The sequence below is a fragment of the Nocardia sp. NPDC051052 genome, assembly GCF_044456045.1.
GTDB lineage: Bacteria > Actinomycetota > Actinomycetes > Mycobacteriales > Mycobacteriaceae > Nocardia.
The window spans coordinates 123,162-179,870 of record NZ_JBITFL010000001.1 but is presented as its reverse complement, the minus strand read 5'-3'; the positions used below and the strand labels follow the sequence as shown (position 1 = coordinate 179,870).

General features: G+C 66.5%; 55 protein-coding genes, 1 tRNA gene and 2 pseudogenes (1 of these 58 cut by a window edge). 24 read left to right on the top strand and 34 right to left on the bottom strand.

Annotation, left to right across the window (positions count from 1 at the left end; all coding sequences use genetic code 11):
- From ACIBCN_RS00865 to ACIBCN_RS00855, 3 genes are all read right to left on the bottom strand, one after another.
- Positions 1-428 carry the 5' portion of a class I SAM-dependent methyltransferase gene (locus ACIBCN_RS00865; protein ID WP_396989373.1) on the bottom strand. Its footprint begins 283 nt before the window's first position, so only the first 428 of its 711 coding nucleotides appear in the window; the start codon lies at positions 426-428; the stop codon falls past the left edge of the window.
- A 531-nt stretch (positions 429-959) separates the two neighbouring features.
- A tRNA-Asn gene (locus ACIBCN_RS00860) sits at positions 960-1,032 on the bottom strand.
- A gap of 42 nt (positions 1,033-1,074) precedes the next feature.
- On the bottom strand, positions 1,075-1,998 hold the full coding sequence (locus ACIBCN_RS00855; protein ID WP_396989372.1) for an endonuclease/exonuclease/phosphatase family protein: 924 nt from the start codon (positions 1,996-1,998) through the stop codon (positions 1,075-1,077).
- 178 nt (positions 1,999-2,176) lie between these two features.
- Between ACIBCN_RS00855 and ACIBCN_RS00850 the strand changes: the two genes are divergently transcribed.
- From ACIBCN_RS00850 to ACIBCN_RS00840, 3 genes are all read left to right on the top strand, one after another.
- Entirely contained in the window at positions 2,177-2,317 is a 141-nt protein-coding gene (locus tag ACIBCN_RS00850) for a hypothetical protein (RefSeq protein WP_191094305.1), read from the top strand.
- A 226-nt stretch (positions 2,318-2,543) separates the two neighbouring features.
- Positions 2,544-2,789 (top strand): hypothetical protein, encoded by a 246-nt coding sequence (locus ACIBCN_RS00845; protein WP_396989371.1) that lies wholly within the window; start codon positions 2,544-2,546, stop codon positions 2,787-2,789.
- 64 nt (positions 2,790-2,853) lie between these two features.
- Positions 2,854-3,396, top strand: coding sequence for an Imm21 family immunity protein (locus tag ACIBCN_RS00840; RefSeq protein ID WP_396989370.1), 543 nt, complete (start codon positions 2,854-2,856; stop codon positions 3,394-3,396).
- On the opposite strand, the gene dnaG is transcribed toward ACIBCN_RS00840, so the two are convergent.
- From dnaG to ACIBCN_RS00820, 4 genes are all read right to left on the bottom strand, one after another.
- Positions 3,393-5,318, bottom strand: a complete 1,926-nt coding sequence (dnaG, locus tag ACIBCN_RS00835) for a DNA primase (RefSeq protein WP_396989369.1) — start codon at positions 5,316-5,318, stop codon at positions 3,393-3,395. The genes ACIBCN_RS00840 and dnaG overlap by 4 nt on opposite strands.
- A gap of 237 nt (positions 5,319-5,555) precedes the next feature.
- The gene (locus ACIBCN_RS00830; RefSeq protein WP_396989368.1) at positions 5,556-6,815 is read right to left on the bottom strand and encodes a deoxyguanosinetriphosphate triphosphohydrolase; all 1,260 of its coding nucleotides are present in this window, start codon (positions 6,813-6,815) and stop codon (positions 5,556-5,558) included.
- Positions 6,815-7,495 carry a YdcF family protein gene (locus tag ACIBCN_RS00825; RefSeq protein WP_396989367.1) on the bottom strand — a complete coding sequence of 227 codons (681 nt, stop codon included), beginning with the start codon at positions 7,493-7,495 and terminating at the stop codon, positions 6,815-6,817. The genes ACIBCN_RS00830 and ACIBCN_RS00825 overlap by 1 nt, the downstream gene beginning before the upstream one ends.
- A 92-nt stretch (positions 7,496-7,587) precedes the next feature.
- Positions 7,588-8,265 (bottom strand): MBL fold metallo-hydrolase, encoded by a 678-nt coding sequence (locus tag ACIBCN_RS00820; protein WP_396989366.1) that lies wholly within the window; start codon positions 8,263-8,265, stop codon positions 7,588-7,590.
- A 156-nt stretch (positions 8,266-8,421) separates the two neighbouring features.
- On the opposite strand from ACIBCN_RS00820, the gene ACIBCN_RS00815 reads away from it, so the two are divergent.
- Together ACIBCN_RS00815 and ACIBCN_RS00810 are read left to right on the top strand one after the other, a co-directional pair.
- Positions 8,422-10,401 carry a TPM domain-containing protein gene (locus tag ACIBCN_RS00815; RefSeq protein WP_396989365.1) on the top strand — a complete coding sequence of 660 codons (1,980 nt, stop codon included), beginning with the start codon at positions 8,422-8,424 and terminating at the stop codon, positions 10,399-10,401.
- Between the two features lie 44 nt (positions 10,402-10,445).
- Positions 10,446-11,264, top strand: a complete 819-nt coding sequence (locus ACIBCN_RS00810) for a MerR family transcriptional regulator (protein WP_396989364.1) — start codon at positions 10,446-10,448, stop codon at positions 11,262-11,264.
- 86 nt (positions 11,265-11,350) lie between these two features.
- Here the strand turns inward: ACIBCN_RS00810 and ACIBCN_RS00805 are convergent, their stop codons facing one another.
- A complete protein-coding gene (locus ACIBCN_RS00805) occupies positions 11,351-12,793 on the bottom strand; it encodes a molybdopterin-dependent oxidoreductase (RefSeq protein ID WP_396989363.1) in 1,443 nt (480 codons plus the stop codon).
- A gap of 126 nt (positions 12,794-12,919) precedes the next feature.
- Between ACIBCN_RS00805 and ACIBCN_RS00800 the strand changes: the two genes are divergently transcribed.
- Complete coding sequence (locus ACIBCN_RS00800; protein WP_396989362.1) at positions 12,920-13,315, top strand: PPOX class F420-dependent oxidoreductase; 396 nt, start codon at positions 12,920-12,922, stop codon at positions 13,313-13,315.
- A 36-nt stretch (positions 13,316-13,351) separates the two neighbouring features.
- Here ACIBCN_RS00800 and ACIBCN_RS00795 read toward each other — a convergent pair whose 3' ends face one another.
- Positions 13,352-14,611, bottom strand: a complete 1,260-nt coding sequence (locus ACIBCN_RS00795; protein WP_396989361.1) for an acyltransferase — start codon at positions 14,609-14,611, stop codon at positions 13,352-13,354.
- A 62-nt stretch (positions 14,612-14,673) separates the two neighbouring features.
- Here ACIBCN_RS00795 and ACIBCN_RS00790 point away from each other — a divergent pair, with 62 nt between their 5' ends.
- Entirely contained in the window at positions 14,674-15,282 is a 609-nt protein-coding gene (locus ACIBCN_RS00790) for a TenA family protein (RefSeq protein WP_396989360.1), read from the top strand.
- A gap of 157 nt (positions 15,283-15,439) precedes the next feature.
- Here ACIBCN_RS00790 and ACIBCN_RS00785 read toward each other — a convergent pair whose 3' ends face one another.
- Entirely contained in the window at positions 15,440-16,360 is a 921-nt protein-coding gene (locus ACIBCN_RS00785; RefSeq protein ID WP_396989359.1) for an NADP-dependent oxidoreductase, read from the bottom strand.
- 134 nt (positions 16,361-16,494) lie between these two features.
- On the opposite strand from ACIBCN_RS00785, the pseudogene ACIBCN_RS00780 reads away from it, so the two are divergent.
- Both ACIBCN_RS00780 and ACIBCN_RS00775 read left to right on the top strand, forming a co-directional pair.
- Positions 16,495-17,284 (top strand): annotated as a pseudogene (locus ACIBCN_RS00780) (DUF899 domain-containing protein).
- 55 nt (positions 17,285-17,339) lie between these two features.
- Complete coding sequence (locus ACIBCN_RS00775) at positions 17,340-17,792, top strand: DUF1707 domain-containing protein (protein ID WP_396989358.1); 453 nt, start codon at positions 17,340-17,342, stop codon at positions 17,790-17,792.
- Between the two features lie 50 nt (positions 17,793-17,842).
- On the opposite strand, the gene ACIBCN_RS00770 is transcribed toward ACIBCN_RS00775, so the two are convergent.
- On the bottom strand, positions 17,843-19,234 hold the full coding sequence (locus tag ACIBCN_RS00770) for a glycine--tRNA ligase (protein ID WP_396989357.1): 1,392 nt from the start codon (positions 19,232-19,234) through the stop codon (positions 17,843-17,845).
- A gap of 223 nt (positions 19,235-19,457) precedes the next feature.
- On the opposite strand from ACIBCN_RS00770, the gene ACIBCN_RS00765 reads away from it, so the two are divergent.
- From ACIBCN_RS00765 to ACIBCN_RS00755, 3 genes are all read left to right on the top strand, one after another.
- Positions 19,458-19,808 carry an ArsR/SmtB family transcription factor gene (locus ACIBCN_RS00765; RefSeq protein WP_378680133.1) on the top strand — a complete coding sequence of 117 codons (351 nt, stop codon included), beginning with the start codon at positions 19,458-19,460 and terminating at the stop codon, positions 19,806-19,808.
- A gap of 3 nt (positions 19,809-19,811) precedes the next feature.
- Positions 19,812-20,258 carry a Fur family transcriptional regulator gene (locus ACIBCN_RS00760; RefSeq protein WP_396989356.1) on the top strand — a complete coding sequence of 149 codons (447 nt, stop codon included), beginning with the start codon at positions 19,812-19,814 and terminating at the stop codon, positions 20,256-20,258.
- A 138-nt stretch (positions 20,259-20,396) separates the two neighbouring features.
- Positions 20,397-21,377 carry a hypothetical protein gene (locus ACIBCN_RS00755; protein WP_396989355.1) on the top strand — a complete coding sequence of 327 codons (981 nt, stop codon included), beginning with the start codon at positions 20,397-20,399 and terminating at the stop codon, positions 21,375-21,377.
- 169 nt (positions 21,378-21,546) lie between these two features.
- On the opposite strand, the gene ACIBCN_RS00750 is transcribed toward ACIBCN_RS00755, so the two are convergent.
- Complete coding sequence (locus ACIBCN_RS00750) at positions 21,547-22,521, bottom strand: hypothetical protein (RefSeq protein WP_396989354.1); 975 nt, start codon at positions 22,519-22,521, stop codon at positions 21,547-21,549.
- Positions 22,522-22,623: 102 nt separating this feature from the next.
- Between ACIBCN_RS00750 and ACIBCN_RS00745 the strand changes: the two genes are divergently transcribed.
- Positions 22,624-23,229, top strand: a complete 606-nt coding sequence (locus ACIBCN_RS00745; protein WP_396989353.1) for a TetR/AcrR family transcriptional regulator — start codon at positions 22,624-22,626, stop codon at positions 23,227-23,229.
- 4 nt (positions 23,230-23,233) lie between these two features.
- Here ACIBCN_RS00745 and ACIBCN_RS00740 read toward each other — a convergent pair whose 3' ends face one another.
- Entirely contained in the window at positions 23,234-23,509 is a 276-nt protein-coding gene (locus ACIBCN_RS00740) for a YggT family protein (protein ID WP_396989352.1), read from the bottom strand.
- A gap of 120 nt (positions 23,510-23,629) precedes the next feature.
- Complete coding sequence (locus ACIBCN_RS00735) at positions 23,630-24,205, bottom strand: methyltransferase family protein (protein WP_396989351.1); 576 nt, start codon at positions 24,203-24,205, stop codon at positions 23,630-23,632.
- A gap of 237 nt (positions 24,206-24,442) precedes the next feature.
- On the opposite strand from ACIBCN_RS00735, the gene ACIBCN_RS00730 reads away from it, so the two are divergent.
- Both ACIBCN_RS00730 and ACIBCN_RS00725 read left to right on the top strand, forming a co-directional pair.
- Complete coding sequence (locus tag ACIBCN_RS00730; RefSeq protein ID WP_396989350.1) at positions 24,443-24,871, top strand: hypothetical protein; 429 nt, start codon at positions 24,443-24,445, stop codon at positions 24,869-24,871.
- A 362-nt stretch (positions 24,872-25,233) separates the two neighbouring features.
- Positions 25,234-25,398 carry a hypothetical protein gene (locus ACIBCN_RS00725; protein WP_396989349.1) on the top strand — a complete coding sequence of 55 codons (165 nt, stop codon included), beginning with the start codon at positions 25,234-25,236 and terminating at the stop codon, positions 25,396-25,398.
- 377 nt (positions 25,399-25,775) lie between these two features.
- On the opposite strand, the gene ACIBCN_RS00720 is transcribed toward ACIBCN_RS00725, so the two are convergent.
- The 6 genes from ACIBCN_RS00720 to ACIBCN_RS00695 all read right to left on the bottom strand — a co-directional run bounded on the left by ACIBCN_RS00720 (position 25,776) and on the right by ACIBCN_RS00695 (position 30,979).
- Positions 25,776-26,381, bottom strand: a complete 606-nt coding sequence (locus ACIBCN_RS00720; RefSeq protein ID WP_396989348.1) for a response regulator — start codon at positions 26,379-26,381, stop codon at positions 25,776-25,778.
- A 45-nt stretch (positions 26,382-26,426) separates the two neighbouring features.
- On the bottom strand, positions 26,427-27,590 hold the full coding sequence (locus tag ACIBCN_RS00715; protein WP_396989347.1) for a sensor histidine kinase: 1,164 nt from the start codon (positions 27,588-27,590) through the stop codon (positions 26,427-26,429).
- Between the two features lie 246 nt (positions 27,591-27,836).
- On the bottom strand, positions 27,837-28,622 hold the full coding sequence (locus ACIBCN_RS00710; RefSeq protein WP_396989346.1) for an ABC transporter permease: 786 nt from the start codon (positions 28,620-28,622) through the stop codon (positions 27,837-27,839).
- Position 28,623: 1 nt separating this feature from the next.
- Positions 28,624-29,592 carry an ABC transporter ATP-binding protein gene (locus ACIBCN_RS00705; RefSeq protein WP_396989345.1) on the bottom strand — a complete coding sequence of 323 codons (969 nt, stop codon included), beginning with the start codon at positions 29,590-29,592 and terminating at the stop codon, positions 28,624-28,626.
- Positions 29,593-30,064: 472 nt separating this feature from the next.
- The gene (locus tag ACIBCN_RS00700) at positions 30,065-30,406 is read right to left on the bottom strand and encodes a hypothetical protein (protein ID WP_396989344.1); all 342 of its coding nucleotides are present in this window, start codon (positions 30,404-30,406) and stop codon (positions 30,065-30,067) included.
- A 231-nt stretch (positions 30,407-30,637) separates the two neighbouring features.
- The gene (locus tag ACIBCN_RS00695; RefSeq protein WP_396989343.1) at positions 30,638-30,979 is read right to left on the bottom strand and encodes a hypothetical protein; all 342 of its coding nucleotides are present in this window, start codon (positions 30,977-30,979) and stop codon (positions 30,638-30,640) included.
- A 183-nt stretch (positions 30,980-31,162) separates the two neighbouring features.
- Here ACIBCN_RS00695 and ACIBCN_RS00690 point away from each other — a divergent pair, with 183 nt between their 5' ends.
- From ACIBCN_RS00690 to ACIBCN_RS00675, 4 genes and pseudogenes are all read left to right on the top strand, one after another.
- Positions 31,163-33,994, top strand: coding sequence for a BTAD domain-containing putative transcriptional regulator (locus tag ACIBCN_RS00690; protein WP_396989342.1), 2,832 nt, complete (start codon positions 31,163-31,165; stop codon positions 33,992-33,994).
- Positions 33,995-34,231: 237 nt separating this feature from the next.
- A pseudogene (locus ACIBCN_RS00685) lies at positions 34,232-35,517 on the top strand (IS1380 family transposase).
- A complete protein-coding gene (locus ACIBCN_RS00680; protein WP_396989341.1) occupies positions 35,517-35,837 on the top strand; it encodes a DUF262 domain-containing protein in 321 nt (106 codons plus the stop codon). The pseudogene ACIBCN_RS00685 and the gene ACIBCN_RS00680 overlap by 1 nt, the downstream one beginning before the upstream one ends.
- On the top strand, positions 35,834-36,865 hold the full coding sequence (locus tag ACIBCN_RS00675) for a hypothetical protein (RefSeq protein ID WP_396989340.1): 1,032 nt from the start codon (positions 35,834-35,836) through the stop codon (positions 36,863-36,865). Before ACIBCN_RS00680 ends, ACIBCN_RS00675 begins: the two co-directional genes overlap by 4 nt.
- Before the next feature lie 103 nt (positions 36,866-36,968).
- Here the strand turns inward: ACIBCN_RS00675 and ACIBCN_RS00670 are convergent, their stop codons facing one another.
- The 3 genes from ACIBCN_RS00670 to recO are packed head-to-tail and all read right to left on the bottom strand — an operon-like array spanning position 36,969 to position 39,019.
- Positions 36,969-37,400: a YbjN domain-containing protein gene (locus ACIBCN_RS00670; RefSeq protein ID WP_396967476.1), complete on the bottom strand. Its 432-nt coding sequence runs from the start codon at positions 37,398-37,400 to the stop codon at positions 36,969-36,971.
- The gene (locus ACIBCN_RS00665) at positions 37,397-38,206 is read right to left on the bottom strand and encodes an isoprenyl transferase (protein ID WP_396989339.1); all 810 of its coding nucleotides are present in this window, start codon (positions 38,204-38,206) and stop codon (positions 37,397-37,399) included. Before ACIBCN_RS00665 ends, ACIBCN_RS00670 begins: the two co-directional genes overlap by 4 nt.
- 60 nt (positions 38,207-38,266) lie before the next feature.
- A complete protein-coding gene (gene recO / locus ACIBCN_RS00660; protein ID WP_364728322.1) occupies positions 38,267-39,019 on the bottom strand; it encodes a DNA repair protein RecO in 753 nt (250 codons plus the stop codon).
- A 141-nt stretch (positions 39,020-39,160) separates the two neighbouring features.
- Here recO and ACIBCN_RS00655 point away from each other — a divergent pair, with 141 nt between their 5' ends.
- Positions 39,161-39,541: a DUF1870 family protein gene (locus tag ACIBCN_RS00655; protein WP_396989338.1), complete on the top strand. Its 381-nt coding sequence runs from the start codon at positions 39,161-39,163 to the stop codon at positions 39,539-39,541.
- Between the two features lie 36 nt (positions 39,542-39,577).
- Here ACIBCN_RS00655 and ACIBCN_RS00650 read toward each other — a convergent pair whose 3' ends face one another.
- Positions 39,578-40,177, bottom strand: a complete 600-nt coding sequence (locus ACIBCN_RS00650) for a TetR/AcrR family transcriptional regulator (RefSeq protein ID WP_396989337.1) — start codon at positions 40,175-40,177, stop codon at positions 39,578-39,580.
- Positions 40,164-41,030 (bottom strand): alpha/beta fold hydrolase, encoded by an 867-nt coding sequence (locus ACIBCN_RS00645; protein WP_396989336.1) that lies wholly within the window; start codon positions 41,028-41,030, stop codon positions 40,164-40,166. The genes ACIBCN_RS00650 and ACIBCN_RS00645 overlap by 14 nt, the downstream gene beginning before the upstream one ends.
- Before the next feature lie 190 nt (positions 41,031-41,220).
- Here ACIBCN_RS00645 and ACIBCN_RS00640 point away from each other — a divergent pair, with 190 nt between their 5' ends.
- Together ACIBCN_RS00640 and ACIBCN_RS00635 are read left to right on the top strand one after the other, a co-directional pair.
- Positions 41,221-42,660 (top strand): amidase, encoded by a 1,440-nt coding sequence (locus tag ACIBCN_RS00640; protein ID WP_396989335.1) that lies wholly within the window; start codon positions 41,221-41,223, stop codon positions 42,658-42,660.
- A 298-nt stretch (positions 42,661-42,958) separates the two neighbouring features.
- Positions 42,959-46,204, top strand: coding sequence for an NACHT domain-containing protein (locus ACIBCN_RS00635; RefSeq protein WP_396989334.1), 3,246 nt, complete (start codon positions 42,959-42,961; stop codon positions 46,202-46,204).
- On the opposite strand, the gene era is transcribed toward ACIBCN_RS00635, so the two are convergent.
- The 6 genes from era to ACIBCN_RS00605 form a co-directional block, all read right to left on the bottom strand.
- A complete protein-coding gene (gene era, locus ACIBCN_RS00630) occupies positions 46,201-47,106 on the bottom strand; it encodes a GTPase Era (RefSeq protein WP_379282572.1) in 906 nt (301 codons plus the stop codon). The two genes, ACIBCN_RS00635 and era, sit on opposite strands and share 4 nt — an antisense overlap.
- Positions 47,099-47,479: a cytidine deaminase gene (locus ACIBCN_RS00625; protein WP_396989333.1), complete on the bottom strand. Its 381-nt coding sequence runs from the start codon at positions 47,477-47,479 to the stop codon at positions 47,099-47,101. Before ACIBCN_RS00625 ends, era begins: the two co-directional genes overlap by 8 nt.
- A complete protein-coding gene (locus ACIBCN_RS00620) occupies positions 47,476-48,834 on the bottom strand; it encodes a hemolysin family protein (protein ID WP_396989332.1) in 1,359 nt (452 codons plus the stop codon). Before ACIBCN_RS00620 ends, ACIBCN_RS00625 begins: the two co-directional genes overlap by 4 nt.
- A complete protein-coding gene (gene ybeY / locus ACIBCN_RS00615) occupies positions 48,831-49,385 on the bottom strand; it encodes an rRNA maturation RNase YbeY (protein ID WP_040732959.1) in 555 nt (184 codons plus the stop codon). Before ybeY ends, ACIBCN_RS00620 begins: the two co-directional genes overlap by 4 nt.
- 74 nt (positions 49,386-49,459) lie before the next feature.
- Positions 49,460-50,551 (bottom strand): PhoH family protein, encoded by a 1,092-nt coding sequence (locus tag ACIBCN_RS00610; RefSeq protein ID WP_396990149.1) that lies wholly within the window; start codon positions 50,549-50,551, stop codon positions 49,460-49,462.
- Between the two features lie 127 nt (positions 50,552-50,678).
- Positions 50,679-51,614 (bottom strand): LysR family transcriptional regulator, encoded by a 936-nt coding sequence (locus tag ACIBCN_RS00605; RefSeq protein ID WP_396990148.1) that lies wholly within the window; start codon positions 51,612-51,614, stop codon positions 50,679-50,681.
- A gap of 142 nt (positions 51,615-51,756) precedes the next feature.
- Here ACIBCN_RS00605 and ACIBCN_RS00600 point away from each other — a divergent pair, with 142 nt between their 5' ends.
- Positions 51,757-53,058, top strand: a complete 1,302-nt coding sequence (locus ACIBCN_RS00600; RefSeq protein WP_396989331.1) for an MFS transporter — start codon at positions 51,757-51,759, stop codon at positions 53,056-53,058.
- 71 nt (positions 53,059-53,129) lie between these two features.
- On the opposite strand, the gene ACIBCN_RS00595 is transcribed toward ACIBCN_RS00600, so the two are convergent.
- The 3 genes from ACIBCN_RS00595 to hrcA all read right to left on the bottom strand — a co-directional run bounded on the left by ACIBCN_RS00595 (position 53,130) and on the right by hrcA (position 56,195).
- Positions 53,130-53,870, bottom strand: a complete 741-nt coding sequence (locus ACIBCN_RS00595; RefSeq protein ID WP_396989330.1) for a 16S rRNA (uracil(1498)-N(3))-methyltransferase — start codon at positions 53,868-53,870, stop codon at positions 53,130-53,132.
- Positions 53,871-55,022: a molecular chaperone DnaJ gene (gene dnaJ, locus ACIBCN_RS00590; RefSeq protein WP_150402998.1), complete on the bottom strand. Its 1,152-nt coding sequence runs from the start codon at positions 55,020-55,022 to the stop codon at positions 53,871-53,873.
- A gap of 141 nt (positions 55,023-55,163) precedes the next feature.
- Positions 55,164-56,195, bottom strand: coding sequence for a heat-inducible transcriptional repressor HrcA (gene hrcA / locus ACIBCN_RS00585; protein WP_396989329.1), 1,032 nt, complete (start codon positions 56,193-56,195; stop codon positions 55,164-55,166).
- A 248-nt stretch (positions 56,196-56,443) separates the two neighbouring features.
- On the opposite strand from hrcA, the gene ACIBCN_RS00580 reads away from it, so the two are divergent.
- Positions 56,444-56,674, top strand: a complete 231-nt coding sequence (locus tag ACIBCN_RS00580) for a hypothetical protein (RefSeq protein ID WP_396989328.1) — start codon at positions 56,444-56,446, stop codon at positions 56,672-56,674.
- The last annotated feature ends 35 nt before the right edge of the window (positions 56,675-56,709 follow it).

Here is a 56,709-nt window from a genome sequence, read left to right as displayed (position 1 = left end):
TGCCGGAACGCGACGCCTTTGCTGTCCCAGGTGCCCGGCACGCAGTGCATGAGCAAGCTCGCCGCGACCGAGGCGTACTGGCGATCGACCGGCAACGGCTGCAGCACACTGCCGACGTGGCTGACGGGTTCGATGTCGCGCTGACGGAGCCGACGGGTGGTCATTTCCATCGAACGTTCGGTCAGGTCGACCAGGGTGACCTTCGGGGCCGCAACGGGATACGTGGCATGGCTCAGCAGCCAACCGCTGCCGGGGCCGACGTCCAAGTGGTCGCCGGCAATGTTGCCGTCGTACAGCCGCCGTAGATGCTTTGTGGGACAACGCCACACGAACCGGTTATTGAAGCCCAGCACCCAAAGATCGTATGCGCGTAGCAGAATCGTCGAGTACGGGCGCGCGCCGTCCAACTCCGCCTGACTGACATCCATAACCGGACTCCCGTTCGAATCGAGGGCACTCGAGCAGCCACCCCCCGACAACATCTCTGCTTCAGGCCCAGGAGTCTCTCACTGACCGCAGCACGGCGATCATAACGAAGGTTTGCCCTGTGTGGCAACGGATCTGCAAACAGCCCGACGCCGAGCGGTCACCGACCAGCAGGTCCGCCAATACGCCCATTCCGGACACCTGGTGATCACGTCGACGCGACCCACTCGCGGCCACGATCGAACACCCGATCCGGCTTCATCAGAGGTTCTATCGTTAGAACCATACTTCTAAGAACTACAGTTCTATACGCCCCGGCACCCCGATCTCGCGGTCCCGGCCATGTCTTCTTCTCGGTGTTCTCGCAGTCGTCGCGACAGTCAGTGTCACGGCCAACGCAACGCACGCGACGCTAGATACCCCGACCCAGCCGACGATTGCCGCAACTCCGGCACTCGCCCGCAGAAAGCGTGTCGTTCTACCCCCGAAAGCAAAAAACCAGGGTCGAACGTTGCCGTTCGCCCTGGTCACTGCTCCCCCATCTGGACTCGAACCAGAAACCTGCCGATTAACAGTCGGCTGCTCTGCCAATTGAGCTATAGGGGACTATCCTCGGCTCGTCTGTGCTAGGCGGGCCGAGGAGAAACTCTAGCGTATGGGCGGGCGCTGCCCAAATCGCGTCGCTACCTGCTGACATGCGAGGGTGGCGGTGGGGGCTCGGTGGTCGCTGCCGGGGGTTCGGCGGACGGTTGCGTCAAGGGGGGTGAAGCCTCGGGTGAGGATGTGGTCGGGGCGGGTCAGGGGGAAGTCGGCGGGCCAGGTGAAGCCGAGGCCGGTGCGGACGTCCTGGAGGGTGTGGGTGAGGGCGGCTAGTTCGGGGTCGGTGGAGGCGGTGTTGAGGTCGCCGAGGATTAGTAGGCGGTCGGATCGGTCGCGGTTTATCAGGTCGGTGAGGGTGCGCAGGGTGCTGTTGCGGGATTCGGTTTCGCCGAATCGAACGGAGCCCAGGTGGACGGCGTAGGCGGTGACGTCGCCGGTGGGAGTGTCGATTCGGGCGCGTAGGGCGCGGGCCCAGCCTTGGCCTAGGTCGAGGCGTTCGACGTCGTCGAGGGGATAGCGGCTCCAGAGGCCGACGGTGCCGACTGTGGCGACGTGGGGGTGGTCTGGATTCAAGGCGGCCGCGACGGATGGGCGGTTGCGGTCGGTGAGTTCCTGGACCGAAATTATTGCGGCGTCGGTCAATTCGGCGGCGGTGCCGTGTGCGCCGAGATTCTGGGTGGCGACACGCAACGCGTCGGTGGAAGACCCGCCGTGGGGGCGTTCGATGAGCTGCGGCACGAATAGCACCGACCATGCCAGGATCGGCGCCACGACGGCGGCGAGGCCGATCCGGGAGCCGGTGCCGAGTGCTACGGCGGCGAGCAGCAGCGCGGGAACGAGCAGCCACGGCAGAAAACTGCCGACGAGCTGGCGAATCCCGCCGAATTCTGGCAGCAGTCGAGGGGCCAGCAGCAGCCCGCCCAGGAGTACGGCGGCCGCCGCGAATGTGATGTCTCGAGTTCCGTGCTGCATGCCGCCCACTGTCGACGCGGCAGATGAGAGGTTCATGAAACCGGGCGTGTTCGACCGTTCTCACATGGAAGTAACGGTACGGCCACCATCGGGGGCGAGTATGAACACATAGTGCTGAGCAGGTGGCGAAGTGGGCACTCCTCAGCAACCCGCTGAGCAAAGGAACGAGGAGGCCGACATGAGCGAATTCGCATGCGGCGATTGCTGGCGCAACGAGAATCTGACATTCGCACAACGATTGGATCCGGCGCTCATCCGCCGGAGCACGCGACAGCTGTGCGAGGAGCATCGGGCCAAGCGAGAAGAACTCGCCGCCTGAGCAACGTCCGGTCTCGACCCCTGGTCGGGTCACTCGAAGTAGCCCGGCCAGGCCGACACCGTCCTTTCCGGCGGACCTATCCCTTCGCCGAGGTTCCACCACCAAACGTGGTCCTGGTCTTGCCTTTCCACTGCCCGGGAAGTGGTGAGCCTATCCGGATCGACACGGCCACCGCGCGTCGGGCAGGATAGAGCCGCGAACAGGCAACTGGGAGGAGCACATCGAGATGCTGCGGTTGATCATCGGCGTGGCGGCCGGGTATGTACTCGGCAGCAAGGCCGGGCGGGCTCGCTACGAGCAGATCAGCGCCGCGACCCGTGCGCTGTCGGAAAGCCCGGTGACCCGCAAGTTGGTGCTGGTCGGCAGGCAGCGGTTGTCGGACAAGCTCAGCACCAAGCCGCGGCTGGAACCGATGGAGCCGCTGGACGAACGCACCACCATCCTCGTGCCGCAGGATCAGCTGCGCCGCTGAGGACGTGCCCAACATAAGCGAAACCTCCACTGCACTCGACTCGCCTGAACGTTCCGTCCGCTGGGTGGCCTCATTGGGTGGAGCGCTCGTTGTCGTCCCGCTTTCCACGCTGGACTTGTGGACCGGCAGCACTCCGGAAGGGCGGATAGGCGGCACCGGTGAGACCGTCGACGATTACGACCGCGCCTGCGTAATACACGATTACGCCGCGCTGATCACGGTCGGTGAGAACGGCACACAAGCCCTCGTCCTCGGCGACGAGCCATCCACCACGTGCTACCTCCCCGAGCATCGCTGCTTCCTCCGCCTGTACTACGCCGACGATGACGACGAGCTCATTGCCGACGCCAAGGCGACGCTCGCGCACGAAGCCATCGAGTGGCAGGAATGTGGCATCTGGGAGATCGACGGACCGGCTGTATTGATGGACTCCGTCTATCCCGGCCTCGACCTGAACACGCCGAACCCGGACGGCATACTGCCGGACCAAGCGCCTATTCCACTCGGTCCCGGTCGCTGGAGAGTTCGCGCCGCGCGTATCGAACACGACCGCAACGGGATGGACCTGATTCAGCTACTCCCCACCACACCGAACGCGAGTTACTAAGCCCCGGTTGCGAAGTCGTTGTGGTTACCCATGGCCTGCGTCAGCAGGCTCTTGCGGTACTGCTCCAACGCCACCAGATCCCCGAACAGCGCCATGTAAGCGTCCGGCTGCTCAGTGGACGACACTCGCTGCAGCTTCGACTTCAGCTCGGCGATCTGCCGCCCCACCCAGGCCTCCTGGGTCCGCGCCAGCACACCGGCGACGAACCGGGGAATACCGGCCGCGTTTTTCACCGGCAACGGCTCGTTCGCCAACTCGGACAGCAACGCACGCATGGTCAGGTCGTCGGTGCGATCCGCCACCGCGTTGACCCACTCGGCTCCGCCGAGCCCGGTCCCGGTGCCGCCGACCTCGGAGATCAGCAGCCGAACCGCCGCATAGGCAGGATGGGTGAAGGCGTCGGCCTCCAGCGAATCGAACACCGACCCGGCCATCGCCGGATATTGCAGCGCGGCCGCGAGCACCTGCCGCTGCGGCATCAGCGTCGGATCGTTCGGACTCGGCCGCGCCGCGGGATGTTCGGCGACCACCTCGGTCTGCCGGGCGGCCGGCACCTGCCGTCCACCCGCGCTACCGCCGCCCATTCGGTTGCGCTTGGCCTCGTCGCCGACCCGGCGGACGACGGTCTGAATGTCGTCCCAGCCGACCCACCCGGCCAGCTTCGTCGCGTACGCCTTGCGCAACGCGTTGTCCTTGATCTGCGCGACCACCGGAATCGCCCGGCGCAGCGACTCGACCTGGCCCTCGGCGGTGTCCAGGTTGTGGTCGGCGAGCAGGCCGCGGATCACGAACTCGTACAGCGGGGTTCGCCGGGCCACCAGGTCGCGAACGGCGCCGTCGCCGGAGTGCTGGCGTAGCTCGCAGGGGTCCTGCCCGTCGGGCGCCACCGCGATGTAGGTCTGTCCGGCCAGCTTCTGGTCGCCCGCAAAGGCTTTCAGCGCCGCCGCCTGGCCCGCCGCGTCACCGTCGAAGGTGTAGATGATCTCGCCGCGCCAGAAGTTGTCGTCCAGCAGCAGCCTGCGCAGCAGCGCGAGGTGCTCGTCGCCGAAGGCGGTGCCGCAGGAGGCGACGGCGGTCTTCACACCGGCCAGGTGCATGGCCATCACGTCGGTGTAGCCCTCGACGACGACGGCCTGATGCCCCTTGGCGATGTCCCGCTTGGCCAGGTCCAGGCCGAACAGCACCTGAGACTTCTTGTACAGGATCGTTTCCGGGGTATTGATGTACTTGCCCGGCATGGTGTCGTCGTCGAAGAGCTTGCGCGCGCCGAACCCGATGACGTCGCCACCGAGGTTGCGGATCGGCCAGAGCAGCCTGCGATGGAACCGATCGATCGGCCCACGCTGGCCCTGCCTGGACAGGCCTGCGCCCTCCAGCTCCTTGAACTCGAAGCCCTTGCGCAGTAGGTGTTTGGTCAGCGTGTCCCAGCCCGCGGGCGCGTAGCCACAGCCGAATTGCTCCGCGGCGGCGGCATCGAAATTGCGGTCGGTGAGGAACTTGCGCGCCGTCTCGGCGCCGGGCTCGCGCAGCTGAGCCATGTAGAACTCGTGCGCGGCGGCATTGGCGGCGACCAACCTCGAACGGGTGCCACGATCGCGCTGCACCGAGGTGCCGCCGCCCTCGTAGTTGATCTGATAGCCGAGCCGGTCGGCCATCTGCTCGACCGCCTCGACGAAGCCGACGTGGTCGATCTTCTGCAGGAACGCGAAGACGTCGCCGCCCTCGCCGCAGCCGAAGCAGTGGAAGAGGCCGTGATTCGGCCGCACGTGGAACGACGGTGACTTCTCGTCGTGGAACGGGCACAGCCCCTTCATGGAGTCGGCGCCCGCGCGCTTCAGCGCGACGTACTCCCCCACAATGTCTTCGATGCGGACGCGGTCACGTATCGCCGCGATATCGCGATCAGGGAGTCGTCCGGGCACGGCAGTGAGCGTACCCGTCGGGACCGACGTCTTTCACCTATGGCTGCTCGCTCGACATCTTCTCCGACGCCCGTCCCCGAAGAAGCTCGAGTCGGCGCGCGAGCCGGACCGCTGCGGCGCCTTCAGTTCCTGATACATCGTCGAGTCGAACCAGCCAGGTGCGGCGGCACATGACGGCTGCCGCCACGATGATCCGGATCACATCGAGCGGCGCGACGAAAATCAGCGACGCCGAACTCAGGCCCCGAACTCGGCCGCGACCCGCTCCAGTCGGCTCTCGGTATACGAGGCGATTTGGTCCACGATCACCCGCACCCGCGCGGTGTCATCGGCGGCGGCCTCCCACCACGGCAGCAACAGCGGATCGAGACTCCGTGGCGCGGCGGCGAGCAGCCCCTCGGCGACGGCGTGGACGCGGTCGCGCTGGGCGGCTTGGCGAAGTTTGTGATCGGGATCGGACATGACGTAACGAAGGGCAACGGTTTTGAGCACGGCCACCTCGGCGGCGACCACGTGCGGAACCTCGAGGTCCGCGCCGTAGCGGGAGAGGCGGTCGCTGCCCGCGGTCTCGCGAGTGGCGAGGATGGCCGCGGTGGCGAAGCGGCCGACAAGTTCGCTGGTAAGTCGTTTGAGCGCAACGGAACTGGCGAGGGTGCCGTCGTACACGGTGACCGCGGCGACCACGGGTAGCTCGGAAAGTCGTTGGGCGGCAGCGACCAATTCGTCCGCCGACAGGGAATAGTGTTTGTGCCTGCCGAGGCTGGCCAGCGCGTCCTGTTCGGCGGGGTCGGCCAGCGCGCGCAGGTCGATGCGGCCCGCGATCACGCCGTCCTCGACGTCGTGCACGGAGTACGCGACATCGTCGGACCAGTCCATGATCTGGCATTCCAGGCTGCGGCGACGCTCGGGAGCGCCCTTGCGAATCCAGTCGAGGCGCTCGGTATCGATGTCATAGGCGCCGAACTTGGTGCCGGGACCCGTTCTGCCCCAAGGGTATTTGAGCGCGGCGTCGAGGGAGGCGCGGGTCAGGTTGAGGCCTGCGCTGACACCGTCGGCGTCGAGCACCTTCGGTTCGAGGCGGGTGAGGATGCGCAGATTCTGCGCGTTGCCCTCGAAACCGCCGTGCGCGTCGGCGAAGACGTCGAGGGCTCGTTCGCCGTTGTGGCCGTACGGCGGGTGGCCGATGTCGTGGGCCAGCCCGGCCAGATCGACCAGGTCCGGGTCGCAGCCGAGGCCGTCGGCGATGCTGCGACCGATCTGGGCGACCTCGATCGAATGGGTGAGCCTGGTGCGCGGGGTGTCGCCGTCGCGCGGGCCCATCACCTGGGTCTTGTCGGCGAGGCGGCGCAGTGCGGCGGAGTGCAGCACCCTGGCGCGGTCGCGGGCGAATTCGGTGCGGTGACCGGACTCGAATTCGCTGCGCGGCGGCCCGAGCCCGGCGGTCTTGGCGCGCTCGACGACGAGCCGCTCATAATCGTGTTCGGTATAGCCGTCCACTACTGTCCCGCCGTGTATCGGAAGTCCGCCGCGAAATGGGTGAGCTGATACCAGAGCAAAGCGCCTGTCTCCCTGGCGATTCCGTGCGCCTGCGACTCGCGGGTATACACCGCGGGCCCGGTCCTGGTCGGCGCGGTCCACGCGTCGAGGCCCTCGTCGCGGGCCATGGTGCGGGTGCGCAGCGAATGCCACGGATCGCTCACCAGCACCGCGGAGCCCATGTCGCGGGCCTGCATGGCCGTCGCGACCGCCTCGATGCTGCGCAAGGTGTCCGACCCGGTCTCGACGGCCAGGATCTTGTCGCTCGGCACCCCACGCGACTGCAGATAGTTCTTGCCGGACGCCGCCTCGGTGTACAGGTCACCTTCCTGCTTCCCGCCGACCGTGATCACCCGCGGCGCCACCCCCAGCCGGAACAGCCGGTACGCCTGGTCGAGTCGCGCCTCGAACACCGAGGACGGGGTGCCGGAATATTGCGCGGCGCCGAGCACCACGATGGCATCGGCCGTCGTGTAATCGTCGATGCGCGCCACCTGCCACACCCGCAACGCCGTCCCGCCGACCAGCACCAACCCCATCAACACCGAGCCGACGATGAGTCGGCGAATCCACCGGAGCAGCCCCGCGCCGTAGCCTCGCGGCGGAACGGGACCGGGCGCCGCATCGGCTCGAGCGCGCATCGTTGGCGAATCCACTCCCCAAGTCTGCCAGTACAGGTGCTTCGCTCGGGTTGTTCGGGGATCTACCTGAGTCGGGTAGGTCCGGATCCCGGCTACCAGCCGCGTTCCCGCCACTCGGCCAGCTGCGGGCGTTCGGTGCCGAGGGTGGTGTCGTCGCCGTGGCCGGGATAGACGACGGTGTCGTCGGGGTAGCGGGCGAAGAGTTTGGTGGTGACGTCGTGGTAGAGGGAGTCGAAGTCCGCGGGGCTGGTGGTGCGGCCGAGGCCGCCGGGGAACAGCGAGTCGCCGGTGAACAGGTGGACGCGTTGGTCGCCGTCGGTGAGGGCCAGGGTGACCGAGCCCGGGGTGTGGCCGCGCAGGTGGATGACTTCGAAGGTCAGGTCGCCGATGGCGATGTGGTCGCCGTCGGCGAGCAGGCGGTCGGGGCGCACCGGGAGCGGGTCGGCGTCGAGTTCGTGTGCGGCGGTGGGCGCTCCGGTGGCGGCGGTCGTCTGCTTCAGCGCCTGCCAGTGGTCGGGATGCTGATGCGTCGTGACGATGACGCAGACCTGGCCCGGTGCCACGAAGTCGATGAGTTCCTCGACCCGTTCGGCCTCGTTCGCGGCGTCGATGAGCAGCGCCGCTCCGGTGGTCGTGCATTGCACGAGGTAACAGTTGTTGTTCATGCCGCCGACGGACATCTTGAGGATGCGGGCACCCGGAACGTCATGCTGCTGCGGATCGGAACCCGGCGAGACATGACCGGTATACGGGCGATCTATGTTGATCACACCGTCGATGCTATCGACCGGCGCGATCCCCTGCCATTCCGCGCGTTCTCCCACGCTCGGCCGATCTCAGCCGAAGCGCGTGGTGTCCGGCTCCGAACTTCTGGTCGCGGCGTTGACCAGCAGCCGCACGGACGGGTCGCGCGATAGATTCGTGCTATGTCGCTGCCGAATCGTGTTGCCCGCTGGACGTCCTGGGTGGTGCTCAGCGTGTTGTTCACCGGAGCAGCCCTGGTCGGTGCGCCGACGGCGGTGGCGGAGCCGCCGCTGCGGATGGACACCTACGTCGTCGATTCGGCGCAGGCGCTGAACGGCGGGCAGCTCGATCGGGTGCAGTCGGCGGTGGATCAGCTGTATGCCGACCAGCAGGTGCGGCTGTGGGTGGTGTACGTGCGCGATTTCGGTGGGCTCGGGCCGGAGGCGTGGGCGCAGCGCACAGCGTCGGAATCCGGGTTCGGCAATCGCGACCTGATGCTCGCGGTCGCCACAAAGGATCGGTCGTACTGGTTCTACGGGGAATTACCCAGCGGTGTCAGCGATGCCGAGCTGGACAAACTGCTGACGCGCGAGGTGGAGCCCGCCATGCGAGACGGTCGGTGGGCGGATGCCGGTATCGCGACGGCGGACGGGCTGAAGTCGGCGATGCGGGGCGGCGGCGTCAACGTCGGCTTTCTGCTCGTCATCGGCGTGCTGGTCGTGCTGGTGGTTGGCGGGTTGCTGTTGTTCGCGCGCAAGCGGCGGCGCGACCGGGCGAAGGACGAGCTCGCGGTGGCGCGCGCGGTGGACCCGGACAACACCACCGCGCTGGCCGCGCTGCCGTTGGCGGCGCTGCACGCACGCTCACGGGAGGCGCTGGTCGACATCGATAACGCGATCCGCACCAGCGCCGAGGAGTTGGAGCTGGCGACCGGCGAGTTCGGCACCACCGCCGCCCTGCCCTTCGACACCGCGCTCGATCATGCGAAAGCCGCGGCCGCCAAAGCCTTCTCGATCAGGCAGCAGCTCGACGACGACATCCCGGAAACGCCGGACGAGCAGCGCACGCTCTTGGTCGACCTGATCGGCACGGTCGGGCGAGCCGACCGCGAACTCGACGCCCAGGTCGCCGAATTCGACGCCATGCGCAATCTGCTGATCAACGCCGCCGATCGATTGGACGGGCTGACAAGGGATCTCGTCGAACTGAAGAGCCGCCTGCCCGCCTCCGAGGCGGAGCTCTCCCGGCTCACCGCCGCACACCCGGCCAGCGTGCTCGCCCCGATCCACGACAACGCGACCATGGCGCGCGAACGAATCATCTTCGCGGAGCAGAACATCGACGCGGGTCGCGCGGCGCTCACCCAGCCGGTGGGCAAGCAGGGCGGGGCGGTCGCCGCGATCCGCTCGGCGGAGGCGGCGGTCGGCCAGGCCCGCACGTTGCTCGACGGCATCGACAACGCGTCCACCAGCATCCAGCAGGCGCGCGACGGCCTGGCCGCGGTACTGGACGAACTGCGCCGCGATATCGCTTCCGCCACAGAGCTTTCCGGCTATGGCGGCGCCGAGCTGGCGGCCGCGACAGCAACCGCGCAGACCGCGCTGGACAAGGCGGCGGCCACCGCGACAGCCGACCCTCTCGACGCCTTCCACGACGCGGTCGCCGCCGACGGTGAATTGGACCGCGCCATCGCCGCGGCCACCGATCGCAAACTCGCCATCGAGGATCTGCGCCGCCGCCTCGACCAGGCGCTGACCGCGGCCCGCTCCCGGGTGAGCGCCGCATCGGACTACATCACCACCCGGCGCGGCGGCATCGACGCCGAGGCACGCACCCGGCTGTCCGAGGCGCAACGCAATCTCGATGCGGCACAACAACTCGGCGCCACCGATCCCGCGCGGGCACTGACCAGCGCCCAAGCCGCGGCCGACCTCGGCGGCCGCGCACTGCAGGCCGCGCAGGCCAGCGTGCGGGCCTGGGAAACGGCACAGCCGGTGTCGGGGAGGTCGCAGGCGGGCGCGGTGCTCGGTGGCATCTTGATCGACGGACTGCTGCGCGGCGCCGCGAGCGGCGGACGCCGATCCGGGTCGGGCGGCTGGGGCGCGGGCTCCTACGGCGGTTCCACTGGTTCGCGGCGGATCAGCCGCGGCGGCCGGTTCTGACGCTTGACCCTGACACCGTGTGAGGTCATAGACCAGGAGTCGTTATGTTCACCATCGGAGACTTCGCCAGACACGGACGGGTGTCGGTGCGCATGCTGCGCCACTACGACGCGATCGGGCTGTTACGCCCGGATCGGGTCGACGAGCACAGCGGCTACCGCTTCTACTCCGGCGGGCAGCTGGCCCGGCTCAATCGCCTTGTCGCACTGAAGGATCTCGGCTTCACCCTGGAGCAGGTCGGCCAGATCCTGGACGACCAGGTCAGCGGCGCGGAACTGCGTGGCATGCTGACCCTGCGCCGCGCCGAGCTCGAACAGCGCATCGCGGGCGACCGCGCCAGGTTGGTCCAGGTCGAAACGCGGCTCCGCATCATCGAGAAAGAGGGCGCCATGCCTGTGCATGATGTGATCATCAAGTCCATACCGGCGGTTCGAGTCGCCGAATTGTCCGCCGTCGCCGGTAGTTTCGAGCCGGAATCGATCGGCCCGGTCATCGGTCCGCTGTTCGAAGACATCTGCAAACGCCTGGAGCACGCCGGCATACCGATCGTCGGCTGCGGCATCGCGTATTACGAAGAGCGCGAAGACGGTACGGTGCTAGCCCACGCCGCCGTGCCGGTCGATCTCGACCCCGGCGAAGCCCGCGATTTCACCGTCGTCGACCTCCCCGCCATCCCCCAGGCCGCCACGGTCGTCCACCGCGGCAGCATGGACGAGGTCCTGGAACCCTGGCAGGCCCTAGGCCGCTGGGTCGACGACAACGGCTACCGCCTCAGCGGCCTCAGCCGCGAGGTAACCCTGGTCCACACCGAAGACCCATCCGGCTGGGTCACCGAACTCCAGGAACCGATCCGCCCCAAGTAACCCGTCGAAATCCGCACTCTCACTCGGGATCCGCACTCGGAATAGGGCCCTATCTTGGTACAGATCCCGAGAGAGGGTGCGGTTGCTCAGGCGTGCACGGTGATTGCGTGGTAGCCGGAGGGGCCGGTGGGGAATGAGGGGCGGTGCCGGCCTTCTTGGACTTCGCCGGAGCGGCTGATCGCGCGGGCCTGTATTCGGTGGTCGCCGGGCGGGAGTTCTACCGCGGTGCGCCAGCGGCGCCAGGCGGCGGGGGCGAGTTCAGTGGCGAGATCGGCTGGGTGCCAGTCACCTTCGTCGATTCGCACCTCTACGCCGGCGACGCCGTGGGGCGGGGCCCAGGCGACTCCGGCGATCGTGGTGGTGCCCGCGGCGGCTCGGCCGGGTGCGGTTACGTCGATGCGGGCCTGTGGTGTTATCCAGAGTGGGCCTGCTGGCCAACCGCGGCGCGGCCAGTAGTCGACATGGGTGTCGTCGGTAAGTTCCAGTTCGCCAAGCCATTTCGTGCCGGTATATTGGCCGTACAGGCCCGGCACGAAGACGCGGGCCGGGAAACCGTGCGCTGGGGTGAGTGGTTCACCGTTCATGCCGATGACCACGTAGCCGGGCCATTCGCCGGACCGCAGCGGTTCGATCGGTAGCGAGATCGTGTAACCGTCGACGGCTCTGGTGACCAGGCGGGTGGCGTCGGATTCCGGGATCGCGTGCTTCAGCAGATCGGACAGCGGCACCCCGAACCAGCGGCCGTTGCCCGCGCGGCCCGCACCGGGATGGTTGTGGATGCACACCATGACGGCGTCGAATTCCACTGCGTCCTCGGCCAATTCATGCAGCGTCAAGCGCAAGGGGTGCGCGACCTTGCCGGTGACGGACAGTCGCCAGTGGGCCGGATCGATCCGGGGAGGGCGCAGATTGACGTCGGCGACATACATTCGATGGGCGGCGGTGACCAGCGGGGACAGCCTTGGCTCGTCTTCCAGCCCGTCCTGCGGCACCACGCCCAGCGCGCCCATCGAGCCGATCCGTCGAATATCGTTGTTCTGCTTGCGGTCCAGATCGTGCTGCAGGGTGTGTGCGGCCGCGAACATCCCGGCGCCCGTCGCCAGCCAGCCCAGCGCGCCGAGCAGTCCATGCGGCCGCCTGCGCAAGCCCGCGGCGAGCACGCCGGAGGCCGCGACCGCACCGGCGACGGTCGAGGTCGAACGGGCCGACAGGCGCGTCGCCAACACCGCCGCACCGGCACCGGATGCCACGGCGACGGGTGTGCGCAGCCGTTCGGGCAGACCACCGAGCCCGACGGCGCCGGCGACCACACCCGCGGCGACCCCGAGCCGGGTGGCCACCTTGTCGTGCCGACCGGACATCGCGACGGCGGCCTCGACGACCGGCACCGGCACGGCATCGATGAGCGCGCGCCCGACTGTGTCGATCAGCGAACCACCCCTGGTCGCGGCGATCGCCTCGCCGACCCCGAGCGCCGCCACCCCGACGGCGGCCGCTCCGACCCTGCTCCGGTCTTCGTTTGTCAGCACCGCTGGCACACCCGCTTCCAACCCGATTGTCCGCTGTCACCCTGCATTCTGCCCGAACGGCGCACCGGCCAGCGCGTTTCACCCGGGGTAGGCAGGCCGTCGACCGCACACGATAACGTTCGAAACATGAACCACCCGCTAATCCCCGACAACTACGCCGACCTGCTCACCCGGCCGCTCTACGGACACCTGGCGACCCTCACCGCCAACGGCGACCCACAGGTCACGCCGATCTGGTACCTCTGGGACGGCGAGGTGCTGCGCTTCACCACGACCACCGATCGCCAGAAGTACCGCAACACCCAGAAACACCCTCAGGTAGCGATCAGCATCAACGACCCCGACCAGCCCTACCGCTACCTCGAAGTCCGCGGCGTCATGGAGGCCGCCGAGCCTGACCCCACCGGCGACTTCTTCGACGTACTCGCCCGCCGCTACGGCCTGGGTTACGAACCGCCCGTCGCCGACCATCCACGACGCGTCGTCCTGGTCATGCGCCCCACCCGCGTCAGCTACCAGTAGCACTGGCGGACATCGGCTTCACCTCAGCGCCCCCGGCTACTTGTCGAACTCCATGGCCGACAACGCGGTCAAATCTTTGCGCACCGCGGCGAGCAGCCGGTCCGCGGCGGCGACGCCGAGTAGGCCGACGGTCAGCTGGCCGTGAAAGGTGTAGACCAGGAAGGTGATCGCGGCGGAGGCGCCGGTCGAGGGTCTGGGATGTGCGGAGAGGTAGACGATTTCGTAGTCGGTGAGGGTGAGCCCGGTGGGGGTTCGGAATCGCGGCACGGCACCGGTATTGGTGATTGCGACGTGGCCGGCCAGCGAGTGGATTCGGGTCGGTCCGTAGAAGTCAGGGAAGTGCAATACCGACTGTTGGACGACTCCACTGGCCAAGTCGGCATGTAGTCGCGCCGAAATCTGTTGGGCCAGTTCGAGAACACTGCCCGAGGGATCGACCTCGGCGGCGAATGACGCGAGTCCGGCCATGTTGGTGCCCTCGGCGGGCGCCACTCGCGGATCCAGCCGCGACCGCATATCCACCGGGTACAGGCCGCCCAACGGCACCGGAGCGCCGGATGTTTCGGACGCGTAGGCACGCAGCAGTGCGGCCGTGATCAAACCGTTGACGCTGGCCCCCCGACGGTGGCCCAGTGCCACAATTCGCGCCGTCGCAGCTTCGTCCAGCCGAATTCGATTCGGCCGGGCAAGGGAACTGGGTGCCGAATCACCAACGGGGACAGGCGCTGCCGTCTCCGGCAGCGGCTTGGTCACATCCTCGAAGCCGGACACCGCACCCGCGACAATGCCACGCCGTGCCGCATGCCACTCCAACGACTGCGGATACTCCTGCGGCACAACGGTTATCGGCACCGACTCGACGACGTCGGTATAGAACCCCCAGAACCGCGACAACAGTTCGACGCAATGCCCAGCATCCGCGATGCTGTGATGCGCGAACAGGGTGACCCGCCACCGACCCGCGCCGGACGCCACCGCATCCAGATAGGCCAGCTGCGTCCCCGGGTCCACCGCAGTCCCCGGCAAACCCACAGTCTCCACAGCACCGCCGGTCACCGAGGCGCCAACCGGCGAACCCCTCGGGCGCAGTAGATATCCCGCCCCGGCGTCGTCTTCCTCGATCCGGCAGAGCACCACCGGAAACGCCAACTGCAATGCGGCGAAAGCCTCTTTCAACGCCGCGACATCGAGCTCCCCCGCCACCGACACCGACCGGCCGGTGTAGGTGCCGTGCCGGACAAACCGCTGTTCCGACGGCGCCAACACGCGCACCACTTCATCCTCATCCCGCAACACCTCGCAAGCGTGCGGCAACACCGGCCGGGGCGCAAACGAACGGATGCGCAAGACTGGATGACATGAGTCTCGCCGCGCATCTGGAAGAACTCGGCCGTCCCCTGGTCGAGCATCAGCTCGACCATCCCACCGTGGCCGGCATCGCCGCGGGCGACCTGCCCGAGCCGATCTTCCGTTCCTGGCTGGAGCAGGACTACCTCTTCCTGCTCGACTACGTCCGCGTGTTCAGCCGCCTGGCCTGGCAGGCCCCGGCCGCGCACCTCGGCGACCTGGTGGATCTGGCGCACGCCACCTATCACGACGAGCTCGCACTGCACCGTTCGCTGGCCGCGGAGTTCGGTGCCGACCTCGGCGGTGTCACCAAAGGTGTTGCCTGCAAGGCATATACGGGCTTCCTACTGGACTCGGCCGCCGATTACGCCGAGGGCCTTGTCGCCATGTACCCGTGTATGTGGGGCTACTCCACGCTGGGCGCGCGCCTCGCCGAAAACCCGCCCGCCGAGCCGCGCTACCGCCGCTGGGTCGACACCTACGCCGACCCCGCCTTCGCCGCCCTCACCCGCCGCTGCGCCCAGATGATCGACGAAGCAGGCCCCGATCCAGACCGCGCCGAACACCTGTTCCGCGAGGGCATGCGCCACGAACTCGCCTTCTGGGACGTCCCACGCTGAGCAGCGCCGGACACTCCCGCCGCTTGCCCATCGAGCCGTTACCGCGCCCTGGCGATCGAGGAAAGCGCTGCGCCAACGCGCTGTTCCTCGAAGGCATGCGCCACGAACTCGACGTCCCACGTTGAGCCGCGCCGTCCCCGATTACCGCACGCGGAAGTCAGGGTCGCAACACAATCTTGCCGCGGGTGTGCCGCTGCTCCAGTTCGCGGTACGCGTCCTGTACCTTGTCGAGCGGGTAGACACCGGCGATCGGCACCTCGATGGTGCCCGCCGCGGCGAGATCGGCCAGCTCGGTGAGCACATCGATGGTGCCCGCGGCAGCGTTGCCGTCTGCCTTCACGCCGTACTTCTGCACGGCGGCGAAGTTGATGATGGTGTCGATCCGCTCAACCGGCACACCCAGTTCCACGGCGATGTCCACATAATCGGCACCGAACGTATCGATGAACGCGTCCACACCATTCGGCGCGGCGGCGCGCAGCCGATCGATCAGCCCGTCGCCATAGGCGACCGGCGTCGCGCCGACCTTCCGCAGCCAGTCGTGGTTCGCCTCGCTGGCGATGCCGATCACCTCGGCCCCGCGCGCCCGCAGTAGTTGCACCGCGATCGAGCCGACGCCCCCTGCGGCACCGGACACGACGACCACATCGCCTTCGTTGGCCTCCACCGCGCGTATCGTCGCGAAAGCCGTTGTGCCCGCGACATACAACGAACCCGCGACATCCCAGTCCAGCCCGGCGGGCTTGGGCGTCACCTGTGCGACAGGCACCACAACGTGACTCGCGTGACTGGCACGATCGTCGGTGAACCCGAGCACTTCGGCACCGACCTCGATACCGCCGACCTCCGCACCGAGCTCGACGATCCGCCCCGCGAAATCGGTCCCCTCCCCCGACGGAAACGTCGCGGGCCACTGATCGTGCAACGCCCCGCCGCGGATGTACGCTTCGCCCGGATTGATGCCCGCCGCGACCACGGCGACCACCACCTGCCCAGGCCCGGCCGTCGGGGTCGGCACCTCGACCACCTTCAACTCATCGATCTCGCCATACCGATCGAACTTCACCGCTCTTGCCATGTCGAGCTCCTCGTTTCGGTGACTTAAGGCATCCCGAGCGTCAACGGCCCGCCCGGCCCGGTTAATTCCCGCGGCAGCGGGTTCGAAAACTAGCGACGTCAATCCGGCTGAACGCATTCGCGTGCCGCCCACCGATGCTTTCTCCGCTACCGACACGTCTACCCACACAGACCACTGTTCCCGAATCGAGGGAGAACCCCATGAACCGTCCGGCCGTCGCAACCCGCGACGAATGGCTGACGGCCCGCAAAAGCCTGCTGGCCGAGGAAAAGGCGCTCACCCGTCGACTGGACGAGCTCGCCGCCGAACGCCGCGCCCTGCCGATGGTCGCGGTCGACAAGGATTACGTATTCGAAGGCGCGACAGGCAAACTCACGCTGAGCGAGCTGTTCGAGGACCGCCGCCAGCTCATCGTCTATCACATGATGTGGCGCTGGGATCTGGACGCGGGCTGCCCGAGTTGCGCGTTCCTCCTGGACAACGTCGGACACCTCGCCCACCTGCACCACCAGCACCTCGTTCGCGGTGGTATCGCGCGGGCCATGGGACACGGTGAGTCGGTACCGCGAGCGCATGGCCTGGACGTTCCCGATGTACTCCTCGTACGGCAGCGATTTCAACTACGACTACCACGTCACCCAGGACGAGTCGGTCACGCCGATCGAATACAACTTCCGCACCAAAGACGAGATCGAAGCCAGCGGACAGGACTGGCAACTCACCGGGGAACAGCCAGGCACCAGCGTCTTCTGGCGCGACGATGACGGCGCCGTCTTCCACACCTACTCGTCCTATGCTCGCGGCGGCGACATCCACATCGGCATCCACAACTACCTGGACCTCACCCCGCTCGGCAGGCAAAAACACGTCGGCGAGGCCGTACACCACGACAGCTCCGACTCGGCCGCGCCGCACTGCCACTGAATGTCGGGGCGCAATTGAAGCGCGGATCGTCCGCGACGGCCCTACGCTGGCAATCGTGGGTGCGGAGAATGTGCGGGCGTCTGATGCGGACCGCGAGAAGATCGTCGAACAATTGCGGCACGCGATGAACGAGGGCAGACTGACGCTGCACGAGTACGACGATCGGCTGCAGCAGGTATACAGCGCCAGGACCTACGGCGAGCTGACGCCGGTGCTGGCCGACCTGCCCGCGCAACGCGGTTCGCGCGCGATGGTGCCGACCAGCCGGATCCCGCAGTGGGTCGTGATCATGTGGATCCCGTGGGTCTTCGTGAACATGCTGACCCTGTTGATCTGGGTGGCCACCGGCGCGGGCTACTTCTGGCCGTTCTGGGTGGCGGTGCCGTGGGGCATGGCGCTGCTCATCCCGACGGCGATCGGAATCACCGTGCGCGGCAACGGCTCCGGGTCGCAGCGTCCGGAGCTACCGCCGACACCACCGACGCCGCCGCTCCCGCCGAAGCACTGAACGACGAACGGCCCGCACCGATCACCCGGTGCGGGCCGTTCGTGAAAGCCTCAGGAACCCAGCAGATGCTGGGCCAGGTAGCCCTCCACCTTGTCCAGCGCGATCCGTTCCTGCGCCATCGAGTCCCGCTCGCGGATGGTCACCGCTTGATCGTCGAGGGTGTCGAAGTCGACGGTGATGCAGAACGGGGTGCCGATCTCGTCCTGCCGCCGGTAGCGGCGGCCGATGGCACCCGCGTCGTCGAACTCCACGTTCCAGTTCCGGCGCAGCTGTGCGGCAAGGTCTTTCGCCTTCGGCGTCAGATCCGCGTTGCGCGACAACGGAAGTACCGCCGCCTTGACCGGGGCGAGCCTGCGATCCAGGCGCAGCACCGTGCGAGTGTCCACGCCGCCCTTGGCATTCGGCGCCTCGTCCTCGGCGTACGCGTCGACCAGGAACGCCATCAGCGAGCGGGTCAGACCGGCCGCGGGCTCGATGACATACGGCACGTAGCGCTCGTTGGTGGTCTGGTCGAAGAAGCTGAGCTCGGTGCCCGAGTGCTCGGAGTGCGTCTTGAGGTCGAAGTCGGTGCGGTTGGCCACCCCTTCGAGCTCACCCCACTCGTTGCCCTGGAAGCCGAAGCGGTACTCGATGTCGGTGGTGCCTGCCGAGTAGTGCGACAGCTTTTCCTTCGGGTGCTCGTAGAGCCGCAGGTTGTCCGGGTTGATGCCGAGGTCGGTGTACCAGGAGAAGCGGGTCTCGATCCAGTACTTGTGCCACTCCGCGTCCTCGCCGGGCTTGACGAAGAACTCCATCTCCATCTGCTCGAACTCGCGGGTGCGGAAGATGAAGTTGCCGGGGGTGATCTCGTTGCGGAAGCTCTTGCCGATCTGCGCGATACCGAACGGCGGCTTCTTGCGCGCGGTGGTCATCACGTTCGCGAAGTTGACGAAGATGCCCTGCGCGGTCTCGGGCCGCAGATAGTGCATGCCCTCCTCGGACTCGATCGGGCCGAGGTAGGTCTTGAGCATCATGTTGAAGTCGCGCGGCTCGGTCCATTTGCCGACGGTGCCGCAGCTGGTGCAGGCGATCAGCTCCATCGAGACGGTGTCCGGGTCGTCGATCTTGTGCTTGAGCGCGTACGCCTCCTGCAGGTGATCCTGCCGGAAGCGGTGGTGGCAGTTCAGGCACTCCACCAGCGGATCGTTGAACACACCGACATGGCCCGAGGCCACCCACACCTGGCGCGGCAGGATCACCGACGAGTCGAGGCCGACGATGTCCTCGCGGCTGGTGACCATGGACCGCCACCACTGCCGCTTGATGTTCTCCTTGAGCTCGACGCCCAGCGGACCGTAGTCCCAGGCCGATTTGGTGCCTCCGTAGATCTCACCGCTCGGGTACACCAGACCCCGGCGCTTGGCGAGGTTGGCAACGGTGTCCACCTTCGACTTGGGTGCCACTCGAGAATTCTCCATCCACTACGAGTCGGATTGTGCGTTCAGGCCTTTGTTTTGCGTGTACGCAACGATACGAAGACAGACTATCGGCCCTGCCCAACCGACTTTCCACCGCACGGGCAACCTCTGGCGCGGCACCATGAACGGGCACACTCCGGCGCGCCCGTTTGACATGCGCAACTGTGCATATCAAAATGGAATCGCTTTCCATTAAGGAGTTGGTGCCATGACCGCCGAGACCGCCACCGCCCATCCGCACAACCCGTACCGCTCGCCCGCGCCCGCGCCGGTACCGGCGCGCACCGTCCTGGAGGACGCGGGTGAGCTGCTGCGTGCACTGGCCGCACCGGTGCGCATCGCCATTGTGCTGCAACTGCGCGAGTCGCCGCGCTGTGTGCACGAGCTGGTCGACGCGCTCGGGGTCACCCAACCGCTGGTGAGCCAGCACCTGCGCATCCTCAAGTCCGCGGGCGTCGTGCACGGCGAGCGGTCCGGTCGCGAGGTGCTCTACGAACTCGTCGACGACCATCTCGCGCATATCGTGGTCGACGCCGTCGCGCACGCCGAGGAAGGGTAATTCGTGCCAGAGAACAGTGTCGTGCCGCAGAAGGCGGTCGGCATCCGCAGCACCAGACAGCGCAGTGCCATCGCCGCACTGCTCGGCGACATCGAGGAGTTCCGCTCCGCCCAGGAGTTGCACGACGAGTTGCGCAAGCGCGGCGAGGGCATCGGCCTGACCACCGTCTATCGCACGCTGCAGTCGCTGGCCGACGCGGGCATGGTCGATGTGCTGCGCACCGGCTCCGGCGAGTCCGTCTATCGGCAATGTTCCACCGGGCACCACCACCACCTGGTGTGCAGGCATTGCGGGCGCACGGTCGAGGTGGAGGGCCCCACCGTGGAGGCCTGGGCAGGCGCCATCGCGCGCGAGCACGGCTTCATCGAGGTCAGCCACACCATGGAGGTGTTCGGCACCTGCGAGTCCTGTGCGTCGGCGGGCGACGGCGACGGCCCGACCACGATGTAGTCCACGCTTCGGTTCACTCAGCGGACCGAGCCCTGGTTAACACTGCTCCTTCCCGTGCAGATTTCAACGCGAACCCACGAACGCCCGGCCGACCCGGGTGTCGCGCTCTGGGGTTTGCATATTTCCGGGAGGCTCAGCGTGCGTACGACCCTGATTTCATCTGTAGTTCCGGCGCGTAACCGTCGAATCCGCACCGCCGCAGTAGCTGCGGCGATGCTCAGCGCGGCCGCGTTGGTCCTGACGGCATGCAACGACAAGGACGGCGCGGCGACCCCGGTCTCGGCGACACCGGCGACCAGTGTGGCCGCCAACGGCACGCCGGGTAGCAACAACGCGAGCCAGTCGACGGTGCGGACCGTCGGCAAGACGGGCTGGTTCGAGGGCTTCGACATCACCGTCAACAAGGCGACCGTGGTGCCCGACGAATTCGGCGGCGCGAAGGTGCTGATCGACATCACCTACAAGAACACCACTCTCGACAACGAGACGATGAGCAACAACACCGCGCTGCTGGTCGGCAACGAGGTCGACGGCGGCGCGCTGTGGGACAACCCGACGGTGCCCGGCGGCGGCTCGGCCGCGGGCAAGGTGACCACATCGGTCAAGTCCGCCAAGGACGCCGAGCACCTGATCGACACGATGACCGTGGTGTACGGCCAGGCCGCGGACAACCAGACCAAGATCCCGCTCAGCGCCGCCGGCAAGGTGGACAGCGTGCAGCCGAAGACGCTCCCCGTCACCGGCACGCTGGTGCAGGACCAGACCACCATCCAGGTGACCGCGGGCAAACTCAGCCCGAGCTACACCAAGGACGAGCACGGTAAAGACGAACTCGCCTTGCACATCAAAATCATTGGTGGATCCGGCATCTCGGCCGGTGGCCTCAACATCTTCACCGAATACTTTTCGCTGAAAACCCCCGACGGCCAGAGCATCGTCGCCAACGACCGCAGCCCGATCAACGAACTGCTCGACGCGAACAAGACCATCGACAACGCGAAGGACTACGTCGTCTTCGTCGTGCCCGCCCCGGCAACCGGCAGCTACGTCCTGACCTACAACAGCCAGAAGGAGGAGGGAGCGGCCACCGCCCCCACCCTCGCCTTCACCGTCAGCTGATCCGCACCAGGCCGAAATCGCATTCGGTCCACGACTGAGCCGCTCGAACGGCCCCGGAGAATATCTCCGGGGCCGTTTTGCCGGTTCACCTGGTCTCTTCCATCAACGCCACCTTCGGTAACGAAGACCTGATCGAGGCGGTGCCGCCGGTAGATTCCACGCAGACGACTCAGCCAGCGGCGACCGAAACTGTTGCGGGGGCGGAGGTCTCGGCGGGGCGGCGGCTGAGCAGTGCACCAAGGGCGAGGAGCGCCAAGGCGGCGAGTGCCCAAATCAGGAGTACCACAAGTGGTTTGCCCGCGCCCGCGCCGTCGAAGAAGGCGACCGAGCGGAGCAGCGAGGCGGCGGCGCCAGGCGGGAGGAACTGGCCGATGGCGCCCCAGGGCTTCGGGAGGAGCTCCGGGGCCGAGGTGGCGGCGGAGAACGGGTTGCCGATGAGCAACATGGTGAGCGCGGCGATGCCGATACCGGCCCGCCCGATCGCGGTGGAGAGTCCGACGACGGCACCCGCGACGGCGAACGAGACGAGGCCGGCGACGGCGGACAGTTCGAGGTAGGAACCCGGCACCACCGACATCCAGCCCTGAATGATCTCCATGCTCAGCAGACCGCCCACCACACCGAAGGTGACCAGCCCCAACGCTTTTCCGCCGACCGTCGGGATCAGCAGGCTGAGCAGCACGCCCGCCGCGATGCCCGACAACGCCAACGGCAGCACCATCGCGCCGAACGCGGTGCCCCGCGGATCGTCGGAGTCGGCGGCCACCACATCGTCCACCCGCGGTGCCGGTCCCCCGGCCAGCTGCTGGCCGATCTGCGTGAGTTGTTGCGCGACAGCCGGACTCGCGGCGGAGGCGATCAGGACGCGCGGCGGTCCGTCGCCGGTGACGATGGCGCCGTATACCGCTCGGTCTTCGATGGCGGCGCGCGCGGCGGCTTCGTCGGCCGGGCGCGCGATGTCGAACGCGTCCGGGTTGTGCGCGGCGAGCTGGGTCACGACCAGGTCGGCCTGCGGGCCGGTGACGGCGATGGGTAGGTCGCGCGGGGCGATATTGGCGGCGGGCCAGGCGAAGGCGATCAGCATCAGCGCTTGGAGCAGTGCGGCGCCGACGCCGACGGCGAGCGCTCGCTGGGTGGTGGTCATGACGTTCTCCCGTAAATCGAATGACCGTTCTCTTTCGATGGACGTATCGTCGCCCGCGCCCCGGAACTTGTCAAGAACGGATGTTCGTTTTACTTTGTAGGCATGCCTAAGGTCAGCGAAGAGCACCTGGAACGCCGCAGACAACAGATCCTCGACGCCGCGCGCCTGTGCTTCGCCCGCAAGGGCTTCCACGAGACCTCCATGCAGGACGTCTTCGCCGAATCGGGATTATCCGCCGGGGCGATCTACCGCTACTTCAAGAGCAAAGACGATCTCATTGCGGCGCTGGCCACCCAGACGACGGTGCCGTTGCGCGCGCTGATGACCGAACTGATCCACGCCGATCCCCTGCCGACGCCGGACCGTTTCGTCGCCGCGATGGCCGAGCACATGGTCGCGAACAGCGGACCCGAGGGCCCGCTGCGACTAGCCCCGCAGGCGTGGGCGCTGGCATTGGTAGACGCCGATGCCGCCGAGTACGTCAAGGACGCGATCCTCGGCATCCGCGGCTGCTGCTACGAATACACCGAGCGCATGCGCGACGCGGGCTGGCTCGCCGCCGACGCCGACACGCATGCGACGGCCACCGCCCTCATGGGCGTGCTGCCCGGATTCATGTTGCAGCACTTGATAATCGGCGACCTCGACCCGCAGACCCTCGCCCGTGGTCTGCGCACCCTGCTCGCCTACGACGGCCCCGCCGCCTGACGCGTCAGAGGCTGAACGCGATCCCGCGCAGCACCAGCGCGACGATGAACACCACGGTGAAGGCAAGGTCGATGGACAACCCGCCGGCCCGAATGGGCTGAAGCACCCGCCGGACCGGCGCGATCACCGGCTCGGTCGCGGCGTGCGTCAGTTCGCGGGGACGGTTCGCCCAGCTCGGGCTGTTGCCGAGCGCGGCCATCCAGTCGAACACCATCCGCGCCAGCAGCAACACGATGAACACTGTTAACACGTAGCCGAGCAGGGTCCCGATGAGGCTCATTCCGCACTCCTTTGTGGTGGCCGGGTTGGCCTTCTCACCAGTCTCAACGCTCCAGACCGGACGAAAAGTGTCGCGTTTGCCGGATTCTCAGATGACTATCAGCGAGCGGATGACGAATGATTACCACAGGCCGGGGACAAGCCGTTTGGTCCCCGCTCGGTATGTCTCGTACGGGCGGCCGATGGTCTCGACCAGCGCCCGCTCTTCCACGTCGATCCGTCTGCTCAGCGCGAACACGGGCAGCGCGACGGCGATGAGTAGCGAGAGCCAATTGCCCGCGGCGAGGCCGAGGCCGGTGGTGATCAGCAGGACGCCGGTGTAGGAGGGATGGCGCACCCAGCGGTACGGCCCACGATCGACGACGGTCTGGTCGGTGTCGACCTCGACGGTCGTCCGGAACGAGCTGCCGAGCACGGTGATCGCCCAGACTCGCACGACCAACCCCAGCCACATGATCGCGAGCCCGGCGATCTCCCACGGCAGGTGTGCTCGACCCGGTAACTGGAACGCACTGGTCGCGGGCAGCAAGGCCGCGACGACGACGGCACCGTTGACGGCGACCGCGACGAGCAGCACGATGGTCAGCCGGGTGCCCCGGTCGTGCTCGGTCGATCCCTTGCGGCGCAAGCGATCCCGCAGCCGCAGGGCGATCTCGAGCGCCAACCACATCCAGGTGCTGACGATGGCAGCATTCACGACACACGCTCCTTCGACTGGTTCATCCGGCCAGTACAGCGAGCAAACACCAAAAGCCGTGGCGGCACATCAGGGACGTCCCTGATTCGGTAGCGGCGAGACCGGCCAATGCGGATAGACCCCATGGAACTACCGGCCCGCCGATCCGCGCCGGGCCATTGATCGCGGACACCACCTGTGCAAGTGTCGGGACGGCCCCTCGCGGGGAAATCGGTTTTGTCGGAAGGGAAAACTGCTGTGACCGTTTCAAAGAAGACCGCCGCCACGCTGACCACACTCGGCGCGCTGACCGCCGCGATCGCACTCGCCGCCCCGACCGCGGGGGCCTCGGTCACCCGCGTCGACGTCGCACCCGGACTGAGTTTCGGTAGCTCAGGTGGTGGCTACGGTGCGGGCTGCTCCTACACGGTCACCGCGACCGCGCGACCCGGCGCAACCGTGACCTTCCTGGACGACGTCGAGGGCGGACGGACCATCGACACGTTCAAGCCGGTCACCCAGGTCGCGGACGCGTCCGGTAAGGCGAGCACGACCTGGACCCCAGCCAAGAAGGGCAAGCACGATATCTGGGCGGCCGAGTACATCCAGGGCGAGTCCTACATCATGACGACGGTGAACGTCGGGACCGGCATCAACCTCGGCCCCGCGTGCGTCGTGCTGCCGTAATCGCCTAGCGCACAGCCGATGTCAGCCGCAGACCGCGCATGCGGCTGACACGTGTCCGGCCACAGCCGGGTGGCAAGCGATCCACCTAGCCGTATTCGCCTGTCTCCGTGCTGATCTCGTCCGTCAGCTAGGCAACGAGATCGGGGTGTCGATCGGCCGATGGCCCGGTCGGCCATCGATCGCCGTGCGTGGCACGGCCATCCGCGATTCGACATGGCGGCTGGCCGTGCCAGTGATCAACGGGGCGCCGGACTCGGTGTCGGCGTCACGGTCGGCGGCGCAGGCGCTCCGGGCGCCGAGCCGTTGTCGCCCGGCGCACCGGGACGGTCCCCACGACCCGGCCTGTCGCCACGCTCGGACCGATGCATTCTCGGTCCCTCATCCCGCCCGAAACGATGGGCGGCTGTCAGCTGATGCCCGCCGTGGTGATGACCATCGCCACCGCCGACGGCCAGCCCCGCGCCGAATCCGACACCGCCGATCACCACGGCGACCAGCACCGCGCTCGCGATCCGCAACGGGCGTGAGCCCCGCCAGCGCGCCGCCAGCCGCGATGGCGGCTTCGGTGCCGCCGCTGGATTCGTATGCTGCGCCGGGGCATTTTCCCCGGTGTTTTCCGCTTCTGCCATGACTGCGCCTTATATGTGAATTGTCCCGACCTGAACCCCGACCGTACGAGCGAAGGGTGGGACTCCTCTGCGGATCTGTTGTGTAAGTCCTGTGTGCGCCCTCTCTGCACTGCGCGCCTCTGCAGCTCGACGGCCCGCCAGGCGCGCGCCGTCGATACCGACCGCACCCGGGTCGAACTGCCGTAATCGCCTAGGACGCGGATGTGCCTGCTGTCCGGCGCACACCTCCGGTCCACCCCGAGTGTGTCCGACAATTCGAATCGGTTGCCAGGACGTCAGAGCCAGCCGAGGCGTTCGGCGGCGCGAACGGCTTCGGCGCGGGTGGAGGTGCCCGTCTTGCCGATCGCGGCCGAAAGATGGTTACGGACAGTGCCTTCCGAGAGGTGTAGTTGTTTGGCGATGGCGCCCGCCGTCGCGCCTTCGGCGGCGGCGGACAGTACCTCGCGTTCACGTTCGGTCAACGGCGAGGTGCCCGCGGTGAGGGTTTCGGCGGCCAGGGCCGGATCGACCACCCGCAGGCCCATCTGGACCCGGCGGACCGCGTCGGCCAATTCCCTTGCCGGAGTGTCCTTTACCACGAACCCACTGGCACCCGAATCGATCGCGCGGCGTAAATATCCGGGTCGGCCGAAGGTGGTCACCATCAGCACGCGAACGTCGGGGTACGCGGCGTGCAGCTGCGCGGCGACCGAGATGCCGTCCAGGCCGGGCATTTCCACATCGAGCAGCACTACGTCGGGGTTCGTGCGGGCGACGGCGTCGACCACCTCGTCACCGCGGCCGACCTCGCCGACCACCTCCAGGTCGGATTCCAGTCCGAGCAACGCCGCGAGCGCGCCACGGACCAGCGCTTGGTCGTCGGCGAGCAACAGCCGGATCATCTGTCCCACTTCCTGTTTCGAAGAACACCTGGCGTCGGAAACGCCCTACTCGGGGATGGTCGCACGGACGCGCACTCCCCCGCCTTCCGGCGCGGACAACGTCAGGGTTCCGCCCGCGGCCTTGACCCTGGCACGAAGACCGGCCAGCCCGGAGCCGGACCCTACCGCCCCGTCGACCCCGCGCCCGTCGTCGACCACCTCGATACTCGTCGGCGTAACCGTCACCGTGCAGTGTTCGGCGGCGCTGTGCCGGATCACGTTGGTGATCGCCTCGCGCAGCACCCAGCCGAACAACTCACTGTGCGGCGCGTTTTCGACCTCCGGCAGATCCGCGGCGATATTCGCGGCAGCCAATGCTGTTCGCGCGTTCGCGAGTTCGCCGCGCAACGTGACCTCCCGCAGCCCGCCGACGGTGTCACGCACCCCGGCGAGCGCCTCCCGCGCGAGCCGCTCGATATCGGCCAGCTCGGTCTTGGCCCGTACCAGGTCGACATCGATGAGCCGTTGCGCGAGTTCGGTTTTCACCGTGATCACGGTCAGCGAGTGGCCGAGGATATCGTGCACGTCGCGCGCCACCCGGTTACGTTCCTCCACGATGTCGAGCTCGGCACGCTGCTTACGGGCCAGCTCCCCGAGCCGCTCGCCACGCAGGCCCAACTGCCTGGCCACCCAGATCACGACCGGGATGAAGGCGAAGTAGAACCCGAGCCCGGACAGACTCGGGACGATCACGGGCAGAAACAGGAGCACGAGCACGACGGCGAGCGTCACGTATCCGGACTCGCGCCCCGGCATATGGAAGATCGCGGTCACCGCGACGAAGATCGTGGTGGGCAGCGCAACCGGACCGAGCAACGCGATCAGGGCGGCCGTGCCCGCGGCCATACCGGCGAGAAACGGCCACAGCCTGGGATCGGCCCGATCCACCCAGGCGTCCACCTTGCGGCGGCGGAAAATGACGAACGCACTGAGGACCAACGCCGCGTAGATGAGCAACGCCGGCACCGCGAGCGCCACTCGCAGCCGCTCACCGTCGGACCATGCCTGCAGGATCGGCGCGATCATGTACGACATCCAGGCCGTCGACATCAGCGCACCGAACCAGCCGCGCCGCCGACTGTTCACCGTGGCGCCGTCGGAGACCATGCTATCGATCAAGCCGAGCGCCCCACCGTCGCGCAGCGACGCGAGCCGTGACCTCACGTCCATGCCGTACCCCCGGCGTGCGACGGGTCGTGCGGGAGTTGTCGCGCGCCTCGGTCGATCACAAGGACAGACGGTACAGAACCCTGCTCGACATCCCAGCGAACGCCGGTATCGAGACGAGACTTCGCGTCGAGCAGCACCACCCGATTCCGGTGCAAGGCCCGGATGTCCGCGTCCGCTGTGACAAGGAACAGCGCAGCGCGGCCGTCCACCCCTCGGGGACGGCCGCGCCATGGGGCACCGGATAGGTCAGCGAGACGTGTCACGACGGAACAGCATCGCCGAACCCCCGACGAACACCGCGGCCCAGACGACCACGTTGAGAACCGCCAACGCGATCGCCCCCGCGCTGGTGTCGCCGAACGGGATCCGCGCCAGCGTGGCGACACCGTTGGTCGGGAGTACCTTCGACACCGTCCCGAACCAACCGCCCAGCGGAACGAACAGCCCACCCGCGAACGACAACACCGCGAGCAACGGCCCGAGCAGCTGCATCACGTTCTCCGACGGCAACAGGTAGCCGACGAACAGGCCGAACGCCGCGAAGACCAGCGAAGTGATCCAGGCGAGCAGGAAGCAACTCACCCACGCGACCGGGGTCAGCTGTGCACCGAGGATCGCGCCGACGACGAAGACCGCGCCGACCGAGGCCAGCCCGAGCACCATGGCGACGGTGACCTTGGTGGCGATGTAGGCGACCGGATGCAGTGGGGTGAGCCGCAATTGACGGCTCCAACCCTGCGCGCGTTCGATCGCCACCATGGCTCCGCCGCTGGTGGTGGCCAGCATCGCGCCGTAGACCGCCATCGACACCATAACGTAGCCGGTCATATTGCCGGAACCGAAAGACTGTGTCCGGAAGTCGGATTGCAGCCCGAAGATGACGAAGAACAGCGGCGGGATGAGCAGCGTGAAGATCATCGTGCGGCGATTGCGCAACATCCTGCGCAGTTCCAAGCGCAGGAATCCGGCACTGAAGCCGCCGAGCGGAGTCCGCCGATGCCGGGTAACGCCCTGTGGGGCAAGGGTTGTCATGTCAGTTGTCTCCGGTGGTGAGCGCCAGGAACGCGGATTCGAGGTTGTGCGAGGTGATTTCCAGATCGGTCGCGGTGGTCTCGGTGAGCAGGTAGCGGGCTACCGCGTCGGAGTCCTTGGTGTGCACGATGATTCGTTCGCCACGCACCTCGACGTCATCGACGCCGGGCAGCGCGATCAGCCCGGTCGGCACGGCACCGGGCAGGGTGGCGCTGACCGCGCGACCCGAAGCCAGGTTCTTGATCTCGGCGGCACTGCCGTCCGCGACCACCCGCCCGGCCCGGACCAGCACGATCCGATCGGCGTAGGCGTCGGCCTCGTCCAGGTAGTGGGTGGCGAACAGGACGGTGCGGCCGCGCTCGGAGTCCTGCCGCATCGCGTTCCAGAAGTCCCGTCGCCCTTCGACATCCATGCCGGTGGTCGGCTCGTCGAGCACGATGAGGTCGGGATCGGGCAGCAGCGCGAGCGCGAACCGCAGCCGCTGCCGTTGTCCGCCTGAGCATTTGCCGACCATGCGACCGGCGATATCGGCGATGCCCGCACGGGCAAGCACCTCCTCAACCGGACGCACGTCCGAGTACAGCGTGCCGACCAGCCGCACGGTTTCACCGACGGTGAGATCGGGCAGCAGCCCGCCGGATTGCAGCACCGCCGAAATCCGGCCTACCGCAAGCGCTTCGGTCGGCGTGCCGCCGAACACCTCGACGGTGCCGGAGTCCGGCCGCGCCAAGCCGAGCACCATGTCGAGGGTGGTGGTCTTGCCCGCGCCGTTGGGCCCGAGGAACGCGACGATCTCGCCCGGTTCGATCGCCAGGTCGAGCCCGTCGACAGCCTGCACCGCGCCGCCGCCGGGCACCGCGAAGCTCTTGCGCAGATCGTGCAGCTCGATCGCCGGTGTCGCCCCTGAGCCCCGCTGCCCCGACCCGCCAGCCGCGGCGAAGACGGCCGCGGTCGTCAGTGCTGATGTCATGGGTCAACGTTCGCGCATCAGCGCCCCGAATACCCCGCACGCATGTCACGTGTCTGCCATGACAGTTGTCATGGGCCCGTCAGAGATGCCCGCCAGACCACATGCTCATCGAGGTCCAACGCTTCGACATGCAAACCAAATGGACGCTCGTTTAATCCTAAGTCCTCGCGATCCACGGAGCGCCCTAACCTCGCGCATTCATGCAGGTTGAGCTGATCGCGGCTCAGGAATGGCGAAAGGTGCTCTGAACTGCAATGATTCGACTTGTCTAAGGTTGAATCGGCAGTATCGAGGAGCACCTTTCTGGTGAGGCAATCTACGTCGTGGTATCCGTCGCTGAAAGTTGGCGGAGACGGATCGGGGGTGGTGTCGCAGACCAGCCGCCGGAAACCAATTCGAACCCGATCAGGCCGGGCCGAAGGCCCGGCGGAGGGTCGAGGTTAACCCTTTATCTGCACACCCTAAGTCCGGCTCAGCACCACACCTCCACGTTGACGACCTTGTTGTTGGGGTCCAGCCCCCGGGTCGTCCCTGCGGCGATATCGTCCGTCCGGCCGTCCTGGTAATAGACGCGGAAGGCCTCGCCGTGAGCCTGAGCCCGCGTATACCGGTCGTTGATGCCGTGGAAGCCGCAGCCATCCAGGTTGTACCAAGCACCACCGATATGTTGAATACAGGCCCGCCCCCAGTCACAGTGATCACTCCAGTACCCCCCTCCTGCCTCGGGCGCAGCCTGAGACGGGGCTGCGAACAATCCGATTGCCGATCCGGCCATAGTGGCGCACACCAGCGCTTTTCCGAGACGATTGTGCATGTCTGCAATTCCTATTCTGCTGTAGGCGCGGCGAACTGGCGCAAATGCCTGCCTGTCGGAAGGATGCCTGACTACCGTCGCCGTATCCTGGGCCGACCCCATTCGCTGGCCGGCCCGTCCCGATACTGACAACTGCGAGCCAGCCGCGACAGCGGTGCGCTACCAGTTGTGGGACCGATAGCCCGGCCAGGCGCTACGCGATCTCACCGGTCCGGAGCCCCTAAGTCCGGCTCAGCACCACACCTCCACGTTGACGACCCTGTTGTTGGGGTCCAGCCCCCGGGTGGTCCATGCGGCGGCATCGTCCGTCCGGCCGTCCTGGTAATAGACGCGGAAGCCGTTGCCGTGAGCCTGAGCCCGCGTATACAGGTCATTGATGCCATGGAAGCCGCAGCCATCCAGGTTGTACCAAGCACCACCGATATGTTGAATACAGGCCCGCCCCCAGTCACAGTGATCACTCCAGTACCCCCCTCCTGCCTCGGGCGCAGCCTGAGACGGGGCTGCGAACAATCCGATTGCCGATCCGGCCATAGTGGCGCACACCAGCGCTTTTCCGAGACGATTGCGCATGTCAGTACTTCCTTTTCTGCTGTAGGCGCGGCGAACTGTGCACGGTTGTGCGGGCTGTGCCTGAATCTCGTACACGACCAACCTTTCTCAGCGGATGGCATGGCTACGTTGCGGATTCGTTGAATCCGCTGGTGACGGCCCCGGTAAGATAGATGAAGGGGCTAGACCTTTCTGGGGGACACGGTGTGGATCGGTGTGCTCGGCCCGGTCGAAGCATGCGTCGACGATCGAATGCTGGATCTCGGGTCGGCGCGGCAGCGGTGCGTGCTGGTGGCGCTGCTGGCCGAGGCCAACCAGGTCGTGTCCGCCGATCAGTTGGCCGAACGGATCTGGGGCGATCGGCTACCTTTGCGGGCCTTCGCTACGCTGCGCACCTACCTGTCCCGATTGCGGGCGGTGTTCGCGGGCACCGAGGGGTTCAGCATCGACCGCCGCTCCGGCGGCTATGTGCTGCGCGTCGAGGAAAAGTCGGTGGACTTGCACCGGTTTCACCGTTTGCTCCACGATGCGCGCGCCACCGATAACGCCGAACCGCTCGACGAGGCCTTGCGGTTGTGGCGCGGCGAGGAAGCCTTCGCCGGCCTGGACACGCCGTGGATCGGCACTCTCCGAGACACCTTGCACGCAGAGCGTTTCGCCGCCGAACTCGACTATCACGATGCCCAACTTCGCCGGGGCCTGCACACCACCCTGCTTCCCGTGCTCCACGCTCGCGCCGCCCGCCATCCGCTGGATGAGCGCCTCGCGGCGCAGCTGATGGTCGCTCTGTATCGCAGTGGTCGCCAGGCTGACGCGCTCGACCACTATCAGCGCACCCGTTCCCGGCTGGCGGAGGAGCTCGGAGCCTATCCCACACCCTCTGTGCAGCGGTTACACCAGCAGATCCTGACCGCTCACCCCACACTAGAGGTCTCCTCCACCGGTTGGTCGCCTGCGCGGGCACGGGCTGTGGTGCCACGTCAGCTACCGGCACCACCACGGTCGTTCACCGGAAGAGCTAGCGAATTGGCCACGCTTGACGCTGATTTCGTGCCGGGTTCGACGGTGGTGATCTCCGCGATCGGGGGCATGGGCGGCATCGGCAAGACCTCGTTTGCGCTGCGGTGGGCACACCAACGCCTGGACCGATTCCCCGACGGGCAACTGTTCGTGAATCTGCGAGGTTTCGACCCCTCAGGAGAACCGACGCTGCCCGAAACTGTGTTGCGCGGCTTCCTCGACGCGTTGGGAGTCCCCGCCACCGCTGTACCCGAAGAGGTGGACGCCCAGGTCGGGTTGTACCGCAGCCTGGTTGCCGACAAACAGATGTTGGTTGTCCTGGACAACGCTGCCGATGCCGCTCAGGTCACTCCGCTGTTACCCGGGAGCCCGACGTGTGCGGTGCTGATCACCAGCCGCCGCCACCTCACCAGCCTTGCCACTGCGCATGGCGCGCGGTCGATGAATCTGGATGTGTTGACTCAGCACCAGTCCCGGCAGTTGCTGGCCGACCGCCTCGGCGCGGACAGGCTGGCCGCCGAGCCTCATTCGGTCGACGCATTGCTCGACGGGTGTGCGGGATTGCCGCTGGCGGTTGGCATCGTGGCCGCGCGTGCGGCCGTGCACACCGGCTTTCCGCTTGCCGTGTTTGCTGACGAACTTCGGGACCGCGCAACCCGATTGGACACCCTGGATCCTGGCGACAGCCCGCTACATCCGCGCGCGGTGTTCTCCTGGTCCTATCACGCGCTCACTCCCGCGGGCGCGCAGCTGTTCTGCCTGCTGGGTCTGATGCCCGCTCCGGACATCAGCCTGCCTGCGGCTGCGGCGCTCGGTTCCGCAGCCGTCGCCGATACCCGTGTCCTGCTTCGCGAACTCGAAGCCGCATATCTGCTCGAACAACACGCGCCGAACCGCTACCGTATGCACGACCTCGTTCGCCTCTACGCCGCTGAGCGGGCCGGACGTGATCTCACCGAAAACGCCCGTACCTCAGCGATGCGGCGGCTGGTGGACTTCTATCTGGCCACCGCCCACGCCGGTGCACAACTGATCGACCCGCAATCACCACCGGTGGATCTCGGCCAGCGCCTCCCCAGCGGTGACCAGCACCCGCTGCCCGATCTGACCAGTGCGATGGCGTGGTTCGATGCCGAGCACCCCGATCTGCTGGCCACCCAAAAGTTCGTCGTTGCGCAGGGCTGGTCCGTGGTGGTGTGGCAGCTGGCCTGGGCACTGACCGGCTTCCATCTGCGGCGAGGCCTCCTGCACGATGGCCTCGTGGTCTGGCGTGACGCGCTGACCGCGGCCAACCGGTTGGGCCGTCCGGCTGCGGTCGCCCAGGCGCACCGACGCCTCGGGCATCTCTGTTCGCTTGCCGGACACCGCGACTCCGCGGTCGAGCACCTCGAGCGGGCCCTCGCCATCATCGAGGACACCGACGACGTGACCGAACGGGCCCTGATCCACCTGACACTTGCTGGTGCCCTGCAACTTCTCGAGCACGACGACCACCGCGCCTTGGCACACGCCACCCGCGCCTCGGACCTGTTCCAGGAGCTCGACCATCCCGTCTGGTACGCCGTGGCGCTCCAGATAGTGGCCTGGCGCCACGCTCTGCTCGGCCACTACCCGCACGCCGACACCCTCTGCACGGACGCCCTTCCCGTGTTTCGCCGACATCATTACCCGCAAGGGGAAGCACACGCACTGAACCTGTTGGGCTACATCGCTTTACGCACCGGTAGGCACACCCGAGCGCTGGTCTATGGGCACCAGGCCATCGCCCTGTTCCACGATCTGGGCGATGCCCTCAACGAAGCCACCGTGCTGGATCACCTCGGAGAAACCCACGCCGCGCTCGGCCAGCAGGACCACGCGCGCGACGCCTGGCAGCGCGCCCTCGAGCTGTACCTGACCCAACACCGCACCGGCGACGTCCAGCGCATCCATCAGCAACTCGACGGCCTCGACAGCACGTTTGCAAGCCCCGACATCGGGGTAATTCCACACCGAGGTCCGCACGCAAAGCCGTGAAACACGACGCACACCCCACTATTCGCTCGAACCCAGAGTGCGATGTGCCAGATGGATCTCGCGTTCCTGTCCGTCCGGGAGCCTCACCGTCCAGGAGGCCACCGCATTGTCCGCGGACTAGCCTCGCGGATTCACCGAAATTGGCGGCGTGCGTTGAAAAAGACGAAGGGGGCTCTGACCTGCGATAATCCTTCTTGCTGAGGGAAAATCATCGCGAGTGAGGAGCACCCCCTTCTGGTGCGCAAGTCTATCTCGCCGTATCCGGCGTTGGTTGTCGACGGTACTGGGTCGGGGGTTGTGTCGCAGTCCGGGTCGGTGTTGTGTTGCGGACCGCGGAGCGGGTCGGTCTGGTCGGTGGCTTGTCAGCGAACATGGCGTTGTGGCGTAAACCGATGGCCACCCATGATCCGGGCAAGATCGTGTTGCTGGATCTGGCGGTGTTGCTCGCGGTCGGCGGTGACTGTGTCTCAGACCTGAAGTTGCCGCGGGCCGAGCCGGGTGTGTTCGGTGTGACACCGTCGGATCCGACGGTGTCACGGCTGGTGAAGATGCTGGCGGCGGATGCGCCGAAAGCGTTGGCGGCCATAGCGTCTGCTCGTGCTGACGCCCGATCGCGGGCATGGACGCTGGCAGGCGAGCACGCCCCTGATCATGGGATCGATGCCGAGCATCCGTTGCTGATCGATGTCGATGCCACCTTGACCGATGCGCATTCGGAGAAGGAGAAGGCGGCACCGACATTCAAACGTGGGTTCGGATTCCACCCATTGTGGGCGTTCATCGACCACGGTGAGACCGGCACCGGTGAGCCTGCCCCGGCGATGCTGCGCCCGGGCAACGCCGGCAGCAATACCGCCGCTGATCATAAACAGGTGTTGGGTGAGGCTCTGGCGCAGTTGCCGTGGACCACGTCGTGGCGGGCCGGCCGGAAAGTGTTGGTGCGCACTGATTCCGGCGGAGGCACCCATGAATTCCTGGACTATTGCCACCGCCGTCGGGTGCAGTACTCGATCGGATTCACCCTCACCGACGAGATCATCGAAGCCATGGACACCCATCTCACGCCGCAGGATTGGACCCCGGCCTACGACGCCGACGGCGAGGTCCGCGACGGCGCCTGGGTCACCGAAGCCACCGGCATCGCCGAGTTGTCCAGATGGCCACCCGAGATACGCCTTATCGTCGCCAACCGCATCTGGCTCGCCCTCATCGCCCTGGCACTCGACCTCACAGCCTGGACCCAGACCCTCGCCTTCGGCGAGGACCCAGCTCGCCGTTGGGAAGCGAAAACCATACGGCTGCAGCTGTTCTCGATCCCAGCCCGACTGACCCGCCACGCCCGCCGCGTCCACCTGCGCCTGTCACGACACGCACCCCGCAGTCGTATTTCGCCGACCCCGGCAAGATCCGTATTGCCCAAAACAGCGTGCATGAGCCTGCCAAGACCACTAAAGTATCTCGCCTGGCCTGTCCTGGCTGTGGACCGTATATCGGCCGTGCCGAAATGCTCTGGGGAGATTTGATGAAGATGGAAGCGCGGAAGATGGCGCTTGACAAGATCTACAAGCGGCGTGGCCGCTACGACATCCCGGACTGGCAGCGCGATGAAGTCTGGTCTCTCGATCACAAACAGTTACTAATCGACTCCATCCTGAATGGCTGGAAACTGCCGAAATTCTACTTCGCCAAGACATCTAGCGATCCCGACGAGTTCGATGTTGTTGACGGTCAGCAACGCCTTGCCACGATCTGGGAATTCCATGAAGGCGGACTACGCCTCTCCGATGCTTCGGCAGCAGCGTTCGGTGGATACAGAAGCTCAACTCCATCCATAGTGGAATGACCCGCTTCGCACGGACTCTGGCAAAACATCCTTTCTTCACCGAGAAAGTCTCCATACGAGATACTCGGAAGGCTTATTTCGATATAGCCACCAAAGCTTTGGCAATCGAAATAGATGGCTTCGATGTACGACTTCGCTACGATGACCTGAAAAGACTGGCCGAATCACAGCTGAACTTCTCTGAAGATTCAAACGTTGCAAAGAGATTGACATCCACGCTTGACTACCTCAATTCAGCATTCAAATCGAAGAGCCCAATCCTCAGGAACCGTAGCACTATTCAGTCGTTGATCACCCTCACCTCCACCATACTAGCTACCGGACGATCGAGCGGAACCGAGTCTCAGCTGTACGAGTACTTCGAAGAGTTCACTGCCGAGTTGGCGCGACAGAACGAACTCGGCATCAAGGCAACAGACGCAACCTACCTCGAATTCCAGCGTACCCTCTCCTCCAACGTAAAGTCGGGCCCGAGAGATCGGCATTCAATTCTTTCCCGCAAGCTTATGCTCTCAGACCCTCGGTGGGTTGATGTTGTTGGACTGGAATCGACGATTGAAGCAGGAATGTCGATCGAGCTAGACTTACTAGGCAAAGAGGTACGGCAGCTGATAGCGAAGGTCAATGAATTCTATTCAGCCAAACACGGCATGGATCTTTTCAAGATGACCAATCGCACCGCGACTGCATTGGGAAATATACGCGAACCCATAGACAGCTTCGAATCATATTCGGCATTGGTCGGAGATCTCTATTTTCTGCTCCGAGAAGGGACCGGACAACGGCTCACGGGATCTTTTCCGAAATCCTTTGAAGATGTCAATCTACTGCGCACAGGACTACAGCATGATGTCGACCACGGAAAACCAGGCGCTGTGGCTAGCAAACGGATCAAGATTGGTGAAGCATTCGCCAGGTACTCTGGAGGAGAAAACTCACCATTTACCCTCGGACCCGAACGTTTCGCTTTGGTCCAGGCCAAACTGCTGCAAGCCGTCGCTTCAGATTTGGGCAGTCTGGTTGTCTAACGGTTCACAGCCCTTGTTCTGACTGCCGAGCATAGGTTTCGCCGCTCGGTCCGGTACTCACCGGACCGAGCAGGATGCCGATCGACGACCGGCAATCAGGCGGTCAGGGCAGCAGCAAACCCTGCCGGGCGCGCCCGGCTCCGGAGAGCACGAGCACCAGCATCGTGGCCAGCGCCTGGTCGTCGAGCCCGGCGGCCGGGAAGGTGTACCGCAGGATGACGTCGGCGAGCTTCTCGCGCACGATCACGGTCAGCGAGCCGAATTGCAGCTCGTTGTTCCGCTCGGCGACCCGCTTGTGCAGCTGCGCCTTGACCGGACGATCCCAGGCCAGCACGCAGGTCAGTGTCAGCACGTCGAGCCCGGGCGCCAGCCGCACCGCGCGCAACGAACACAGTGAGCCCTCGTATTCGAAGCCGATCGAGCCCTCGGGGTCGACGCGCACATCGATGTCGTAGATCGACAGGCAGGCACCGGCCCGCGCCTGCAGTTCGTGTTCCGGACTCACCGTTGATTCCATGTCCGTACCGCCGTTCATTTGGTGCCGCCGAAGCGCCGGTCCCGCGAAGCGTACTCGAGGCAGGCCTGCCATAGATTGCGCCGGTCGAAATCGGGAAACAGGGTGTCCTGGTAGACGAATTCGGCGTAGGCGGACTGCCAGATGAGGAAGTTCGAGCTGCGGAATTCGCCGGACGGCCGCAGGAACAGGTCGACGTCCGGCATGTCCGGCTCGTCCAGGTATTTCGCCAGCGTCGACTCGGTGACCTTCTCCGGATCGATCTCGCCCGCCGCCACCCGCCGCGCGATTTCCCTTGCCGCGTCGGCGATTTCGGCCCGGCCGCCGTAGTTGACACACATGGTGAGGGTCATCACCGTGTTGTCCTTGGTCAGCTCCTGGGCGGTCTCGAGTTCGTTGATCACGCTGCGCCACAACCGAGGTCGGCGGCCGGCCCAGCGCACCCGCACGCCCATCTCGTGCATCTCGTCGCGGCGGCGCCGGATCACGTCGCGGTTGAAGCCCATCAGGAAGCGCACCTCCTCGGGGCTGCGCCGCCAGTTCTCGGTGGAGAAGGCGTAGGCCGACAGCCACTTCACGCCGATCTCGATGCAGCCCTCGACGGTGTCCATCAGCACGGCCTCGCCGCGTTCGTGGCCCGCGGTGCGCGGCAACCCGCGTTCCTGCGCCCACCGGCCGTTGCCGTCCATCACCAGTGCGACGTGGTTGGGCACCAGCACGGCCGGTATTTCCGGCGGACGAGCGCCCGAGGGATGCTGCGAGGGCGGCCGAACGGTGCGGGTCGCCCCCGGCTTGGTCGCGGTGGAGGAGTCTCGGCGGAGGATCACGGCCCCTATCCTGCCTGATGGTTGTGGAGGCCTTGTGAAGGTCTCCACCGACGCAGGCGATCAGGCGGGGGCGCGCACCGGGGTCGACCGCTCGATCAGCGGCAATGTGCGCAGCTGCCGTTCCAGATGCCATTGCAGGTGCGCCGCGACCAGACCGCTGGCCTGCCTGCGCACCCCCTCCGGCACCGTCTCGACATACTCCCATTCGCCGCGCAGCAGCGCGACCAGCAGATCGAGCACCCCCGGCGCCGGTGTCGCCGACCCGGGCGGGCGGCAGTGCACGCACACCGCGCCGCCTGCTGCGACATGGAACGCGCGATGTGGGCCCGGCGTCGCGCACTTGGCGCATTCGTCCAGCGCGGGCGCCCAGCCCGCGAAACCCATGGCGCGCAACAGGAATGCGTCCAGAATCAGCTCGTGCGGCCGCTGCTTGGCTGCGATGGCGCGCAACGCGCTCGCGGTGAGCGCGTGCAGCCGCGGCGCGGGCGCCCGCTCCTCGCCGGCCAGCCGTTCGGCGGTTTCCAGCACCGCGCAGGCCGTGGTGTAGCGGCCGTAGTCGTCGATGATGTCGGAGGCGAACGCCTCCACCGTGTGCACCTGGGTCACCACGTCGAGCGTGCGACCCGGATGCAGCTGCACGTCGATGTAGGCGAACGGCTCCAGCCTGGCGCCGAACCTCGACTTGGTGCGGCGCACCCCCTTGGCCACCGCGCGCACCAAACCGTGCTGGCGGGTCAGCAACGTGACGATGCGGTCCGCCTCGCCAAGCTTGTGCTGGCGCACCACCACCGCCACATCCCGATACAAACGCACGCCTCATCCTCCCACGAAGACCCGACAGCCCCTGGCAGGCGCGGCACCCCACTGCCACTTCCGCGGACGAATCCACCATGCCGGTCGGCGCGCTGACCTATCCTTTTTCTCTACCGTACTGCTGGGGAGGGGTTTTCGGATTTGGACGACCTACTTGGTACCGGAACCGCCGCAGGTTTTCGGGCCACTCGTGAACTACTCGGTTTGCCGGTGCCCTGGTGCGCCCGGCTCTTCGCCGTCGCCGAGCGAACCGTAGAACGGTGGGAGCGGGGAGCCTTCCAGATTCCGGACATCGCGGCCCGCGAGCTCGCCGAGATCGCCGACGAGACCGAGCAGGTGGTGGAGGCGATGGTCGGCGCCATCGGCGCGGGTGAGATCTCCCCGCGCCTGCACACGTATCGAACCAACGACGACTATTCCCGGCACGAGCCGGACACGCGGTACCCGGCCACCTGGCATCGTGCCGTCTGCGCCCGGGTCATGATCGAGTTACCGCAGGTGGAGCTGCGATTCGTGGAGTAGATCAGCAGGGGTGCGCGGATTCCCGCCCGAGCTGATTCAGGTCCGCACGATGCCGGAGATCAGCAGCAGCACCGCCTGCTGCGCCTCGGCGCGGGCACGGTCCGGGTCGTCGGCGTGCGCGACGATCAAGGCCGACTCGGTGAGCGCGCTGAGCAAGAGTTGCGCCAGCATCTGAACGGGGCAGTCGGCGATCAAGCCCGCGCCGCGCGCGCGTTCCAGCATGGCGGTGATCATGCCGAGACCGTGCCGGCTTTCGAACTCGCGCCAGGCCTGCCAACCCATCACCGCGGGCGCGTCGGTGAGGGCGATACGCAGCATCGCTGGACGCTGACAGGCCTCGAGAAAGACACTGAGGCCGACCGCCATGCCTGCCATCACATCGTCGGGATCGACTGTGCCGATGGCTGTTTCGATCTCCGCGGTGGTTTCGATCTCGATCTGCTCCAAGACCGCGAGGAACAGGCCGCGCTTGTCGCCGTAGTGGTGGTGCAGCGCGCCGCGGGTGACCCCCGCCTCGGTGACGAGTTCCTCGGCCGAGGTCGCCGCGAAGCCGCGCTCGGTGAACAGCCGTCGGCCGATCTGCTCGAGCGCGGCCCTGGTGGTACGGGAGCGGTCCTCCTGGCTACGGCGTGGCATGCAGCCGAGTGAACTCCAGGATCGACTCGGTGAGCAACTCGGGCTGGTCCTCCGAGAGGAAGGTGTAGGAATCGTCGATGATCTTCAGCGTCGCGTTCGGCAGGTCCCTGACCAGGCGTTCGGCGTAGGACACCGGGAAGATCTTGTCCTCGCCCGCCCACACCACAAGCACCGGGATCTCGACCGAGCCGAAATGGGACGCGGCTTCCAGCGTGTAGCGGGCCTTCGCGTTCTTCAGGAACAGGCGCAGGTTCTTGCGGACGGCGCCGGATTGGCGGCTGCCCGCCAGGTAGGAGTCGGCGATCTCCGGCGGCAGCGGGCGTTTGGCGATCAAGCCGAACACCAGCGGCGTCGAATGCAGCGCACGAATGCGCGCCACCTCGACCACCGGGCGCATCGAGCCCGGGATCTTGGCCAGCCAGGTGAACACGTTGAACGGCGGCGGCATGAAGGCCTCGTAGCTGTCCACCGAGGCGAGCACCACGCGACCGATCCTGGCCGGATGGCGGGTCATCAGGACCTGGGTGAGTGCGCCGCCGGTGTCGTTGGCGACCACGGTGACATCGGTCAGGTCCAGGCGGTCGAGAAAGGACGCGATGAGGTCGGCGAGGCCGGGCACGGTCAGGTTCGCATCCGGGATCGGGATCTGGTGCGAACCGAGCGGCCAGTCCGGGGTCAGGCAGCGGTGACCCGCTGCGGCGATGCCAGGGACGACCTTGCGCCACAGGTCCGCGTTGACGAGCAGGCCGTGCACGAATACGACCGGTGAGCCCTCCCCCGTGTCGTGGTATCGGATACGGCCGCCGGGCAGGTCCACCTCGTGTGTGCGGCCGAGTTCGGTGCTGATTCCCATCGTTCCTCCAGTGCGTCGCGGTCCGACCACTGTTACATACATTCGGTATGTATGTCTATAGATCGGCCGGTAGAAGTCGGGAATCGATGCGCCAAGTCAGGGAAGCAGGGCTGGATACCGAAGGTGAAATAGTCACTTGACCAGTTGCGCGCTACCGTCTTCCGAAAGCACAACGAGACGGAGCCCCTACATGACGGACCTCACTCGGCAAACCTCCGAGACGCAGACCGGTGACCTCGGCCTCGCCGACCATGCCGCCGCCATCGCGCAGGGCACGATCAGCTCCGTCACCGCCGTCAGCGCCGTCCTCGACCGCATCGACGCGTCGCAGCCGACGCTCAACGCGTTCCGGATCGTGCGCCGGGAGCGCGCACTCGCCGAGGCGGCCGGCGCCGACCGGCGGCTTGCGGCGGGCGAACGGCTGCCGTTGCTCGGGGTGCCGATCGCGGTGAAGGACGACACCGATATCGCGGGCGAGCCAACAGCATTCGGCTGTGGCGGCGACTTCCCACCGAAAACCGAAGACGCCGAATCGGTTCGGCGACTGCGTGCGGCCGGCGCGGTGATCGTCGGCAAGACCAATACGTGTGAGCTCGGGCAGCTGCCGTTCACCAGCGCGGCTTCCTTCGGGGTCACCCGGAATCCGTGGTCCGCCGATCACACACCCGGCGGCTCCTCCGGTGGCTCGTCGGCTGCGGTGGCGGCCGGATTGGTGCCCGCCGCACTGGGTTCCGACGGTGCGGGCTCCGTCCGCATCCCGGCGTCGTGGACCAATCTCGTCGGCATCAAACCGCAGCGCGGGCGGATCTCGACCTGGCCGCACGCCGAAGCGTTCTACGGACTCACCGTCAACGGGCCGTTGGCGCGCACGGTCGCCGACGCCGCGCTGCTCCTCGACGTCGCGGCAGGGCCGCATCAAGGCGATTTACACACTCCCCCAGCGATTTCCGCCACCGAAGCGGTGGGCCGCGATCCCGGCCGACTGCGCATCGCACTCTCGCTACGCACCCCGTTCACCGCGACCAGGACCGCCCTCGACCCCGAAATCGCCGCCGCGGTACGACGCATAGGTGACACCCTGCGCAAGCTGGGCCACACGGTCACCATCGCGGATCTGCACTACGGCCTCATGATCGGCGCATCATTCCTCCCCCGATCCATGGCAGGCATCCGCGCGGCCCACCAGAAACTGCCTGGCGCCCAAGTAGATCCACGCACCACCGCCAATACTCGCCTCGGCCGACTACTGGACGGCCCAGCCCTATCCGCCGCCCGCCGAGCAGAACCCTTGCTACACAAGCGCATCGGCACCTTCTTCCACGACTACGACCTAGTCCTGGCCCCCACCACCGCAACTCCTCCCCCACGCGCCGAAGACATCGACAACATCGGCGTTCATGCCACCAACAACCTCATCACCGCCGCCTGCCCCTACACCTGGCCTTGGAACGTCCTCGGCTGGCCGAGCGTGAACGTCCCCGCCGGCTTCACCAACGCAGGCCTACCCATCGGCGCCCAACTAATGGGCACAGCCTCCACCGAACCCCTCCTGATTTCGGTTGCCGCGCAACTGGAGTCAGAGCTGCACTGGGAACGCGAACGCCCAACCCCTTGGTGGCTACCGCGCTGAGGCGCTGCCGATCTCGGCTATCACACCATCCCCGGACGCTTGCCTTCGTCGAACCATCGCCGAGACGAGGCAACCCTGCGGACCGCAGCGCGGACAGCCCCACTTGACGGACGTCGCATGCTCCTGACGCACGCTTACGACCTGAGTCAAGAACGCGCAACGTACGTCGAGTCAGGCGATCGGACTGGGCCGGTCAGCGATCGATTCTCGGCAGTCCGCTCGATGTGTCCGAGGGCGGTGGCATTATCGAGGGCCACGAGGTGCGATTTGACGGTGCCAAACCTTGCGACAGGGGAACATGAGCGCGGAACTCGTTGCGATAAGGCTCGGCACTGCGCTCGTCGGTCGTGCCGCCCACCTGCTGCTGGCGAAACAACAGGGGGATCAAGACCGGCGCTCCGATATGGATGAGCTGATCCGGCGCTACATCCCCGGCCTTCGCCCAGGGCGCAGCGTCAAACGGCAGTTCGAACAGATCTCGGATGCGGTGGCCGCACGACTCGAACCCATGCTCGCGCATGAGTTTCGCGGGATGGATGAGAGCGAGCACACCGCTGTCGTCGACGCGGTGGTGGACACCTTTGAGCATGCCGATCTGTCCGATGCCGCGATCTTCGCGTCGAATGCCGACTCAGCGCAGCTGGCACGACAGATACGCGAAGGCGTGACACCGCCGATCGGGCTCAGCACCGCGGGAACGGCGCTCTACGAACAGTTGATCGCGGAATGTTGTGATTGCTATGTCCAAATCGTGCGCCATCTGCCAGTGTTCACCGAGCGAGCTGTAGCCGAACTCCTCAGTCGCGTAGATGAATTGGGCAAAAATGTCGACAGAGCGCTCGAACGCCTGCCCAAGCGATCGCTCTACGCGCCGGAAGGCAGTGACCAAGACGGTGCCTTCCGTCGCGAATATCTCGAACTGGTCAGCCGGACCCTCGATGAGGTCGAGTTGTTCAGTTTTTCTGTGGAACGGCCACTACGAACACAACTTTCGGTCGCTTACGTCAGTCTGCGAGTGACTCCAAGCAGCAAAGGGCGCTGGGCGCGGGTCCCCCGTGACCTCCCGTCGGGCAGACCGCCCAGGCCGGAGACGGCAGCCGAACCGTGGCAGGCAGATCAGCAGGGATTCGGCGGCGAGCGGATCGAAGGCGCGTTGAGCCGCAAGTCACGAATCCTGCTCCGCGGCGAGGCGGGCTCAGGCAAGACAACCCTGCTGCGCTGGTTGGCGGTCATGGCGGCGCGCGCATCATTCACTGGCGAATTGGCCGCCTGGAACGGTCTCATCCCGGTCGTACTCAGATTGCGCAGTTACGCCGCGCGCGAGCTGCCCAAGCTGCATGAGTTACTCGACGACGCGGCAGGCCCGTTGACCAGCCACATGCCCGCAGCGTGGATCGACCGGCAACTCGCGGACGGCCGGGTGCTGCTGTTGATCGACGGGGTCGACGAACTCGTCCTCGCGGACCGACAGAAGGTCCATGAGTGGATCACCCGCCTGCTGCACGCCTACCCCGAGACCCGTATGGTCGTGACCTCACGACCAGCCGCCGCACGCCAGGATTGGCTCGACGAAGCGATTTTCGCCCCGGTCGAGCTCGAACGAATGACCCCGGCGGACTTGACAGTCTTCATCTGTCAATGGCACCAAGCCGTCGGAGCAAGCCGACAGAGTCTGCCATGCGCATCGGCGGAGCTCCCCGACTACGAGCGCGCCTTGATCGCGAGCGTGCAGGATCGACGCCATCTCCTTGCACTGGCCGCCAACCCACTCCTTGCGGCGATGCTGTGCGCGTTGCACCTGAGCCGTAACCGGCAGCTGCCACGTAATCGCATGGAGTTGTATCAGATCGCTGTCGAAATGCTGGTACAAAGGCGCGATGCAGAGCGGCATATACCGGCCGCACAAGAAGTTTCACTCAGCCTGACCGACAAGGTCGCCCTGCTTCGTGACTTGGCATGGCGTCTGTCGGACAACAATCTCACTGAGCTCGACCTTCAGAAAGCCGCTGATTACACGACTGTCAAGGTCGCATCGATGCGCCACCTCGATGTCGAGCCACAACCCTTGATGAACTATCTGCTCAATCGATCGGGGCTGCTCAGGTCCCCTTCGAATGGCCGAATCGACTTCGTGCACCGCACCTTTCAGGAGTATCTCGCCGCGGCCGAGGCTGTCGCGCAGGACCGGATGGGAAACCTCGTAGGGCGCGCGCACCTGGATGAGTGGCGAGACACGATTATCATGGCGGCAGGCCATGCCAATAGCAGCCAACGCCACGAGCTGATAACAGGAATCCTCGATCTATCGAGCAACAGTGACAAGGCAGAGCGACGGCGCCTGCGCCTGCTCGCGGTCTCGTGTCTCGAGACGATCGAGTCCGTTACGGACGAACTCGGCCAACGGCTGGACAGCACCATCGACACGCTGGTCCCGCCCCGTCATCACGACGAGGCCCCTTCGCTGGCCGCTGTCGGAGAGTCGATGCTGCGGCACCTGCCAAAGAATCTCGACGAATTGCGCCCCAAGCAAGCAGCGGCCACAGTGCTGACTGCCGCGCTTGTCGGTGGATCTGCCTCGTTGCGATTGCTGCGTGTGTATGCCCTGGATAGTCGGCCGGCAGTCCAGCGTGAGTTGAACAGCGCCTGGGGATATTTCGATCCGTTCGAGTATGCCGATCAGGTGTTGTCCAACGTTCCATCCGAACCTGGCCTGAATCTCCAACTGTCGTATCCCAGCCAATGGAAAGCGGCGATTCGGCTCGCCAATGTGCGCTCTATGTCCATCGATTACCCGACCAACCTCGGCGATGTTCCATTCGACCAACTCGGGCCGTTGCCCCACCTGTATCTGAAGCAGCTGATCGGAATCAACGACCTCAGTTCTCTTGCCGATCTCCGCAATCCTGACTCCCTGCAGACCGTGATCTTCGTCGCGAACGACGACCGAGCCGTCCTCCGCAATCCTGAAGCATTGATAGCTCTCACCGGTCTGTACGCCCTTGATTTCATAGGATGGACCTCGCCTCCACCCCTTTCGTCCATCCCACTCCTGCCAAGTCTGGACGCAGTCGGTATCGGCGAGGTTCGTGCAGAATACGATCTGGAACCTGTGGTCGATCGCGAGTTGAACGACCTTCGCCTCGCCGGCACGATGGCGGGATTTGCGCTCGCGTCAATGCAGTGCGCACCACTACTGGAGCACCTGACGCTTACCGGCTGTGATCTCACTGCGGCCTTTCCAAAGCTGATCGCGGTGGTACCCGGGCTCCGATCACTCGATCTGAGTTTGGTCGAACTCCCCGACGACCTCTCCCCACTCGCCCAATTACGAGCGTTGGAGACGATCACGATGGTCGAATGCACTGGGCCAGAACACGGACCGGTCAACGTGGGGTCCATCCCCCAGCCCGAGGTGCCACGGCTACTGGTTGTCGCAGTAGATTTCGGAACTCCGACGGTCGGGGCGATAGCCTCGAAGGACCGCATTGTTTTCCATCGGGCTCCAGCAGAGTGGACTGCTGACGACGGACCATTGGGGCCCTAGAACCCCAGTTTGCCCAGTTGTTTTGGGTCTCGTTGCCAGTCCTTGGCGACCTTGACGTGCAGGTTGAGGTAGATGCGGGTGCCTAGGATATGTTCTATTTGGTGGCGGGCGTTGGTGCCTACCTCTTTGAGGCGGGCGCCGCCCTTGCCGATGATGATGGACTTCTGGCTGGGGCGTTCGACGTAGAGGATGGCGTGCACGTCGAGCATTTCCTCGTTCTGCTCGTACGGCAGGATCTCCTCGATCACCACGGCCAGCGAGTGCGGGAGTTCGTCACGGACACCTTCGAGTGCCGCCTCGCGAATGAGCTCGGCCATGAGGGTTTCCTCGGGCTCGTCGGTCAGCTCACCGTCGGGATAAAACGCCGGTCCCTCAGGCATTTTCGAGGCGATGACATCGATGAGCACCTCGATCTGCTCGCCCTTGACCGCAGACACCGGCACCACGTCACAGTCGGGTCCGAGCAGGTTCGAGAGGGCGAGCAGTTGCTCGCCGATCTGGTCACGGCTCACCTTGTCGATCTTGGTGACCACCCCGAGCAAGGTGGTTTTGGGCGCCATCTGCTTGATCTGCTGCACGATCCACTTGTCGCCAGGCCCGATCTTCTCGTCGGCGGGGATGCACAGCGTGATCACGTCGACTTCCGAATACGTATCGCGCACAAGGTCGTTCAGCCGCTGTCCGAGCAGGGTGCGTGGGCGGTGCAGGCCGGGGGTGTCGACGAGGATGAGCTGGGTGTGGTCGCGGTGCACGATGCCGCGAATGGTGTGCCTGGTGGTCTGCGGGCGCGAGGAGGTGATCGCGATCTTCTGGCCGACAAGGGCGTTGGTCAGCGTCGACTTGCCGGTGTTCGGCCTGCCGACGAAACAGACGAAACCGGAACGGAATTCGCGGTCAGCCACCGCGCACCTCGCTGGCCTGCTCCGCGTCGACGGCAAGCTGCGAGTCGTCGACGATCTCGAATACCGCGCCGTCCCGGTCGGTGAAGATGATCCTGGCCGCGGGCGATACCTCACGCACCGCGGCAACCCCGAAGTCCGACAACCGTCCGCCGACCACCACGGCCGCCTCGAATCCCTCTGCGCCGCTGGAGATCGCGGCCGCGACCGACGCTTGCAGCGCGGTCAGCCGCAGCGCCGCCAGGCCCACCTCGCCCGCGGCATAGGTGCGGCCGTCGGTGTCGCGCACCGCCGCACCGCTGGCCCCGCCCGCGCGGCCCATCGCGCCGCGGGCCAGCACCAGCAGTTTGTTGTCCTCGGGATCCAATTCGGTCATTCGGTGTCTCCGTCCTCGTGTCGACCGGCCGGGGTCTCCCGATCCGCGCCATTGCCTTTGCGCTTGCCGTTCGGCTTCTCGCCGTCGGTGTCCTTCGCCTTGTCCGTCACCGCACGCACCACCACGGTGTGCACCCGCACCCGCCCACGAGTGTCCGCGCCGCCCTCGCCACGCAGCATCAGCCCGTGTACCACGACCTTCGACCCGGGCAGCGGCACCCGGCCGAGCTCGTGCGCCATCAGCCCGCCGACCGTGTCGACATCCTCTTCCTCGATGTCGAGCCCGTAGAGGTCGCCGAGGTCTTCCACCGGAAGCCGGGCCGAGACCCGGTAGCGGCCGTCGCCGAGGTCTTCGATGGGTGGGGTCTCGTCGGTGTCATATTCGTCGGCGATCTCGCCGACGATCTCCTCGAGCACGTCCTCGATGGTGACCAGCCCGGCGATGCCGCCGTACTCGTCGACGAGCAGCGCCATGTGGTTGCGCCTGCGCTGCATCTCGTCGAGCAGACTGTCGAGGGGTTTGGAGTCGGGCATGAACACGGCCGGGCGCATCACCTCGCGCACCAGCACCTTGCGGCCCCGTTCCGCATAGGGCACAAGGTCTTTCAGATAGACCACGCCGAGAATGTCGTCGACGTTCTCGCCGACCACCGGAATGCGCGAATGCCCTGACCGCACGGCGAGCGACATCGCCTGTGCCGCAGTCTTATCCGCTTCGATCCAGACCATCTCGGTGCGCGGCACCATCACCGCGCGGGCGGCGGTGTCGCCGAGTTCGAAGACGGACTGGATCATTCGGCGTTCTTCGTCGGCCACCACGCCGCGCTCGCTGGCCATCTCGACCACCTCGCGCAACTCGATCTCGGAGGCGAACGGGCCGTTGCGGAAACCCTTACCGGGCGTGATCGCATTACCGAGCAGGATGAGCAGTCTGGACAGCGGGCCGAGCAGCGCGCCGATGAACTGCAACGGCAGCGCCGCGGCCAACGCGATCGAATAGGCATGCTGGCGGCCCAAAGTACGCGGGCCGACGCCGATCACCACATAGGACACCAGCACCATGACGACGGCGGTGACCAGCAGCGCCCAGTCGTCTTCCCAGACCGAGATCAGCGCCGCGGCCAGCAGCACGGTGGCGCCGATTTCGCACAGAATGCGCAGCAGCACCATGAGATTCACGTAGCGGGCGCGGTCTCCGACGATCTTGCTCAGCCGCACCGCGCCGGGCCGGTCGGCCCGCACCAGATCGTCGACGCGGGCCTGCGAGATCGTGTTCAACGCCGAATCGATGCCCGCGAACAATCCCCCCGCGGGGACGAGCAGGACGGCAAGCAGTATCAGGGTCAGCGAATTCACGCGGGTCCTAATGCGTCACCCGGTGTGGTGAAGCCCGCCTTCCCCAGCAACCTGGCGTCTCGGGCGGCGAGCTCGGCCCGCCGCTGTGCTTCGCGCAGGCTCTCGTACCACTCCTCGAGCAGCGTGGCCTGCAGCGCGAACATTTCCTTCTCCTCCTCCGGCTCGGCATGGTCGTAGCCGAGCAGGTGGAGCACGCCGTGCACGGTGAGCAGCGCGAGCTCGTGGTCGAGCGAGTGGCCCGCCTTGCGGGCCTGGCCCGCGGCGAACTCGGGGCACAGCACGATGTCGCCGAGCATGGACGGGCCCGGCTCGGGGCTGTCCGGGCGCCCGCCCGGCTCGAGTTCGTCCATCGGGAAGGACATGACGTCGGTCGGGCCGGGTAGGTCCATCCAGCGCATGTGCAGGTCCGCCATGGTGTCGAGATCGACAAGCACCATCGACAGCTCCGCGGCGGGGTGCACATCCATCCGGGTGATCACGAAGCGCGCGACACTGACCAGATCTTCTTCGGGCACGTCGATACCCGACTCGTTGGCGATCTCGATACTCACCCGGTCAGCCTAATGCCGCAGGTCGACACCCAACGCCGTTGGGTGTCGACCGAATGACCGACATCGCGCGCAACTCAGTGTCGATCGCCTCGGCTCGCGGCCCGGCGCTGCGCCCGATTGCCCGGATAGTGCGGGCCGACCTGCGGCGTGCGCTCCGACTCGGCCCGGTCGTAGGCGTCGACGATGTCGGCGACCAGCCGGTGCCGGACCACGTCGCTGCTGGTCAGGTACGAGAAGTGGATGTCGTCGATGTCGGTGAGGATCTCGCTCGCGGCCCGCAGACCCGAGCGCGCGCCGGTCGGCAGATCGACCTGGCTGACGTCACCGGTCACCACGATCTTCGAACCGAACCCGAGCCGGGTGAGGAACATCTTCATCTGCTCGGCCGTGGTGTTCTGTGCCTCGTCGAGCACGATGAACGAGTCGTTCAACGTCCGACCGCGCATATACGCCAGCGGTGCGACCTCGATGACCCCGGCCGCCATCAACTTCGGAATGGCTTCCGGATCCATCATGTCGTGCAATGCGTCGTAGAGCGGGCGCAGGTACGGGTCGATCTTCTCGTTGAGCGTGCCGGGCAGGAAGCCGAGCCGCTCGCCGGCCTCCACCGCGGGGCGGGTGAGGATGATCCGGGTGACCTGCTTGGTCTGCAGGGCCTGCACGGCCTTGGCCATCGCCAGATACGTCTTGCCGGTGCCTGCGGGGCCGATGCCGAACACGATGGTGTTGGCGTCGATCGCGTCGACGTAGCGCTTCTGGTTCAGCGTCTTGGGCCGGACAGTCTTGCCGCGCCGGGACAGGATGTCCAGGCTGAGCACCTCGGCCGGGGACTCGGAGGAACCCTCCGTGAGCATCGAAACGGTGTGCCGCACCGCTTCCGGGGTCACCACTCGGTTCCGGCCGGTGAGCGCGACGAGCTGTTCGATCACTCGCTCGGCGAGGGCAACGTCGGCCGCCTTGCCGGTGAGGGTGACGGAATTGCCACGGACGTGAATATCCGCGTCGAGCAACTCTTCGAGTTCGCGCAGGTTCTGGTCGGCCGAACCGAGAAACGGGAACACGGATTCGGGCGCGAGTTCGATGCTGGAACGCACGGTGCGTGCTGCGGGACCCGAGGTGTTGTCGTCAGCGCTAGTCCCTGCCGCGGAGGTGGTCGGGTCGCCGATCTCGCCTTGTGTTCTCAAAAGTGGCTATAGCCTGCTTTCCGGTCTCGACGTGCTGCTGTGTTGATGAAAGTTTAACGCGCCCCACCGACACCGCCCAGTGAATAAGCCGCTAACGGGGGCCGGATGATCAGGGGATTCCCCGGCGTCGCTGCGCCCAATCCTCGGTGAAATCACGAAAGCGTCGCGCCGCCCCCGAAGCCGACGTCGAGGCCGACCACACCAGTCCGACCTCCCGGGTCGCGCCCGCGTCCGCGAGCGGAATCAGCACCGGCCCGGCCAGCCGCACGTCGGCCTTCACCCCGGCCACCCGCGGCGAGCTCGCCGGGCCGATGTCCTCCTCGGGCAGCACTCCGACGCCGAGACCCGCGGCGACCAGGCCCGCGACGGTGATCAGGTCGCTGGCCTCGAAGGCGATCCGCGGGCGCAGGTCGGCGGCGGCACACAGTTCGTCGACGATGCGGCGCATGCCGAAGCCGGGATGCATGGCGATGAAGTCCTCGTCGGCGACCTCGTCGAGGCGCACCTGCCTGCGGCCGGCCAGCCGGTGATCGGCGGGCACGGCCAGCGCGAGCCGCTGCCGCAGCAGGCCGCGCCAGCCGATGCCCGACGCGGTCGGGCGCGGCGAGACGATACCGAGATCCGATGTCCCGTCGAGCACATCGGTGGCCACCATTTCGGCGGGCCCCTGACGCAGCGCGAAAGTGATTCTGGCCGAACCGCGGCGGAATTCACCGACCAGTTGCGGGACCAGCCAGCCGCCGAAGGAATGCAGAAAAGACAGGCGCACAACACCGTTGGCGGGACTGTTCAGATCGGCGATGGACTTGGCCGCGGTGTCGAGTTCGGCGTGCGCGCGCCGGGCGTGCTCGTAATAGATGCGGCCGAACTCGTTGAGGATGATGCGTTTACCGCGACGGTCGAACAGCTCGACGCCGAGCCTGCGTTCCAGCCTGCCGAGCATCCGGGACAGCGTCGGCTGGGCGATGTGCAGGCGTTCGGCGGCCGCGCCGACCCGTTCCAGTTGGGCGAGTGTGGTGAACCATTCGAGGTCTTCGCTCAGCACGGTATTCATCTCCTCCTGGTGACTCCCGCCACAGGGCAGCTCGGTGCGGCCCGGACTGTCCTCCCCATATGCGCTCAGTGCATGAACTTCACCATTATTATTCATTTCCCTTCGGAAGGAGTGGCGGGCGATCCTGAAAGCCATGACCTCGACGAAGACCCGGCCGGCCGCCGGGGGCCGCACGTCGCACGAACGCCGGATCACCACGGCGCTGTTCGCGGCGGGATTGGCCACTTTCGCGACCATGTATAGCGCGCAAGCGTTGCTGCCGAGCCTGTCCGAAGCGTTCGGCGCGACCCCCGCTCATGCGGCGCTTGCGGTTTCGCTGACTACCGGGATGCTCGCGCTGGCGATCATTCCGGTGAGCGCGCTGTCCTCGCGGTTCGGTCGCACGCGAGTGATGACGGTGTCCGCGATCAGTTCGGCGGCGATCGGGCTACTGCTGCCGTTCAGTCCGTCGTTGGAGGTGCTGCTGACGGGGCGAGCGTTGCAAGGACTCACGCTGGCCGGGGTGCCTGCCGTGGCGATGGCCTATCTCGCGGAGGAGGTCGGCACCGCGGCGCTAGGGGCCGCGATGGGTGTCTACATCGCGGGCACCAGCATGGGCGGGTTGGCCGGACGGGTGATTCCGGCGTTCACCCTCGGGCTCGGCTCCTGGCGCTGGGCGGAGGCGACCATCTCGGTGGCGGCGGCGGTGTGTACCGTCTGGTTCGTCCGCTGCCTGCCGCCGTCGCGTGGTTTCGTCGCCCGGCCTGCTGGAATCCGCACTGTACTAGGTGATCTCGCCGTTCAGCTGCGCAACCGTGGGCTGCTCGCGTTGTTCGGGCTTGCGCTGGTGCTGGTGGGTACCTTCGTCTCGCTCTACAACTTCCTCGGCTACCGGCTCACCCAGCCGCCGTTCGAATTGCCTGACGCGGTAGCGGGTTTAGTGTTTCTGCTCTATCTCGCGGGCACCGCGGTCGCGACGGTCGCCGGGCGGCTTGCCGATCGCGTCGGCCGTCATCGCGTGCTCGCGGGCACGGTGGTGCTGATGGGCGCCGGCTTGGCGCTGACCATCCCCGACAACCTGGTGACGCTCATCCTCGGTATGTCCCTGTGCACCGCAGGGTTTTTCGGTGCCCACACGGTGGCCAGCGCATGGGTCGGGGTGATGGCGTCGGGCAATCGTGGTGCCGCTTCGTCGTTGTATCTGTTCTCGTTCTATGTGGGCAGCGGCGTTGTCGGCGCCGCGGCGGGGATCGCCTACACAACGCACGGCTGGGCGAAACTTGTTGTCTGCGTCGCGGCGCTGCTAGTGGTGGCCTCGATCCTCGTGTCGGCCTTGGCATTTCACACCCGGACGGCCGGATCACCCGGCGGCGAGGCCGTCGAAGACCCGCTGGTAATACGTCGTGAAGAACCTGCGGCCCACCACACGCATCATCAGCACGCCGAACTTCGCTGAGAGATTCTTGGCGGTGTTATCCCAGACGCCGTGCACCTCGCTGCCGCCGTCAGGTGCGGGTTGCGTTGGTACTACCAGCGGAGAGTCAGGGCACCGAGCGCACCGAGAGCGACAGCGGCCGCCGTCGAGGTGCGGAGCACGGTGGGGCCGAGCAGGACGATATCGGCGCCCGCCTCGGACAACGAGGCCAGCTCCGAACCGTCGAGGCCGCCCTCTGGGCCGACGATCAACACGACTTCGGGCACGCCCGCGAAGGGAAGCTCGGTGAAGCGTCCGGTGCCGGATTCGTGTAAGGCCGCGACGATCGCACCGTCCGCCTTGGCTTTTCGGATCAGCTCGAGCAGGTCACGCGTGCGGTGCAGGTCCGCCACCTCGGGGATGTAGGGGCGGCGGGATTGGCGGGCGGCCGAGCGGGCGGCGGCGCGCCACTTGTCGACGGCCTTGCCCGCCTTGCCTTCCCAGTTGGCGATGCAGCGGGCGGCCTGCCACGGGATGATCGCGTCGGCGCCGGCCTCGGTCATCAACTCGACGGCCAGCTCCGAGCGGTCCGACTTCGGCAACGCTTGGACGACCGTCACGCGGGGCGAAACAGGTTGCGCGACAGCGCGATCGAGCACCCGCAGGTCCAACCGGTCACGTTGCGCCGCAACGACTTCCGACTCGGCGAGCACACCGCGCCCGTCCGACAGGGTGATCGGCTCGCCCACCCGGATGCGGCGCACCGTTGCGGCGTGCCTGCCCTCCGGGCCGTCGAGCACGGCGATGGCACCCGGTTCGGGCACCTCGTCCAGGTAGAAGACCGTCGCGGCCAATCAGCGCCCGCTGAACGAGGCCCGCAGCCTGGCGAACAGGCCACTGTTGTGCTCGGACTGGGTGGACATGACCTCGGCGCGCTCGCTCGGGCGCATGCCCTTGTACTTGCGCAGCAGCTCGGTCTGCTTGCCGTCCAACTTGGCCGGAATCACGATGTCCAGGTGCGCGAGCAGGTCGCCGCGCGCGCCGGATCGCAGCCGGGGCATGCCGTGGCCGCGCAGCACCGAGACCTCGCCCGGCTGGGTGCCCGGCGCGATGGTCAGTTCGGTGGGGCCGTCCAGGATGGTGTCGATCACCACGGTGGTGCCCAGCGTGGCGTCGACCATCGGGACGCGGATGGTGCAGTGCAGGTCGTCGCCGTCGCGGACGAACACGTCGTGCGGCTGCTCGACGATCTCGACGTACAAATCACCGGCGTGCCCGCCACCGGGGCCGACCTCACCCTGCGCGGCGAGCCGCACCCGCATACCGTTCGCGACACCGGCCGGGATCGGCGCGGCGATCTCGCGACGCGCGCGCACCCGGCCGTCGCCACCACACTTGTGGCACGGATCGGGAATGGTCTCACCGGCGCCGCGGCAGGTCGGGCAGGGACGCGAGGTCAGTACCTGACCGAGGAAGGACCGCTGCACGGATTGCACTTCGCCTGCGCCGCCACAGGTTTCGCAGCGCACCGGCTTGGACTTGCCGTTGGTGCCGGCGCCGGTACACACGTCGCACAGGATCGCGGTGTCCACCGTCAGGTGCTTGGTGACGCCGACCGCGCATTCGGCCAGGCTGAGCCGGGTCCGCAGCAGCGAGTCCGCGCCGGGCTGCACCCGGCCGCGGGGCTTGCGCGCGCCACCCGAGTTGCTCATGCCGCCGAAGAACGCCTCGAACACGTCGCCGAGCCCGCCGAAGCCTGCGCCCGAGAAACCGCCGCCGCCACCGCCGGACTCCAGCGGGTCGCCGCCGAGGTCGACGATGCGCCGCTTCTCCGGGTCCGACAGCACCTCGTAGGCGGCCGACACTTCCTTGAACTTGGCCTGTGCCGTCTCATCCGGGTTGATGTCGGGATGGAGTTCCCGCGCCAACTTGCGATAGGCGCGCTTGATCTCCTGGTCGGTCGCGTTCTTCGCGACGCCGAGCAGTCCGTAGTAGTCCCGTGCCACTTGAGTTCTCTAGTCCTTGGTCGTTCTCGACAGTGCCGACGGTGCTTCACCGCTCCAACCGCATGCTGATGGCCAGCATTAGTCGGATGCACTCAACTTTATCCGGCCGGAAGTACGAGGGTATCAGCGGCATCGGCGCCGTCAGCGTTCGGCGAGCACCTCGCCGATATACCGGGCAACGGCCGCGACCGAGGCGATGGTTCCCGGATAGTCCATTCGAGTGGGACCGAGCACACCCATGCCGCCGAGGATCGCGCTGGAGGTGCCATAACCGGTCGACACCACCGAGGTGCCGCGCATCTGCTCGACCTGCGTCTCCTCGCCGATGCGCACGGTCACCGTGCCCGGCTGTTGCGCGGCGGCCAGCAGCTTGAGCACGATCACCTGCTCCTCCAGCGCCTCCAGCACGTCACGCAGCGAACCGGGGAAGCCGAAATCGGCCGCGTTACGGGTCAGGTTGGCAGTGCCGCCGAGGACCAGGCGTTCCTCCGGGTGCTCGACCAGGGTCTCGACCAACACGGTCGACACCCGGACCAGCACATCGCGCAGGCGCAGCGGCGCCCGCTCGGGTAGCTCCGCGACCGCCGCCGAGGCGTGTGCCAGCCGCTTGCCGTCCATCGCACCGCCGAGCATGCCGCGCAGGGCGGCCAGATCGTCGTCATCGATCAGCGCGCCGAGTTCCACCAGCCGCTGGTCGACGCGTCCGGTGTCGGTGATCACCACGAGCAGCAGTCGCGCGGGATTCAGCGCGACCACCTCGATGTGCCGCACTGTCGACGCGGACACCGACGGGTACTGCACGACCGCGACCTGTCTGGTCAGCTGAGCCAGCAGCCGGACGCCGCGACGCAACACGTCATCGAGATCGACGCCGGACTCCAGGAATTCCATGATCGCCCGCCGCTCCGCCCCCGACAGCGGCTTCACCTCGGCGATCCGGTCCACGAACTGCCGGTAGCCCTTGTCGGTGGGGATGCGCCCGGAACTGGTGTGCGGCTGCGTGATGTAACCCTCCGCCTCCAGCACCGCCATGTCATTGCGCACAGTCGCGCTGGAAACACCCAGATTGTGCCGCTCGACCAGGCTCTTCGACCCGATCGGCTCCTTGGTCGCGACGTAGTCCGCGACGATCGCGCGCAGGACGTCGAAGCGCCTGTCCTCGGTGCTCGACATCGGCCCCACCTCCTCGCTTCGTCCTCGGGTCCGCCGCAACGGGCGAACCCCGCATCGCACAACACCATGCGAATCCCGGTCCGTCTGCTCGACCAGTCTAATTGTCTATACCCAAATCGCCCTCTCGCACGCCGGGCGGGTGGGTGGTGCGGGTCGGTGGGTGCGGGAACTTTCGACTCGATGGAACCGATCGGTGGCTTGCCGCGTCGGTAGTCAGTGAAGCAAGCTCGCGACCGGGGGACCAGAAGATGGCACTGCTGATCTATTACAACCAGATCAGGAACGATCCGAACGAGGTGGAATACCAGTTCGGCGACCTACGGGACGCCCTCGACCGCAACCTGATCATCGACAAGACGAACGAGTCGGTCCGGACCGGCCAACCGGAGGACGGGATGTTCCGCGCCGTGTGTGCCCCGGGACAGATACGGGCCCACCCCGCGCCGGGGGGGGCGCCGAACGGCGGGTTCGCGTCCTAGGTCGGGGGGGAGCCGGGTGCCCCCGGCCGCCGGCC

Bases quoted from the DNA above. Each gene is read 5' to 3' on its own strand.
- ACIBCN_RS00855 (WP_396989372.1), bottom strand. From the start codon at position 1,998: ATGCAGCACGGAACTCGAGACATCACATTCGCGGCGGCCGCCGTACTC.
- ACIBCN_RS00850 (WP_191094305.1), top strand. From the start codon at position 2,177: ATGAGCGAATTCGCATGCGGCGATTGCTGGCGCAACGAGAATCTGACA.
- ACIBCN_RS00845 (WP_396989371.1), top strand. From the start codon at position 2,544: ATGCTGCGGTTGATCATCGGCGTGGCGGCCGGGTATGTACTCGGCAGC.
- ACIBCN_RS00825 (WP_396989367.1), bottom strand. From the start codon at position 7,495: ATGCGCGCTCGAGCCGATGCGGCGCCCGGTCCCGTTCCGCCGCGAGGC.
- ACIBCN_RS00815 (WP_396989365.1), top strand. From the start codon at position 8,422: ATGTCGCTGCCGAATCGTGTTGCCCGCTGGACGTCCTGGGTGGTGCTC.
- ACIBCN_RS00810 (WP_396989364.1), top strand. From the start codon at position 10,446: ATGTTCACCATCGGAGACTTCGCCAGACACGGACGGGTGTCGGTGCGC.
- ACIBCN_RS00800 (WP_396989362.1), top strand. From the start codon at position 12,920: ATGAACCACCCGCTAATCCCCGACAACTACGCCGACCTGCTCACCCGG.
- ACIBCN_RS00790 (WP_396989360.1), top strand. From the start codon at position 14,674: ATGAGTCTCGCCGCGCATCTGGAAGAACTCGGCCGTCCCCTGGTCGAG.
- ACIBCN_RS00785 (WP_396989359.1), bottom strand. From the start codon at position 16,360: ATGGCAAGAGCGGTGAAGTTCGATCGGTATGGCGAGATCGATGAGTTG.
- ACIBCN_RS00765 (WP_378680133.1), top strand. From the start codon at position 19,458: ATGACCGCCGAGACCGCCACCGCCCATCCGCACAACCCGTACCGCTCG.
- ACIBCN_RS00750 (WP_396989354.1), bottom strand. From the start codon at position 22,521: ATGACCACCACCCAGCGAGCGCTCGCCGTCGGCGTCGGCGCCGCACTG.
- ACIBCN_RS00745 (WP_396989353.1), top strand. From the start codon at position 22,624: ATGCCTAAGGTCAGCGAAGAGCACCTGGAACGCCGCAGACAACAGATC.
- ACIBCN_RS00740 (WP_396989352.1), bottom strand. From the start codon at position 23,509: ATGAGCCTCATCGGGACCCTGCTCGGCTACGTGTTAACAGTGTTCATC.
- ACIBCN_RS00725 (WP_396989349.1), top strand. From the start codon at position 25,234: ATGCATTCTCGGTCCCTCATCCCGCCCGAAACGATGGGCGGCTGTCAG.
- ACIBCN_RS00720 (WP_396989348.1), bottom strand. From the start codon at position 26,381: ATGATCCGGCTGTTGCTCGCCGACGACCAAGCGCTGGTCCGTGGCGCG.
- ACIBCN_RS00715 (WP_396989347.1), bottom strand. From the start codon at position 27,590: ATGGACGTGAGGTCACGGCTCGCGTCGCTGCGCGACGGTGGGGCGCTC.
- ACIBCN_RS00710 (WP_396989346.1), bottom strand. From the start codon at position 28,622: ATGACAACCCTTGCCCCACAGGGCGTTACCCGGCATCGGCGGACTCCG.
- ACIBCN_RS00705 (WP_396989345.1), bottom strand. From the start codon at position 29,592: ATGACATCAGCACTGACGACCGCGGCCGTCTTCGCCGCGGCTGGCGGG.
- ACIBCN_RS00700 (WP_396989344.1), bottom strand. From the start codon at position 30,406: ATGCACAATCGTCTCGGAAAAGCGCTGGTGTGCGCCACTATGGCCGGA.
- ACIBCN_RS00695 (WP_396989343.1), bottom strand. From the start codon at position 30,979: ATGCGCAATCGTCTCGGAAAAGCGCTGGTGTGCGCCACTATGGCCGGA.
- ACIBCN_RS00680 (WP_396989341.1), top strand. From the start codon at position 35,517: ATGAAGATGGAAGCGCGGAAGATGGCGCTTGACAAGATCTACAAGCGG.
- ACIBCN_RS00675 (WP_396989340.1), top strand. From the start codon at position 35,834: ATGACCCGCTTCGCACGGACTCTGGCAAAACATCCTTTCTTCACCGAG.
- ACIBCN_RS00670 (WP_396967476.1), bottom strand. From the start codon at position 37,400: ATGAACGGCGGTACGGACATGGAATCAACGGTGAGTCCGGAACACGAA.
- ACIBCN_RS00650 (WP_396989337.1), bottom strand. From the start codon at position 40,177: ATGCCACGCCGTAGCCAGGAGGACCGCTCCCGTACCACCAGGGCCGCG.
- ACIBCN_RS00645 (WP_396989336.1), bottom strand. From the start codon at position 41,030: ATGGGAATCAGCACCGAACTCGGCCGCACACACGAGGTGGACCTGCCC.
- ACIBCN_RS00640 (WP_396989335.1), top strand. From the start codon at position 41,221: ATGACGGACCTCACTCGGCAAACCTCCGAGACGCAGACCGGTGACCTC.
- ACIBCN_RS00635 (WP_396989334.1), top strand. From the start codon at position 42,959: ATGAGCGCGGAACTCGTTGCGATAAGGCTCGGCACTGCGCTCGTCGGT.
- ACIBCN_RS00625 (WP_396989333.1), bottom strand. From the start codon at position 47,479: ATGACCGAATTGGATCCCGAGGACAACAAACTGCTGGTGCTGGCCCGC.
- ACIBCN_RS00600 (WP_396989331.1), top strand. From the start codon at position 51,757: ATGACCTCGACGAAGACCCGGCCGGCCGCCGGGGGCCGCACGTCGCAC.
- hrcA (WP_396989329.1), bottom strand. From the start codon at position 56,195: ATGTCGAGCACCGAGGACAGGCGCTTCGACGTCCTGCGCGCGATCGTC.
- ACIBCN_RS00580 (WP_396989328.1), top strand. From the start codon at position 56,444: ATGGCACTGCTGATCTATTACAACCAGATCAGGAACGATCCGAACGAG.